The organism is Wolbachia endosymbiont of Onchocerca ochengi (assembly GCF_000306885.1).
Classification (GTDB): Bacteria; Pseudomonadota; Alphaproteobacteria; order Rickettsiales; family Anaplasmataceae; genus Wolbachia.
The window spans coordinates 57672-115342 of sequence record NC_018267.1 but is presented as its reverse complement, the minus strand read 5'-3'; the positions used below and the strand labels follow the sequence as shown (position 1 = coordinate 115342).

38 protein-coding genes, 1 tRNA gene, 2 rRNA genes and 1 pseudogene (1 of these 42 only partly in view) are annotated in these 57671 nt (G+C 32.9%); 25 read left to right on the top strand and 17 right to left on the bottom strand.

Going from position 1 to position 57671, the window contains the following annotated elements; genetic code table 11:
• The 3 genes in view from WOO_RS00455 to WOO_RS00445 are tightly spaced (at most 9 nt apart) and all read right to left on the bottom strand, a layout consistent with a single transcriptional unit that may run on beyond the window.
• On the bottom strand, window positions 1-1814 hold the 5' portion of the coding sequence (locus WOO_RS00455) for a TrbL/VirB6 family protein (RefSeq protein WP_014868752.1). Its footprint begins 736 nt before the window's first position; the window shows 1814 of its 2550 coding nt (coding positions 1-1814); its start codon is at window positions 1812-1814; the stop codon falls past the left edge of the window.
• Window positions 1807-4212: a VirB4 family type IV secretion/conjugal transfer ATPase gene (locus tag WOO_RS00450; protein WP_014868751.1), complete on the bottom strand. Its 2406-nt coding sequence runs from the start codon at window positions 4210-4212 to the stop codon at window positions 1807-1809. The genes WOO_RS00455 and WOO_RS00450 overlap by 8 nt, the downstream gene beginning before the upstream one ends.
• 9 nt (window positions 4213-4221) lie before the next feature.
• Window positions 4222-4515, bottom strand: a complete 294-nt coding sequence (locus WOO_RS00445; protein WP_014868750.1) for a VirB3 family type IV secretion system protein — start codon at window positions 4513-4515, stop codon at window positions 4222-4224.
• A gap of 64 nt (window positions 4516-4579) precedes the next feature.
• Between WOO_RS00445 and WOO_RS00440 the strand changes: the two genes are divergently transcribed.
• The 3 genes from WOO_RS00440 (at window position 4580) to purH (ending at window position 11194) form a co-directional block, all read left to right on the top strand.
• A complete protein-coding gene (locus WOO_RS00440; protein ID WP_014868749.1) occupies window positions 4580-6157 on the top strand; it encodes a lysine--tRNA ligase in 1578 nt (525 codons plus the stop codon).
• A gap of 716 nt (window positions 6158-6873) precedes the next feature.
• Window positions 6874-8265, top strand: coding sequence for a class II fumarate hydratase (gene fumC / locus WOO_RS00435; RefSeq protein WP_014868748.1), 1392 nt, complete (start codon window positions 6874-6876; stop codon window positions 8263-8265).
• 1381 nt (window positions 8266-9646) lie between these two features.
• Window positions 9647-11194 (top strand): bifunctional phosphoribosylaminoimidazolecarboxamide formyltransferase/IMP cyclohydrolase, encoded by a 1548-nt coding sequence (gene purH, locus WOO_RS00430; RefSeq protein ID WP_014868747.1) that lies wholly within the window; start codon window positions 9647-9649, stop codon window positions 11192-11194.
• Between the two features lie 388 nt (window positions 11195-11582).
• Here the strand turns inward: purH and WOO_RS04085 are convergent, their stop codons facing one another.
• Window positions 11583-11771 (bottom strand): hypothetical protein, encoded by a 189-nt coding sequence (locus WOO_RS04085; protein ID WP_044135377.1) that lies wholly within the window; start codon window positions 11769-11771, stop codon window positions 11583-11585.
• A 2549-nt stretch (window positions 11772-14320) separates the two neighbouring features.
• The gene (gene miaA, locus WOO_RS00415; protein WP_014868746.1) at window positions 14321-15307 is read right to left on the bottom strand and encodes a tRNA (adenosine(37)-N6)-dimethylallyltransferase MiaA; all 987 of its coding nucleotides are present in this window, start codon (window positions 15305-15307) and stop codon (window positions 14321-14323) included.
• Window positions 15308-15382: 75 nt separating this feature from the next.
• On the opposite strand from miaA, the gene WOO_RS00410 reads away from it, so the two are divergent.
• Window positions 15383-15853: a hypothetical protein gene (locus WOO_RS00410; protein ID WP_014868745.1), complete on the top strand. Its 471-nt coding sequence runs from the start codon at window positions 15383-15385 to the stop codon at window positions 15851-15853.
• 552 nt (window positions 15854-16405) lie between these two features.
• On the opposite strand, the gene recJ is transcribed toward WOO_RS00410, so the two are convergent.
• Window positions 16406-18145, bottom strand: a complete 1740-nt coding sequence (recJ, locus tag WOO_RS00405) for a single-stranded-DNA-specific exonuclease RecJ (protein WP_014868744.1) — start codon at window positions 18143-18145, stop codon at window positions 16406-16408.
• Window positions 18146-18288: 143 nt separating this feature from the next.
• Between recJ and WOO_RS00400 the strand changes: the two genes are divergently transcribed.
• The 13 genes and pseudogenes from WOO_RS00400 to uvrC all read left to right on the top strand — a co-directional run bounded on the left by WOO_RS00400 (window position 18289) and on the right by uvrC (window position 35593).
• Window positions 18289-18816: a c-type cytochrome gene (locus WOO_RS00400; RefSeq protein ID WP_014868743.1), complete on the top strand. Its 528-nt coding sequence runs from the start codon at window positions 18289-18291 to the stop codon at window positions 18814-18816.
• 1 nt (window position 18817) lies between these two features.
• Window positions 18818-19564 carry an alpha/beta hydrolase gene (locus WOO_RS00395; RefSeq protein WP_014868742.1) on the top strand — a complete coding sequence of 249 codons (747 nt, stop codon included), beginning with the start codon at window positions 18818-18820 and terminating at the stop codon, window positions 19562-19564.
• Between the two features lie 1876 nt (window positions 19565-21440).
• Window positions 21441-23813, top strand: coding sequence for a DNA topoisomerase (ATP-hydrolyzing) subunit B (gene gyrB, locus WOO_RS00390; protein ID WP_014868741.1), 2373 nt, complete (start codon window positions 21441-21443; stop codon window positions 23811-23813).
• A 707-nt stretch (window positions 23814-24520) separates the two neighbouring features.
• On the top strand, window positions 24521-24622 hold the full coding sequence (locus WOO_RS04305; protein WP_410543191.1) for a phage BR0599 family protein: 102 nt from the start codon (window positions 24521-24523) through the stop codon (window positions 24620-24622).
• A 40-nt stretch (window positions 24623-24662) separates the two neighbouring features.
• Window positions 24663-24750, top strand: a tRNA-Ser gene (locus WOO_RS00385).
• Window positions 24751-24780: 30 nt separating this feature from the next.
• Complete coding sequence (locus WOO_RS00380) at window positions 24781-25410, top strand: ferredoxin reductase domain-containing protein (protein ID WP_014868740.1); 630 nt, start codon at window positions 24781-24783, stop codon at window positions 25408-25410.
• On the top strand, window positions 25394-26089 hold the full coding sequence (locus tag WOO_RS00375) for a 5-formyltetrahydrofolate cyclo-ligase (RefSeq protein ID WP_014868739.1): 696 nt from the start codon (window positions 25394-25396) through the stop codon (window positions 26087-26089). Before WOO_RS00380 ends, WOO_RS00375 begins: the two co-directional genes overlap by 17 nt.
• Before the next feature lie 1249 nt (window positions 26090-27338).
• Window positions 27339-29852, top strand: coding sequence for a DNA mismatch repair protein MutS (gene mutS / locus WOO_RS00370; protein WP_014868738.1), 2514 nt, complete (start codon window positions 27339-27341; stop codon window positions 29850-29852).
• Between the two features lie 147 nt (window positions 29853-29999).
• A complete protein-coding gene (locus tag WOO_RS00365; protein ID WP_014868737.1) occupies window positions 30000-30746 on the top strand; it encodes a hypothetical protein in 747 nt (248 codons plus the stop codon).
• Window positions 30747-30803: 57 nt separating this feature from the next.
• Window positions 30804-31643, top strand: a complete 840-nt coding sequence (locus WOO_RS00360; RefSeq protein WP_014868736.1) for a glycine--tRNA ligase subunit alpha — start codon at window positions 30804-30806, stop codon at window positions 31641-31643.
• A 3-nt stretch (window positions 31644-31646) separates the two neighbouring features.
• Window positions 31647-33446: a glycine--tRNA ligase subunit beta gene (glyS, locus tag WOO_RS00355; RefSeq protein WP_014868735.1), complete on the top strand. Its 1800-nt coding sequence runs from the start codon at window positions 31647-31649 to the stop codon at window positions 33444-33446.
• Window positions 33447-33464: 18 nt separating this feature from the next.
• A complete protein-coding gene (locus WOO_RS04080; protein WP_304412309.1) occupies window positions 33465-33752 on the top strand; it encodes a DALR anticodon-binding domain-containing protein in 288 nt (95 codons plus the stop codon).
• Window positions 33749-35593 (top strand): annotated as a pseudogene (gene uvrC / locus WOO_RS00350) (excinuclease ABC subunit UvrC). The gene WOO_RS04080 and the pseudogene uvrC overlap by 4 nt, the downstream one beginning before the upstream one ends.
• A gap of 125 nt (window positions 35594-35718) precedes the next feature.
• Here uvrC and ruvX read toward each other — a convergent pair.
• Genes ruvX through WOO_RS00335 form a run of 3 tightly spaced genes read right to left on the bottom strand, consistent with a single transcriptional unit; the run spans window position 35719 to window position 39099 of the window.
• Complete coding sequence (ruvX, locus tag WOO_RS00345) at window positions 35719-36186, bottom strand: Holliday junction resolvase RuvX (protein ID WP_014868732.1); 468 nt, start codon at window positions 36184-36186, stop codon at window positions 35719-35721.
• The gene (locus WOO_RS00340; protein ID WP_014868731.1) at window positions 36187-37998 is read right to left on the bottom strand and encodes a ribonucleoside-diphosphate reductase subunit alpha; all 1812 of its coding nucleotides are present in this window, start codon (window positions 37996-37998) and stop codon (window positions 36187-36189) included.
• A gap of 27 nt (window positions 37999-38025) precedes the next feature.
• The gene (locus WOO_RS00335; RefSeq protein ID WP_014868730.1) at window positions 38026-39099 is read right to left on the bottom strand and encodes a methyltransferase; all 1074 of its coding nucleotides are present in this window, start codon (window positions 39097-39099) and stop codon (window positions 38026-38028) included.
• 342 nt (window positions 39100-39441) lie between these two features.
• Here WOO_RS00335 and WOO_RS00330 point away from each other — a divergent pair.
• A 23S ribosomal RNA gene (locus tag WOO_RS00330) occupies window positions 39442-42223 on the top strand.
• 57 nt (window positions 42224-42280) lie between these two features.
• A 5S ribosomal RNA gene (gene rrf, locus WOO_RS00325) occupies window positions 42281-42387 on the top strand.
• A gap of 44 nt (window positions 42388-42431) precedes the next feature.
• On the opposite strand, the gene WOO_RS00320 is transcribed toward rrf, so the two are convergent.
• From WOO_RS00320 to rpmH, 3 genes are all read right to left on the bottom strand, one after another.
• Window positions 42432-42695, bottom strand: a complete 264-nt coding sequence (locus tag WOO_RS00320; RefSeq protein WP_014868729.1) for a hypothetical protein — start codon at window positions 42693-42695, stop codon at window positions 42432-42434.
• An 83-nt stretch (window positions 42696-42778) separates the two neighbouring features.
• Window positions 42779-43138 (bottom strand): ribonuclease P protein component, encoded by a 360-nt coding sequence (gene rnpA / locus WOO_RS00315; RefSeq protein WP_044135374.1) that lies wholly within the window; start codon window positions 43136-43138, stop codon window positions 42779-42781.
• Window positions 43131-43265 (bottom strand): 50S ribosomal protein L34, encoded by a 135-nt coding sequence (rpmH, locus tag WOO_RS03720; protein ID WP_081730860.1) that lies wholly within the window; start codon window positions 43263-43265, stop codon window positions 43131-43133. Before rpmH ends, rnpA begins: the two co-directional genes overlap by 8 nt.
• Before the next feature lie 126 nt (window positions 43266-43391).
• Between rpmH and pstC the strand changes: the two genes are divergently transcribed.
• The 6 genes from pstC (at window position 43392) to WOO_RS00285 (ending at window position 50993) form a co-directional block, all read left to right on the top strand.
• The gene (gene pstC, locus WOO_RS00310) at window positions 43392-44483 is read left to right on the top strand and encodes a phosphate ABC transporter permease subunit PstC (protein ID WP_014868727.1); all 1092 of its coding nucleotides are present in this window, start codon (window positions 43392-43394) and stop codon (window positions 44481-44483) included.
• Between the two features lie 104 nt (window positions 44484-44587).
• Entirely contained in the window at window positions 44588-46006 is a 1419-nt protein-coding gene (atpD, locus tag WOO_RS00305) for a F0F1 ATP synthase subunit beta (protein WP_029784320.1), read from the top strand.
• Between the two features lie 29 nt (window positions 46007-46035).
• Window positions 46036-46368, top strand: a complete 333-nt coding sequence (locus tag WOO_RS00300) for a hypothetical protein (RefSeq protein WP_014868725.1) — start codon at window positions 46036-46038, stop codon at window positions 46366-46368.
• Window positions 46369-46392: 24 nt separating this feature from the next.
• Window positions 46393-47037 (top strand): transaldolase family protein, encoded by a 645-nt coding sequence (locus tag WOO_RS00295; RefSeq protein ID WP_014868724.1) that lies wholly within the window; start codon window positions 46393-46395, stop codon window positions 47035-47037.
• A gap of 1700 nt (window positions 47038-48737) precedes the next feature.
• Entirely contained in the window at window positions 48738-49757 is a 1020-nt protein-coding gene (locus WOO_RS00290; RefSeq protein WP_014868722.1) for an NAD(P)/FAD-dependent oxidoreductase, read from the top strand.
• A 39-nt stretch (window positions 49758-49796) separates the two neighbouring features.
• Window positions 49797-50993, top strand: coding sequence for a phosphoglycerate kinase (locus WOO_RS00285; RefSeq protein WP_014868721.1), 1197 nt, complete (start codon window positions 49797-49799; stop codon window positions 50991-50993).
• 2338 nt (window positions 50994-53331) lie between these two features.
• On the opposite strand, the gene WOO_RS00280 is transcribed toward WOO_RS00285, so the two are convergent.
• The 5 genes from WOO_RS00280 to WOO_RS00260 form a co-directional block, all read right to left on the bottom strand.
• On the bottom strand, window positions 53332-53748 hold the full coding sequence (locus WOO_RS00280; protein ID WP_014868720.1) for a YqaA family protein: 417 nt from the start codon (window positions 53746-53748) through the stop codon (window positions 53332-53334).
• Between the two features lie 6 nt (window positions 53749-53754).
• Entirely contained in the window at window positions 53755-55128 is a 1374-nt protein-coding gene (gene cysS / locus WOO_RS00275) for a cysteine--tRNA ligase (RefSeq protein WP_014868719.1), read from the bottom strand.
• Window positions 55121-55777 carry an exopolysaccharide biosynthesis protein gene (locus WOO_RS00270; RefSeq protein ID WP_044135372.1) on the bottom strand — a complete coding sequence of 219 codons (657 nt, stop codon included), beginning with the start codon at window positions 55775-55777 and terminating at the stop codon, window positions 55121-55123. Before WOO_RS00270 ends, cysS begins: the two co-directional genes overlap by 8 nt.
• A 764-nt stretch (window positions 55778-56541) precedes the next feature.
• Entirely contained in the window at window positions 56542-56709 is a 168-nt protein-coding gene (gene tatA / locus WOO_RS00265) for a twin-arginine translocase TatA (RefSeq protein WP_014868718.1), read from the bottom strand.
• Window positions 56710-56838: 129 nt separating this feature from the next.
• Complete coding sequence (locus WOO_RS00260; protein ID WP_014868717.1) at window positions 56839-57564, bottom strand: ABC transporter ATP-binding protein; 726 nt, start codon at window positions 57562-57564, stop codon at window positions 56839-56841.
• Window positions 57565-57671 lie beyond the last annotated feature (107 nt).

Genomic DNA, 57671 nt, shown 5'->3' with positions numbered 1-57671 from the left:
ATTACACTTAAGGCAATAAGGGATAAAATAAATATATAGCACATCCATAAAATAACCATCATCATCATAACGGCCATAAATATACAGATAAGAGCTGTTAAAATCTGTCCGCCAGCAAAAATGATGCCGATTATTGAGCCTGCTACTAATAAAACAGGAGCAGAACCAAGTAAAATAGCCAATATTCCTGCACCACTAGTACCAATTTTCCCAGCAATTCCATCTAAAGGTGCTCCTAAGTAAAATAAAATTCTACAATCAAGTCTATCCCAGGACGCAAGATAGATGTCTTCTCCATACTTTTCTGCTTTATAATTACATATATTTTTACTTTCAGATGATGCCTTTAAGACTATCTCAGACAAACCATCTGAAAGCCTTGTTAACTCCTTATAATAATGAGACATAGTGCTACCTGTTGTAAAGTAGATCACTAAAGCAAATTTAATAATCAACATGTATATTTCTTGTGAACTGCGTACTCCACCGGATATGGCTTTTATAGAGAACAGCATTAAAGCTAAAACTAAAACAGCAGTTACAGTATTTTTTAGCCTTTTTTGTGCCAAAGATATAAAGTTCTCACCATTTGGCATACCTTTACCTGTAACTAAGTTATCTAACGATTCCTTAATACATTGTACTACCATGGAAGTTATAGGAATAGGAGCTAATGATTTACTTCCCGTCTGATTGTAACAAGCTTGTGAAACGTAGTCTTGAAAACAACCTTTGTTATCGTAACCTATAAAGATTTTTCCCTCTTTTTCGTTGTTCCTTATAATAGTTTTATAATCTTCATCGGAACCAATAGGGATTGGATTGCCAATACTAAATTTTATCTTGGACTTCTCACACATAGGAGCAATTAGGTCAGGTGGTAATTCCGTGCACCCTATATCAACTCCTTGCGGCCAGGGGATTATTCTAATACCAAGTGTGTTAACCTCAGCTAACTCTACACATAGCCTACCTGTTTTTCTTACTGCTTTGAACGTTGATCCATATATGGTTTTGCTCTGTCCAGCTTTGAGAACTTTACATTTTAGTCCTCCATCAACTTTTGGTGACCACGACCCATTTACGTATCCAGTGTCTTTTTCCCTAACATCAAAATCTATGTATCCGGCCTTCTCTCTGAAATCAAAGTCATTCTTCTTAAAAAGATTACCGAATGTTAAAGGATTGCGATAACATACTTCTATATATTCACTATACTGCACACCATTTTTTGGCCAGTAATAATGTTCTCTATCAATATTAACAATATCCCAGTTAGCAAAGTCTAAAATTTCTTTTTCTATCTGTTTTGCATTTTTTCCAGATTCTCCTTTTAATGCAGAAAGATATTCATCTTCTGTTTGAAAATTTTTATTTATGAATGTGCTATAACTTGTGTCTCTTAATGTAAAATCCTTATACTTTCCATCATGATCACGTGCAACTGGGTGTCTAACAAAACTATGCTCACAGACAACGAGTCCTCCTATTGCTTTCCAAACTCCAACGATTGCAGCTATCATTCCAACAATAACAAGACTAGTAGATAATCCAGCAGAAGAGACAGTCAAGACAACGCCAGTAAATATCGCACCAACAGCGATTGCTATCCCAGCAAGTGCTGGGGCTGTTTTAAACGCTCCACAATCAGGGTTAGAGGCACGACTGAAACTGCCAGTAGAATTAAATCTGCTAACAAATTCTGTTCTATCAATGCCACTTGCTATATCTCCAAAAGCTGGATATGAGAGTAAAAAATCTACATTCAGTAAAAATATCAAGATCAGTAGCAGTGACAGCTTGGTCTTAAACATTTTTTACTCTCTGGTAGAATATGGGTAACCATCTTTTCGGGTCGTTCCCGACTTCTTTTAATATATCATGTAACAATAGAATACTTTCTGCACGTCCGGATAACACATTGACTATATCATCTAAGTCTTTTAAGTCTATTCTAGCTACAACAGCATTAGCTCCTTGTTTCACCAAAAAGAATCTAGTACTTGGATCTGTATGCTTGATTAGTATATATTCACGTTCAGTTAGCATAAAGACATCTCGATAGACACTAGTGGCTTTTAAGTTTGGTAAAAAAATTTGTGTTGCTGTTTGTTGTACAAGTGTATCACTAATGGTACTTTTGCTTGCATCTTCAACACTTTGAGTGGCAAAAATCACAAAAGCATTTGATTTCCTTAGCACTTTTAACCAGTCTTTTATCTTAGGTGCAAAGACTGGATTATCTATTAATGCCCACGCTTCATCAAGAACAATAATAGATGGAGTGCCATCAAGAGATATACTAATCCTATGAAACAAATAAATCAAAACCGGTCCAAGAGCAACAGAATCTTTGAGTAAGCTAGTCATTTCGAAGCCAAATACCCTTGCTTTTGAAAAATCTAGTAAATCTTCTTTATTATCAAATATTGCAGCGTGAGAACCATTACCGTGCCACATAGATATTGCCCCAGCTAAGGTACCAGGGCCTGCAAGGCCTAAAAATGGTACGAGATTTCTCAAGAATCTGTCTTCTTTCCTCAACTTAAAATTTCCTTCAATTGCATCATTAATTCGAGTAATATCTTCTGAAGTAAATTTATCATTGTATACTGAAATTAAAGATTTTATCCACTCCATTAAAAATGTTCTATTGTCAGTAGTATCATCAAGTTGTAGAGGATTAAAATTTGTCTTAGTTCTTGGTTCTATTAGTGTATAGACACCGCCAAGCGCTCTTAAGAAGATCTCTGCGCCACGATCTTTATCGAAGAAGAATATTCTTGGAGAAAATTTCATTGCTTGAGCACATAAGAAATTCATTAAAACAGTTTTACCAGAGCCAGTTGGACCAATTATCATAGTATGCCCAACATCTCTTATATGAAAATTAAAGAAAAATGGTGTACCGGATGTTGTGTCAAAAACTGTAACAGCATCTCCCCAGTGATTATTGAATTTATTACCAGTAGGATAATTATGTTGAGATACAAAGCCAGCTAAGTTAAGACTGCTTATTGTACCTTTTCTAACTATATAATTGAAATTACCAGGAATTTGTGCCCAAAATGCTGGTTCAAGGTTAACTCTTTCACGGATAGGATAAACACCACAGTTAGAAAGCTCTGATTCTACCAGCGACAAAGCATTGTCTAATGATTTAGGGTTTTTTTCTATACATAAGATAGTTAAGTGATGTTCGCCAAACGCAATCTTACCACTCATTGCATCATCAAGTGCATGAGAGATTTCTGCTATTTGAGAAATAGCTTTATCTTCGGATTGTATCATCCGATTTTGTTGTATCTGCATTTTTGCAATTGCTATTTGTCTGTTTGTGAATTGGAAAGACTGTGTGATAATAAACTCGTAGGGAAGTTGTAAAAAGTGATCAAGCATTCCTGCAGAGGTATTATTACCATATTCTTTGATACTCACTATTCCAGCATATTTGCTCTCGTTGTGAGTTATAACTTGTATGGTCTTATGGCCAAAAAACAATCTATGTACTGGTAAGTATTTCGATATTTCGGTTTTTAAAGGGAAAAGCGTATTTGTAATGAAGCCACAATTTACAATTCTAGATAGAAATTCCATTATTTCACAAAATAAACCGTTTGGGGTTTCTTTTACTCCAAGAACCTTAGGCGAGTAATTTCTAAGGCTTGTTACTACACGATTTGTTGTTTCTTCTAAGTCTTCATAAATAGCACGCATGTCGCTTTTCCAGGCATATTTTGAGGTTACATGTCCGAATTTTTTCAGTAAGTGTGATAAAAATTCTACTCCTTTTGTATCCGTTCTACGAATAACTGTAATATATAGATCGTTAATAAATGATTGCCTTGTTGAGTGTTTTTCTCTCCATTTTAGATTTACGTAATTAGCAAAAAAATTTGGCAATTTTTGATTTACAGATTCATCAGAGAAGATATTTTTCTTACGTCTGATAGTATGAAAATATAGACCGAATGCTGGAGACGAAATGCTTCTCAGCATTTGATTCCTAATATTGTTCTGTATTACCAGATCTTCATCATCGGCTGTTTCAAACGCAAAGCCATTTAGTTTTATAAACTTAACTAACCAATTCTGTTTTGTTACTAAGGTTGTACTATTCCAATAGTAAGAGTAAGGTATAAATTCAGCAGTATGAACTTCTCTGTTTAGAATAGATTTATTCTTTGATTGAATAGCTCTAAACCTCAGCATTGTATAACATTAAGTAATATCGTAAGAATTAGCTCCATGATAAAGACGGTTTAAACATCTTGAGCACTTTCCTAATTTTACCATAAATAATTCAATAAACAGCGGTTCTTTTGCGGAAGCTATATAACCAAGTCCGTGTATTCCGAATAACATCAAGAAAGTTCTAAGATCATTTATATTAATAAAAATTAACATGCAAATTAGAACATTTAATATTGCAAACATATAACTCACACCGAAAAGCATCGCAGGTCTTGTAAGACCTTTAAACAATTGATTTGTTTGTATGCTACCTGTAGACATTTTTTGACCCTCTGACTAATAGCTTCAACACTAATACTATATTATTAATTAAAAATCTATTGAAATGAGTACCTCTTTAGGTAAGATAAGTAATTTGAATTCAATGATGATAAGCTGGCCATTTCAGGAAGCAGAAAAAATATTACAAAGATTTCCTAATAAAAAGGGGATAATATTTGAAACTGGCTATGGACCTTCAGGTTTGCCACATATTGGTACTTTTGGGGAGGTTTTTCGTACTACAGTTGTTGCGAATGCACTAAAGAAAATAGCTCCTGATATAAAGACTAAGATTATTGTAGTTTCTGATGATATGGATGGTTTGCGAAAAATACCAGATAATGTGCCGAATCAAGGGATGCTAAAAGAGCATTTAAATAAGCCATTAACGATGATACCTGACCCATTTGGCACCCACGAAAGTTATGGCCACCATATGAATTCACTGTTATGTAAATTTCTTGATTTATTTAATTTTGAATACGAATTTAGAAGTGCTACAGAGTGCTATAAATCTGGCGTTTACGATGAAAAACTTTTACTTTTGCTGAAGAATTACGACAAAGTAATGGATGTAATGCTTCCATCATTTCGAGAAGAAAGGCAACAAACCTATAGTCCGTTTTTACCAATATGTCCAAAAGCTTCTCGAGTTTTACAAGTTCCAATAATTGAAAGGAATGCCAATAAAGGAACAATCACATATGAAGATACAGATGGAGAAAAAATAGAGGTTCCAGTGACAAAAGGCAGATGTAAATTGCAATGGAAACCAGATTGGGGAATGAGATGGGCTACATTTGGAGTCAATTATGAAGCTCATGGAAAAGATTTGGTTTCATCTGCTGTACTTTCAAGTCAAGTATGTGAAATTCTTCGAGAAAAGCCACCACTTCTGTTTTCCTACGAGTTTTTTCTTGATAAAGAAGGAAAGAAAATATCAAAATCAAAAGGAAATGGTATTTCAATTGAAGAGTGGCTCACTTATGCCCCAACAGAGAGTTTAGCGTTGTATATCTTTCAGAGTCCAAAGAAGGCTAAACGTTTACATTTCGATGTTATACCAAGGTCAACTGATAAATATCTGGAGTTTGTTAAGTTATATAATGAGGATAAAGAAAAATATATGAATAGTCCTGTATGGCATATTCACCAAGGCAATGTTCCAAGCATAGGGATTTCAGGTATAAACTTCTCGTTACTTTTAAACCTGGCAGCAGCTTGTAATGCTGAAAATAAAGAGATTCTTTGGGGTTTTATATCTGCTTATGTATCGAATATTACACCAGAAAGTGATAAAATGCTCGACAGGCTTTCAGACTTTGCGGTTAAGTATTATCACGACTTTATCAAGCCAGCAAAAGCATATAAAGTTCCAAATGAAAAAGAGAAAGAAGCTTTACTAGATTTAAAGAATGCCCTATATTCTCTACCTATTATAACTACTGCTGAAGAAATTCAATCTCATGTCTTTTCAATTGGAAAAAAGCATAATTATAGTAATTTACGCGATTGGTTTCAGTTGCTATATAGAACGTTACTTGGCCAAAAAACCGGTCCAAGAATGGGATCTTTCATAAAGCTTTATGGGATAGGTAATACAATTTCTCTTATAGATACTGCTATTAAACGTACACTTTAAAGTTTGACCTCTTTGCATTTCGAGCTCTTTTTAGTTTAAAATTAAATGCAGAAATTATTCAACAACCTTGATCAATTTCCTTATCATGATACTGAAGATGTTTTATTCACTTTTGTAATCTCTGTATTAGGTTAATGGTAAAACTCAATGTATTTGGCATCTCATGTTAGTTTTTCGTACTATGTGTGTTGTTATCTTGATAAAGTTTCTATAGTTTTTTGCCTATACAAGTGCTGAAGCGCACTTATAAAATGTTTAAGACAGCAAAGAGGATATCAAAAATTGGTAAGCAATATTTGAGTACTAGTTATCCTAGGTTTTTTGCTTTTTTTACTTGATAAATTTCTTAAATATTAAAGCAATTCATAAATAAACATTTATTTTTATAATAAGTAATGTTATTTCAGGGTGTAACATCGGAATCTGTATTTTTTGATCTTGGTGTTGGCTACTTGAATAGCACTCTTAATAATCTTTGTTCTTTTTTCTATTTAGTAAATTTATTAATAGCTAAGATAATTTAAGAGTTCAAAGAGATATTATGCTAGTTCTTGATACTTTCTTATAAAGGGAGTTACTTTCGAGCTATTATAATACCAGTGTACTTGACACTAGTGGATTAGTAATGGTTTAATGATGAAGATGTAGAAATATTCACATGAGAGAAATATGTAGTGAAGTCGTATTCGAGTTTGTATGATATGAAAGGGGGGAATATGGGTAAAAAAAGTAGGCTAGAATCAGATAGCTTAGGTGAGATAAAAGTACCAAATGAACATTACTGGGGAGCACAAACACAACGTTCCTTGGACAATTTCAAAATCGGCATAGAAAAAATACCAGAACCTCTAATTGAAGCGTTAGCGGTGGTAAAACTTGCAGCAGCACGTGTGAACATGAAGTATGGTACTATAGACGAAAAAGTGGGTAATACAATCTGCACAGCTGCACAAGAGATAATAGATGGTAAATTCAACGACGAATTTCCTCTTGTTATATGGCAAACTGGTTCTGGGACTCAGACCAACATGAATATGAATGAAGTAATCAGTAACCGTGCAATAGAGATTTTAGGTGGTAATTTAGGTAGTAAATTTCCTGTACACCCAAATGATCATGTGAATCGTTGTCAGTCATCAAATGACACCTTTCCAACAGCAATGCATATAGCAGTGGCAAAGCAAATAAATCATTTTCTCATTCCAAATCTTGAATGGCTTTATAAAGCGTTAGATAATAAGGTTCAGGAATTTAAAAATATAATAAAAATAGGCCGTACTCATTTGCAAGATGCAACGCCTCTGACACTGGGACAAGAGTTTTCTGGCTATATGACTCAAATTGAAAAGGGAATAGAGAGGATAAAATTAACTTTGAGCAATGTATATGAGCTTGCACAAGGTGGTACTGCAGTTGGTACAGGATTGAATGTTAATCAAGGCTTTGCCGAGAGTTTTGCCAAAGAAATAGCAAAAATCACCGGTCTTCCGTTTACTTCAGCAAAAAACAAATTTGAAGCATTGGCAGCAAATGATGCTTTAGTTGAGTTAAGTGGAACACTCAACACGATAGCAGTTAGTTTAATGAAAATTGCAAATGATATAAGGCTACTTAGTTCTGGTCCAAGATGTGGGATTGGAGAAATAACATTACCAGAAAATGAGCCTGGTTCTTCAATTATGCCAGGTAAAGTAAATCCAACTCAATGTGAAGCAATAACTATGGTATGTGCTCAAGTTATGGGGAACCATGTTGCTGTAACTATTAGTGGTTCAAATGGTCATTTTGAATTGAACGTGTTTAAGCCAGTAATAATTTACAATGTTTTACAGTCTATAAGACTTTTAGCTGACGCAAGTTTAAATTTTGCACAAAAATGTGTGCTTGGTATCAAAGCAAATGAAAAAAGAATAAAAGATTTGGTGAATCAATCACTAATGCTAGTAACTATATTAAATACCTACATAGGGTATGACAATGCAGCAAAAATAGTGAAACTTGCCTATAAAGAAAATATCACTCTAAAAGAAGCGACAATGAAGCTAGGCCTGCTTACTGAGAAAGAATTTGAAAAAATAGTGAAACCGGAAGAAATGGTGAACCTATAAGCGACTAGTTTTAGTATCAACGCTTAAAGTGATTTCCTTTATCCCTTTCTTTCTCTTACCTGCTAACATTTTTAGTTTCTTACTGTATATGTAATTGCTTTATAGTATGCAGTTTATTTGAGGAGTTGTGATCTAATTTAAGAGTAATTTCCATAATTTGCAGTTTTTTTTCTACACCCACAATGCTCATAGGAAGTGTTAAAATGGGATAGAATCAAACAATAAAGTTAGCAGGATCCTTGTATATTTATTGTTTAAGTGAAAGTAATCTGGGTTTTCTTGCAAAACTATTGTTTATATGAAAAATGATGGTCTACTTTTTAGTGTCACTCTAGTGAGTGATGCTGAGATCTAAAAAAGGAAAGAAAACAGATTCCAGTGTCAGCTATTTAGATGGCAACAAAGGAGGAATTTTGTAAGAAGCTTTTTCATGCTGAATATTTAAGCTTAATTGTGGTATAAGTCTGTAATAGCGAGAGGAGAAAAAACGGTTAAATTTTCTATTTTACTTGCTAGTTTATTAGATTAATTAATGCCAGTTTGTAATAGGGATGATATTTTCTAGATGTTAATATGATGCAAATTCGAGAGTATGATAAACTTTGCTCTATTCAATTTAAGAAAGAAATAGAATATTATCTAAAGTTAAAAATTGGATAATTGATCTTGAGCATGTTGATGATATATTAATAGTAAAATATCTTGAAAAGCCAGTTATAAATACGTGTATAACCGTTAAATCATTGAAATTGGTGGACGATCATATCACAAAGCTATGGGGAAATTACAATATGAGTATCTACGGAACAGAGAAATGATATTTAGTAGGTGATATGTATAGTTACTAAGTTCACATAGCAAAATTTATTCTATGCTTGTGTTTTATTCAGGATAGTAGAAAGCATAAAAGCTATTATTTGCTTTGCGTAACTGCTTGAAAGGAGATCACAAAAGAGCGAGAAAATATTCTAAATTATAGAGATAAACTAAGTGAGATTTTCTTTTAAGATAGAGAAATGTATATAGAAAATAAAACAGATTTTATAAGAGGTTTGCTTGTTTAAGCAGAAAATATGAGCAATGAAAAGGATAATTGTACGTAAAGCTTTAATATAATATATGATGATATAGGTAATATGTATCAATTTATGGTGAAATATAGAAAAATATTTAAATGGTTGATGCTTATATTGGATTAATACCAAAATAGTGTGTCTTTAAGGAAGTTAATCAGCATAGTAGAATATTAAAATGGGATTATTAGAGTGTAGAACTAGCTGTATTTCGTGAAGCTGCGCGAACAATACTGAACTGATATAATTAGTAAGAAGAAATTCTACTGAGAAGCTTGGGTTAGAGCTATAGACAACTCTTTTTTTTTGTGTATAATCTTAAGAAATTTTCTATATTTGAAGTGAAAAGAGCTTTAATATCGGTTTATGATAAGTCAAATATAATTGACCTTGCATCATTTTTAATACAGCAACAAATGGAAGTTCTTTCAACAGGGAATACTTGTAAAGTGCTATCTGATGCTGGAATAAAAACGCGAGAAGTCTCAGATTATACACACTTTCCAGAAGTATTAGGTGGTAGAGTGAAAACTTTGCATCCTAAAATTCATGGAGGGATACTCTGTGATCGGGAAAAGCATAAAGAGGAGATGCAAGGTTTGGGAATTGAGCCTATAGATCTTCTTATAATTAATCTATATCCATTCTGGGAGACAGTGAATAGCGGGTCAGATGAGGAGCAAATTGTAGAGCAAATTGATATTGGTGGAGTAGCTTTAATTAGAGCTGCAGCAAAAAATTTTTATTTTACTTCAGTTATTTCTAGCATTCAGGACTATGAAACACTAAAAATTCAAATGATTGAAAACAACAATAAAACAACATTGGAATATAGAAAATATCTAGCAACTAAAGCGTTTGCTCTCACTGCATACTATGATTCTAATATTTATAGTTGGTTTTTATCACAGAGTAAGAATAGTGAATTACCAGAGTTTTTTGCTCTATACGGATATAAAACACAAGAACTAAGATATGGAGAGAATCCTCATCAAAAAGCTGCATTTTATAGCAATCAGTTTACAAAATGTCCGCTAGAAAAAATACATGGTAAAGAGTTGAGTTATAATAATATACTAGATGTAGAGTCTGCGCTTAACATAGTTTCTGAATTTAAAGAACCTACAGCAGTGATAATCAAGCATAATAACCCATGTGGTGCTGCTGTTGGTAATAACGCTTTGGAAGCATATGAAAAGGCTTTATTGTGTGATGAAATAAGCAGTTTCGGTGGTGTAGTAGCCTTAAATCGTGAGCTAGATTTAAAGCTAGCAGAGAAATTAAGTGAGATATTTTTAGAAGTAGTGATAATACCATCAGTAAACAGTGAAGCGTTAGAAGTTTTACAAAGAAAGAAGAATTTAAGAGTGATTATTTATAAACCCTTTCAGAAAAGTACAAAATATCAGATCAAAAATGTTGTTAGTGGTTTTTTAATACAAGAAAATAATAACTACTTGATAGAGGCAGGAAGAATTAGCCAAGTGACGAAGCATTCTGTAACAAAGAAAGAAAAGGAAGATTTGATTTTCGCTTGGAAAATATGTAAGCATGTGAAATCCAATGCGATAGTTATAGCAAAAAGTGGATGTACTATTGGCATCGGTGCAGGGCAAACAAGTAGAATAGGCAGTGTGGACATTGCAATAAAAAGAGCAGGTGAAAGATGTAAAGGTGCTGTGCTTGCTTCAGATGCATTTTTCCCATTTCCAGATAGTATAATAGAAAGTGCAAAACATGGAATTACAGCGATAATCCAGCCTGGTGGTTCGCTAAAAGATCAAGATGTGATAGCAGCTGCAAATGAGAGTAAAATCGCTATGTTTTTTACTGGTATTCGTAGCTTCTTTCATTAAGTTTTATATCTTATAGCTAGGAATTTTCTTTTCACATCATCACAACTTTGGTGAATGTGTACGGTTTTTCACGTTACCAATAACACACAGAGCTATGCAATAAATCTACTGAAACTTTGAGAAATGAAGCCTACTTCTGTATTCAAATATATCAAGCAGTAATTTAAAAGATTTATTCTTGACTATTGTGCTTTTTGTGTTGTTGTATGTGAGATTAAGTAACTTTCTGTTCTTGTATAAATTAGCAAAATTTAAACTTCACGTATCCTGATTATTTTATATCTAAAATATCTCTTCTGTCTCTTAATATCATGTTCTTTCCAGAATGTAAAATTCATCTTGCGACTTACGCATTATCTTTAACTTTGAGGGTGAGCTTTGACTTAAGTTATTGTATTAATAATATGGTTTGTTTCCTCGTTCTACGCTGCCTCTTAGCTGGTGTAATTGCGATAATCCAAGTTGCTCTGTATTTTCTATAATTAGAATTGGTTGTTGCATCTAGTATGTCTACGCCAACTTTTATTACAGTGGTTGTAACAAGCAGAGAAAATTTATCTTTTTTGAGAGAAAACATAACTTGATTTTTCTGTTCCTTGGTTAATTTCCTGTATATTATCTCGACTTTATTAAAAAGTGTTTTTTATGCTTCCTGGAAGCGCATCTCTGCTGCAGTGATATTGAGCTCCCCCGTTTCCTACTATGTATGAATAAATTCAATATGCTTTTTTGCTCATATATATAGTATTCTTGAACCTTTTAGTAAAATTTAGTACTTTCTTGATATTTATAGTGACAGTTTTTATTGATAATCTGGATTCTGATTTCTTTTTCCTTAAAACTAAGTATTCAATACTATTATACATGGCTTGCTGTAAAGTTCTTGGAGTTGCGGTAACAAAAAGTATATCGGCATTTTCTCCTTTTTTTGCTAAGCAGATTTTTCTGCATCACTACAAATCATTATTGTTCACCTATAATTGCAAGCCCAAAAATTTTAAATGTGATGTTAGCTTGAGATAGTGCGTGAGTGCTAAACACTATGTTTAAAATACCGCTTATAAGTTCATTCATGATAATTTTTCTTGCGTGTAGTCTCGCCAGAGAGTAGAGTAATTTTATATTATCAGTACAGAATAAAGCCTTTTTGATTTAATAATGGTATTGTGCTTCTGCAGATAATAGTAGTTGGTGCTTAGAGCTGATTGCATATTGTTTTCTACTAGATTAAGCATTGCAAAAAGTGCAATCACGGTCTTTCCACTACCAATATCACTTTGAAGTAAACTTACTTATCATATGGTGCTTAAGATTTTTATCTTCTGAAATTTCACCTATTATACTAACTTGATTATTTTTTAATTTAAAACGATAGTTATTCAAGACTTGTTTTTTATATATTTATTGGATATTGTAAATTCTCTGTTCATTTTTTTTTTACATAGTTTTCTCTTGAAGTTTTAGTGTTAGTCGATATGTAAAAATTACTATAAGTAAGCCTTTTCCTTGAAAATTCCGCTTCAGTTAATGAGCTTGGCTTGTGCAACTTCATAATATTTTCTCTTCAACTTAGCAGTTTTTTAATTAACATGGCGTTTATCCATTCTGGCAAATTGGGCAGTTTTTTTTTAACTAGAGCTTATCATATTTCCGATACTTCTATCGGTGATGTTGCGATACAATTAGTAAACCGATTCTATGCTAGCTATTTTTTAAAATAGGCTAATGTTAAGCAATACATAATCTGGATGAGCGATTTGCCAATGTTTGGGAAATTTTTCGAGTTTTCACTAATAATTATATTGGCTCCGTTTGGAAATAATTTATATCAATAATTAATTGAATAATTAAAAAAGATTATAAGTATGTATTGACTTTTACTTTCAATGACTATTTTATATGGGATTCTCTTTAAGAGTGAGGCGGGTAATGCTCACAAACTTTTGCCATGAAAGTTGAAATTTTTCAATTTGAGCATCAAGTAATGACTTTTTTCTATCTATATGACTGGACGGCCTATAAAACAGCAGGTTCATTACTTTATTTCCACCACAGAGTTTAGGCAGTATTGTGAAATGAAATTTAGATATGTTCTCTAAATTGCTATTTTAGAGAAATCAGTACTTTTGGTTGTTTGCTGGGATTTATGTATGTGTAAAACCTTTTTATCCTTAATAAGAGGTCTTCTAAAGGTTCTATAGTTTGGTGATGAAGCTGTTACTATTTGTCGTTGTAGAGCTTGTATCAGTGTTAAGTATTTTTGTTGGCTTATTAAATATTTCATGTATTGTACTACTGCATTCTATATTAAGATGTTGATAATAAATGATTTTATATAGGAGAAAAAAGAAAGTTCAGTAATTCGCTGAGAACTCGAACAAAAAAGTTTAATTTTAGCATGTTAAGAGCCGATAAGGATAATAGATCAGTAAGCTCTGATGAACAAGTTTGTAAAAATTTTCAAAGGATAGATTTTGTTATTGACAACAAAAATATAAGTAGAAATTTGATCGAAAAATTATATACAGAGTATAATAGTTTACTCTCAAAGAGAGTAAGATGAAGACTACCGTTTTTTTTTGTAAAAGAAGTTTTTAAGAGAATGTTTAAATATGTTGAAACTCAAGTTCCAAGAGGGATTATCCCTTGGAGGGAAGGTTACTGATTGTAACCAAATAAGGTATGTAAGTGCCTTGTATGTTAAAGGAACATATCTTCTTTATTTACCTATGGGATACAAGTTATTGTTCAGGTTTAATCATTAACAATGCATATTGGTTACAGTGATTCAGGCTATGCACAGTTACAGTTGAAGAGCTAGTTTCTACTAACGCTTTTACAAAGCTAAAATGAAAAATTATATAAGTAGTTGCGTAGCTTACTGAAGTTCACTTAAATCTTAGGATGGGAAAGATGCGTAATATATAAAAGATAGTAAGTTATCTCTTACTATTTTTGAAGGGGTAGGGTATTAGCCAGTTGTCGATGGAATGCAACAAAAAGTAAAAGTTTGTTTTGATGTCATTTAAAGAGTTTTTAGAATTGATTAAGAGCATTTTTGGCTATATTATATAAAAGAATAATAAAGGAGAAAGATGTGTAGTTACAATGAAACAGGTAGCTTTGCTAGATTATTGAAAGTAAAAAGTACTTAAAACAAGTTAAACTACCAATCAATACATCGAGACTGTTATACAGAATAAGTAGTAAAAAAGGCTGTATTAGATTAAAGGAAGAGTGAAAATCTTCTATGCAGTTGATTACTTCAGAGTTTGGGAGTTGATTTTTAAACCAAGTATACTGGCGCTTTGCGTAATGTCTTGTATTTGTTTGAGCAATTTGTATTGCTTCGTTTAGGGTAATCTTACCTTTTAAGTATTTTATAATTTCTGGAACTCCATGTGCTTTCATGGCTGGCAAATATAAGGCTAAGTTCATACCAAGTAGATTTTTTACTTCATCAATTGCTCCATTTTTAATCATTGTAATAAAGCGGGAATTTATTTTTCGATATACGTCCTCGCGTTTAGGTAAAATTGTATATATCTTAAAATTATTGATTAAAGGAGGCTGTCTATTTTCTTGCCATATAAAAATTGACTTGCCAGTTTCAGTAATAACTTCAAGTGCTCTTGAAAGGCGATGTGAGTCATTCATGAATATTTTACCTTGAATTTTTGGGTCTTTGTTTAACACTAATTTATAGAACTCCTCTTTGCTTAAATTTTTTCTGAACTCACTTACATTTTTTTTTACTTCCTGACTTATTTGTGGAATTGATGACAAGCCTTTGATCAAACTGCTGATATAAAACCCACTTCCTCCAGTAATGATTGGTACTTGTGAGTTTTCTAATACATTATTGATTTCCTTCTTCAAATCTTCTAGCCATAGACCCACGGAGTAGTTTTCTCTTGCCGAAACATATCCATACAATTTATAAGGTTTTTCTTGCTTCAATGGCTGAGCAGTAATTATGGGAATTTCCTTGTATATCTTTTTTGAGTCACAGTTTATTATGCTAATATTCAAATATTTTTTCATTAGATTATTGCATAATTCTGATTTACCTGAAGCTGTAATTCCTGTAATGATTATTATACTATTTTTCATTTATATTAATTTGATTAACATATAATAGAGTGTAGCAAAAATTTGGATTCTACAATCTAAAGTTCGGAGACTTTTATGACAGAAGATAACGATAATAATTCATTTACTAAGCGTTTTTCAAGCAGGATTTATGGTTATACAGGGGGAAGTTTTTCTAACAAGTATTCATCTCAGAATACAAAGGAACGTGCGTTAGGAGAAAGAGGGAGAATCTCTGAATTAGCAAGCAAAAAAACTGAGCCTAAGGAAGCTTTTTCCAAAAGTGGCAGCATAAAAAGCAGAAGCAGAATTCTCAATGAGAGATCCTTTGTTGATGCGGCAAGAAGAAGTAGATCAGATCTTATATATCTAGTTCGTGGTAAAGATCGTGGAAGGTCAGCGTGGCACTATGTATTAGTTAGTAAAGATAAGAGAGAGATGTTTCTTGCAAAAAGCAGAACTGGTTCTATGGATGTTGCAGATTATGGAGAGATTTTGTATTCAGGATGGGGAGAAGATCCACCACAAGAAATAGTTGATAAAATTAATGAAGAGTTTGGACTATAATAAGTCTGTGATAGGCTTAATATAGCGTCTTGTGTAATTTAACCTATAGACTAAGCAGAGAAAAAGTGATGGCATTTTTTTTGTACATTACGTGCATTTAAATTGCTTTAGCATAAATATTAAGAAGATTTACTAAATAGAGAAAAAAGGCAAAAAAAACTATAGTAAATAGTTTTGTTTTATTCTTTAATTCTTTAAATTAAAGTTATGTGTTACCTTAAACACTTTGTAAGTGTGTTTTTCACATTATATAATAATATAGATAAAAGGGGGGCTGCCTTGTAAAAATATTGTAAAGGTATAGAGTGCAACATAACGCAAAAATTAAATATTGTAATACTCTTGTCGTTTAATTTGCACAGATTGATCTGTTTTAGGGGAAGGGGTTGACAAAATTTACTAAGTAGTTTCTTAGTTTATAACATGTACGATGTGCTGTTGAGCATTGTAGGAATTCTATTTACAAAAGCTAGCTAGTTACTAAAAATTGATTATAAGTAGCTACTTAATTACTTAAAGCCAGAAGACTTGGATTTAGTTTTATGGGATTACTTAGTTACTGGTTAATGCATCTTCTATTAAAAACTGTACAAATTCGTTACCATTCCAGTAATTTACGGAGATTTTACCTAAAATAGCTTCAATATTGCCCTGTGTGATGGCAGAACCAAGATGAGTATTTACAGAACGAAACGCGATAGCTCTGACTATAGCATCATTATCAGCAATGAAACATTTTATATGGTCAACTCCTACAACTTTAGGTTTTCTGATCTTTGCTCCTTGAATAATGAATCTTGGTTCAGGATTACCAATACCAAATGGTTCTAAACGCTGTAATTGATTCCACAGAGATAAGTTTATTGCTTTAACAGTCACTATACCATCGGCTTTTAAAGCTCTATTATTTGTGGAGTTTGTAAACTTCTTAGTAAAAAAGTGATGTAAGTCATTTATTTTATCTTCTTTAATTAAAAATCCTGCTGCCATACTGTGACCACCGCCTTCAATAATTAAATTCATATACTTTGCGGAAAGGATTGCAGCACCGATATTGACTTCAGGAATTGACCTGCAGCTTGCTTTCCCTATTCCATTGTTTAAAGATATCACTATTGCCGGCAAGTGAAACTGCTCTTTTAGCTTCGATGCAATTATACCAATTATTCCTTGATGCCAATTACCACTTGCTATTATAAAGTTTTCACCTAAATGGATAGATTTTTCCACTTGTGTTATAGCTTCCGCAAAAGCCTTATTTTCCATTATCTTTCTCGCGTTATTTAAATTTATCAGTTTTGATGCAATGGAATGTGCTTCTTCTTCATTGTCTGTAGAGAGCAACCTTGTACCGAGAGATGCTTCTCCAATTCTTCCTCCAGCATTTATGCATGGCCCAATGTTAAAACTAAGCCGAGAAACACTTGGCTTTTCAAGAATTCCTAGTGCATCAGACAAAACGCGTAAGCCAACGTTTTTTCTTGTCGACATAATTTTTAATCCTTGCGAGACGAATGCTCTATTAAGGCCAGTAATTTGCATAGCGTCGCAAACAGTACCAAGGGCAACCAGATCTAGCAGATCAAATAAATTTGGTTCTTTTCTGTTAGTAAAAAACCCCTGTTCACGTAAGCTCTTGTTAAGAGCAACAATCAGAAGAAATGATACTCCCACTGCTGCGAGGTTACTATAAGGAGATCTCTCATCAAGACGGTTTGGATTAACAACTGCCACAGCGCTTGGTAATTTTTCTGTACTAAGGTGATGGTCAACAACTATAATATCAAGGCCAAAGTTTCTTGCATCTTTTATTGGTTGATATCCAAGCGTGCCACAATCAACGGAAATGCATAAGTTAATACCTTTCTTTTTAAATTGTAATAAAGCATCTGAGTTTAATCCGTAGCCCTCATTAATACGATCTGGAATGTAAGTTATAGAGTGCATACCAATCATCCTTAGATACCTGTTAATCAATGCTGATGATGTTGCGCCATCGACATCGTAGTCACCGAATATTGCCACGCTTTCATTATCATTTATTGCCTGTATTATACGGTAAACAGCCTTGTCCATATCAAGAAGGTGAAATGGATCTGGTAGTAGCAATCTGATTAGTGGGTATAAGAAGTTGACTGCGTTTTCTACATTGACACCGCGAGTAACAAGTGTTCTCGCTAATATTTCTGGTAATTCAAACTTCTGAATTAGGGTTAAGACTTCCCTTTGATCTGCTTTTTGCAACTTCCATAGTGTGTTTGTTATGCTGCGCTTTTCGATATCAAATAGCATATTTTTGCAAATAAAACTACTTTACCAGAATTTTTGATTTGGCTCTACTATGAAGATGAATTAATTTATTTTAAAATTAATTGCTTGCTGTTTTGTAAAAAAATTTGTATTACTTGAGTAATACCAGTTGATGAAAATTAACTATGGAGCTTAATAAAGTTGCAGCATCGATTCTTTTTTCTGGGCTAATGATTATGATAGTCAGTAATATAGTTGATATGCTTTACAGTCCAGAAGAATATAAAATTGAACACCAAACAATAGTAGCTGCTGGTGACAGTGAATCTCAGCAAAAGATTGAACAAGTAGCGCTTGATATTCAAGCGCTCATGCAGAATGCTAGCTTCGAGAAGGGTAAGTTAGCTGCAAAGAAGTGTGTAGCTTGTCATAGTTTTGAAAAAGGTGGACTTAATAAGGTAGGGCCAAACTTGTGGAATGTAGTTGGAAATAAAAAAGCACACCTTGGTGATTCATTTAATTACTCAAAAGCAATGTTCGAAAAGGGTGGAAGGTGGGGGTATGAGGAGCTGTTTGTTTTTTTAAAGAATCCGAAAGCCTATATAAAAGGTACGCGCATGGCATTTGCAGGTATTTCTAACCCACAAGAAATAGCTGACTTGGTCAGCTATTTACGGGGATTAAGTGATAACCCGATTGATTTACCAAAATAATATGGGTTACTGTAAATTATTTGATGAAGATGGTAAGTATATAGCATATCGAAAGTTGAAAGGGAGAAAAGCTTCTATAGCCTTTTTTAGTGGTTTTGCATCCAGTATGAATGGAACTAAAGCAACTGCTATTTATAAATTTTGTCAAGAAAACAATGTAGAGCTTGTACTGTTTGATTATTTTGGTCATGGTTCTTCAAGTGGAAATTTTATTGATTATACAATAAGCGATTGGCAAAAAAATTGTGCTAGAGTTATTAATGAATTAACCAGTGGAAAACAGATAATTATAGGCTCAAGTATGGGAGGGTGGATGATGTTGCTCACTGTTCTTCAATTTCCAGAAAGGATTGCAGCGTTAATTGGTATATCATCTGCCCCTGATTTTACTGAAGATTTAATATTCAAGCAGTTATCAGACAAGCAAAAAGAAGAATTAGATTCTAAAAATGTAGTAGATTTTACTTCTGGGAGTTGTACATATAAAATAACTAAGAATTTAATAGAAGATGGTAGGAAGAACCTTCTTTTAAATAAAGAAAGAATAGACATAAATTCTCCTGTGCGTTTGTTGCATAGTATTAATGATAAAGATGTTCCTTATCAGACTTCATTAAATTTAGCTAAAAAAATCAAATCACTTGATGTTGAAGTGCATTTGACGAAATCAGCAAAACATGATATGTCTGACGATCATTCATTAGAAATTTTATTTCAGACCATTAAAGAATTTTTGCCTACTGTGTAGCTGATTAAGGTAGTCCATATTTGCCGGGTTTATTTAATTAGAGCTTTAATTTTATTAGTATAGTATTAATGAAAACTTAATAATAAGTTTTGGTAATATATGGGATTAATATGTTTGCAATCTCGTATAGTAAAGAAAATGGAAAGAAGGGTATTGCTCGTAAAGTAGAGGGCACAAGAGATAAAGCCAAGTTCAGAGGAACTTGAGAGTCCTTATGATAGTTGAATTTGCTTTTTGATATCGTAGAAGGAAAAATGAGCAAAGTTAGTTAAAGATAATAATTGAGGAGTTAGTCAAAAGAATTTATCTGCTTTAAAAATAAACCTTAATGTACATAGTAAAGGTTGATATGTTCTTCTTATGGATAATTTAGAAGAATAATGTTGAAGTTATAAAACTTTAACAAAGTATGATATGAATGTTAATGATGATTACAAACATAATTCGTACACTGCTATGCATTACTGTCGAATGTAGACTATTAGGAATAGTGGAGTTGTTGATAAAAAGCAGAGCAAGTATTGATACAAAAATTTAAAAAAAGTGTTAAAAATTATTTAACACCAGTGCACCTTATAATTTTTAAAATATGCCAGAATTTATAGAATTGCTAGCTAAATGTGATGCAACAAAATTAATGTAAAGAGAAAAAAGCATTGAGTAATATACTTCTTTTCTTTTTGCTGTTTTGTACAGAAATAAAAGTGTAATACGGACTTTGATTAATAATAGAGAGAATACTGGAAGGTATAGATAATGTTGGATAAATTCTATTTTTTGTCTGTTAGATAGTATGCTCAGGTAGAAAATGATAGTAAAATAGGGAGAGGGTTATCAAATATTTAATATACGAACTCAAAACGGGTGTAACAAAAAGAAATAGTAATAGTACAGTACTTTTTCCTTCTGTTGATGATTGTCCTAGAAAAGTTTAGTAGCTTTTTTTAAAAGCCAAGAGAAAAATGAAATAAAATTATTAGCCTCTAGCCTGAAATATCATTAAGGTAATATTAAAGGCTATTTTAACCTTATTTATCATTATTTCTTATATATTTTTTAGCGCTGTCTATATTCTTTTTACAACTTGCTAAGGTTGGATGCTCATTGAAAAAATACACTTTCTGTTCAAGATTTTAATAGATGTTCTTTCTTTTATTGTACAAACCATTCACGATCTAAATATAGTTTTAGTATAAATTAAAGTATTGATAAACCCATAGATAATATAAAGGGCATCTAAGTTAAGAGGTATTTTATGCGCAGTAAGGTGAATTGGAAGAAATATGACTGACACTTGATGAATTTAAAAAGGATTAAAAATCTCAAGCACATAAGTGTTTGAGGGTTTATCAATAGGATAGGGGGAGTAATTTTGAAGAACGCTAAAGCATTCATTTTATGTTGGAAACCTTGCAATAATGAAAGCACAGGGATGGAAGACTAAACAGTTCCTTTAAGGAATGGGAAATATAAAAAATGAAGAGGATATGCTTGTCAAAGTTCTTATATAATAGGTATATCCACAACTTATGGTAACTAAAGTCGATGTCATACAGGTAGAGCATCAGATAAACTGTTTTAATCTTTGTTTGGCTTATGTTCATCAGTAATTATTAAGTTAGATCAACGGAAGACCAGTAGAATTGTAAAGAAGTGGTGTGCGAGATTTTTTTTAATGGCTAAGAAAAACCTCGGTAACTTTTTAAAAGAAGATTAAGAAAAGATTTGTAAGATGGTATGTAAATCTCTTTGTACAGGTAATTTAGTATGCTTTATTTATGTATTACGGCTGAAAGTTTTTCTTCCAGTTTAAAAATGTTGCTAATTAGTACGTGCAAATATAATATTAGTTAATATTTATAAATAAAGCAATTCCATGGAAAATAACTACAACGCTGATGCAATAAAAGTCTTAAGAGGTCTTGATGCTGTAAGAAAGCGTCCAGGTATGTACATTGGTGACACTGATGATGGATCTGGTCTGCATCATATGGTGTATGAAGTTGTCGACAATGCGATAGACGAGTCTTTAGCTGGGTATTGTAATGAAATTGAAATTAGCATAAATGAGGATGGTTCAGTATCTGTGATTGACAATGGTCGTGGCATTCCAACTGGTATTCATGAGGAAGAAGGAATGTCAGCAGCGGAGGTAATAATGACCCAGTTGCATGCAGGTGGTAAGTTTGATAACAATAGTTATAAAGTTTCCGGCGGATTACATGGTGTTGGGATTTCGGTTGTAAATGCATTATCAAGCTGGCTAGAATTAACCATTTGGCGCAACAAGAAAGAGTATTTTATACGTTTTGAAAATGGTAAGTCCATTGAACCCTTAAAGGTGATGAATGAAAACATAAACAAAAGAGGAACAAAAGTAACATTTATGCCATCAATAGAAATTTTTAGTAACATTAATTTTAGCTACTTCACTCTTGAAGGTCGTATCAGAGAACTAGCGTTTTTAAATTCGAATATCAACATCACTTTGCGTGACCTACGCAGCAGACCATGTATGGAATCTTACTTTAATGGTAGTAGGCAATCTGAAGGTAATTTTGGCACAGCAAATTTTATACGATATTTAGATAAAAATAAGATACATGTTACTAAGATTGTTAGTATAAGAGGTGATGCAAAAGATCTTGGTATCAGTATAGAAGTTTCGATGGAGTGGAATGACTCCTACTACGAGAATATGCTGTGCTTTACAAACAATATAAAACAACGGGGTGGTGGTACACATTTGGCAGGGTTTAGGTCTGCATTAACTAGGTGTATTAATAATTATGCAATTAATGAGGGTTTTTTAAAAAAAGCGAAAGTAAATTTGACTGGGGAAGATATTAGAGAGGGATTAACTTGTGTTTTATCTCTCAAAATGCCTGAACCTAAATTTTCTTCACAAACAAAAGACAAATTGGTTAGTTCTGAAGCGCGTACAGTTGTAGAAAACATAGTTTTTGATAAATTAAGTTCAATGCTTGAAACTGATCCAAAATTAGCAACAAGTATAGTAGAAAGAGTTATCAGATCGGCCAAAGGAAGAGAAGCTGCAAGAAAAGCACGAGAGTTAGTTAAAAATAAAAGCAATATTGATATTGTAACTCTGCCTGGAAAGCTTGCTGATTGTCAGGAAAAAGTTCCTGAATTATCAGAGTTATTTATAGTAGAAGGTAATTCTGCAGGTGGCTCTGCAAAGCAGGGTCGTAACCGAAAAACACAAGCAGTACTTGCCTTAAAAGGAAAGATTTTAAATGTAGAACGTGTGGGACTTGGTCGTGTTTTTTCATCTGCAGAAATTGGTTCTTTAGTTACGGCAATTGGTGCAGGAATAGGAAATGAGCATTTTGATATTAAGAAGATTAGGTACCATAAAATTATCATTATGACAGATGCGGATGTTGATGGTTCACATATTAGAACTCTGCTCTTGACATTTTTCTTTCGATATATGCGTGAAATAATTGAAAGAGGATATTTATATATAGCACAGCCTCCTCTTTATAAAGTTACAAAAAATGCTAAAGATACTTATATCAAAGATGATAAAACCTTTGAAGAGTATATAGTAAACTCAGCAGTTAAAAAATTAACATTAAATGGTATAAACAGGGATTTACGCTTTGTTTTGAATAAATGCCTTAGTATTTCAAATATTAGTAAAAATTATGACAGAGAAATACCACAAAATCTGTTAGAGTCGCTACTAATTTTAAGTAAGAAAAATGCTTTATTATCTACTAATGAGATTTTAAAATACTTAAAGTTGATCTATAGTAAATATACTTGGGAAGTAGAAGTAAAAGGTGAAGAAGTTTATGTCTCTAAATTATTTCAAGGATTAGCAGATAAGTATGTATTTCCACTTAGCATACTTGAAAGTAAAGAAATACTTAGTATACTCAGTTATCTTGATGATATAATTGACTTATTTAATGGTGATTCATTTTTAAAATCACAAGAAACTGAAATAAAGGTTAAATCTCCGAGTGCACTTGCAAAAACGATGATGGACTACGGCAAAAAAGGTTTAACTCTGCAGAGATTTAAAGGTCTTGGCGAGATGAATGCTGATCAGCTTTGGGAAACTACGCTCAATCCGGAAACTAGGACTTTACTAAAAGTTGAAATAAAAAATTGTGAAGAGGCAGATAACATATTCTCAGTGCTAATGGGTGACATGGTTGAACCACGCCGTGATTTTATCAATAATAATGCACTTAATGTGCATGATATTGATATTTAACTTTCTTTTACTTTTATTGTTATTCAGTGTTATACTGTATATTTTCACGTGGATCTTGTCCTTATTGAACTATGTAATATTTGATATACTATTTTTGCAAGTAGTGTTCTATAATTTTTTGTTACTATGGCAATATCTTATTTGCCGTCCGTTTTTCAAGTTTAATCGATTAGATGATTAGATAGAAGGAACCTATGCAAATTACATTGAAAACCCATTTAGCTAGGGAATTGTTTACTATTGCTATTACTGAAAGATCAATGCTTATAATAGAAAAATAATAAGATTCATTGATTATGATGAGAATTTGAGCATTAATAGTATGTTTTATAAATCTTTAAGTTGATTTATAACTAGTAGCATAATACTGAATGTAGATTTAAAGGCTGATAGCCTAGAAACTAAGGGAATATTAAATAGTGGTAATATGAAAGAAGAAGATATTTTATCAGAGAAGTGCAACTTTTTGTAAGTTTGAGGTGTTTCTTGTAAGTTATAAATAGGGATTTTGGCCAGAAAAAGATGAATTTGTATTTGGAACTGGCAAAGTAGTATTAAACAGAGGGACTTATTGTTGAAGTTGGTTAAATTCTTTAATTCAGTGCTACACACAGAATTTGAAGTTGTATGGAAAGGTATAAGGATAAAGTAATTGCATTATTCACCGTACATCCATAGCAGATTTTGCCAGAGATGAATAATATTTAATACTCGTAAATTGCGATAAAATGTTTTCAATACGTGAAAGTAAGTTTAACAATATTGTAAATTTTTGTTGTGAACCTTATATACCTAGTTTTTATAACTGAACTTGCTTAATGGTACTACTTTTAATATTATATAGTATGTGGAAAGGTGGCTGAGTGGTTTAAAGCACACGCTTGGAAAGCGTGCACATATAAAGATATGTCCGGGGGTTCGAATCCCCCCTTTTCCGTATCACATGTAGGAAAATAGAAGGAAAAACATGAAAAACATAATGCTAATCGGTGGTGGGGTCGGAAATGCAGTGTTATTCCCAATAGGAAAGGCATACCTTAAAAATAATAATAAGGTTCTGTACTTTGCTGGCTATAAAAAATTAAATGATCTATTTAAACAAGCACTGATAGAATATGCGTCGAATACGGTGGTTTGGGCATGTGAAGAGGGGTGGATAGAAACAAGCAGAAGTCAAGACAAATCTTTTCATGGTAATATAGTTAATGCGATAATCTCTTATCAACAGGGAATATTAGGTGATACTACGATTGATTTAGGTGCTATAGATAAAATTATTACTATCGGCTCTGATAAAATGATGAAAGCTGTAAATGAAGCTAGGAAAACAGTTTTAAAGCCATATCTGAAATCTGACCACGTGGCAGTATCGTCAATTAATTCTCCTATGCAGTGTATGATGAAAGGAATTTGCGCTCAATGTGTGCAACGGCATATAAACCTGGAAACAGGAGAAGAGAGTTTTGTTTATAGTTGCATTAATCAAGACCAGAATATGGATTTTGTTGACTTTGATTTTTTAAGTGAGCGTTTGAAGCAAAACAGTTTGCAAGAAAAGCTCACTGTAAAGTGGATAGATTATGCTCAAAGATATTAAACAGCGGAAAAAGGAGGTAAGGAAGCAATATAGGGCTATAAGAAAAAACACTGATAAGAGTTATTCTAATTATGTAGCAAATTTTCTTATTAATCTATTTGATCAAAACTTAAGTTACGTTAAAGGCAGAACAATTGCGGCTTATATTCCAATTGATCAAGAAATAAATGTTGTGCCCTTGATGCATAGTTTGCTTAATTTAGGTTATAAAGTAGCAATTCCTGATGGAAATAAGCCACCAAGATTTAAGGAGTGGAATAAAATAGACAGAAGCAACATAGTTCCTGACATAATAATTACTCCTGTTATTGCTTTTGATGAGTATCTTAATAGGCTGGGTTTTGGTGGTGGTTGGTATGATGCTGTGATAAAAGAATTGCGACCATTTGGAAAAATATTTATAGGTGTAGCTTATGAAAAACAATATTATAAAAGTTTGCCAGTAGAAAAACACGATCAAAAACTGGATATTATGATCACTGAAGCACGTATCAGGTATAGGTATCAAAATACTTGTAATTCTCTAGTTAACTTTCCTGCAATTTTAAAATGTCGGTTGCATAATGAACTTGATTTCTCTTTCTCTAGTAAGTTTGGGAGGCAATATCTAAATCTTCAAGTTTGTGATTGCTCTTTGGGCTGGTGTAAATATCTAAGTTTTCAACTATTTTCTTTATAGTAATAGTATAAAGTAAGGATTTACAGATAGATATCCTGTTGTGATGTTTATAACTTCTTTAATTTTAGAGCTTTGTCAATCTATAATTAAGTTATTAATTTATCATACTTTTGATGATGCATTGGATGATTGTGGTTTTATATTATTAAGGAATAAGGGAATTAATCATGACGTATACTTCTGATGCTTATAGTATTTGCTTTTTGTGATATCAGAAGAATGCGCTTAGGTATAATAATGGCGTTAATAATAACTTTCTTTATAATAAGGAGTAATATTATAAGTAGACGTTGTACGTCGTTGCCATTCGAGAGGATGTAAATTATCTCAAATCAATAATAGCATAAGGCTGTGTGCATAAGTGTGGTAATATTCTTTTATGTAAAAACTTTTTAAGGGAGTTTTGGAACTCATCAGTTTGTTTAGTGTTGGTAGCATATACTGTGCTGTGATTATGTACAACCTTAGGTTCCTAATCTAACTTTGTACTCAGCAAAATTTTTCTGGAGTTATTTTAAGAGTCTCTTACACTGCATAAGTTTTTCTCGTGGATTTTTTTTAATTAACTAAAACAATAGTGAGAGAGATTATAAATATTTTAGCCGTAATTAAATGCTGACACATATAATTATATGTTAAGCATTCCTCCTTGGGCCAAAATTTTACTAAGAGAGAGAACTTTAAGTTTTTCGATGTTTTGCTTTAAAAAGCTCTTCACGTGCTATAAAAGGCCGCATCAGAGGATGAGGATTAAAACAATTTACTTCTTTTTTAGAGAAGAACATACCAAAAATGTGATCTGTTTTGGAAGGACTATTAATTAAATTGTTGCCCCATTTTAATTTTGGTAACAAGGAATTGTGTATGAATATTTGATGATCATCGAATGCTCTAACAACTATTCCTGGAAGTGATCCTTTAATATCAACTTATTCAACTTAGCGTATTACTTTCATAGCGTACATTATTTTTCAAAAAAGTTAAAAATAATAATAAGAGAGGCCTTTCTATTTTTTCCTAGTTGTTAACATAACCTAATGTAGTAATAAATGGCAATTTAGGCTTTTCAAAGAGTTTAAATTTCATATAATTTTAGTGTAGTTTGTAAAAAAGGAGGGTACAAGAAATCCGTTATATATTTCTAAAAAGCTTATTTTTGTATGTGTAAAGGTTTCTATCTAAGTTCTATGTTATTTATATATAACGATAAATCTGAAGTTATTGCTAATATAGCGTATTAAAAAATACTATGAGTTTCATAAAAGAAAAAAACACTCCTGTGATGGAACAATATTTGAACTTGAAGGCTCGATATAGAGATCATTTGTTGTTTTATAGGCTAGGAGATTTTTATGAATTGTTTTTTGATGATGCTATCAAAGCTGCAAAGCTACTAAATATAGTACTTACTAAAAGAGGTAATTTGTGTGGACAGAATATACCAATGTGTGGAGTCCCGGCACATAATAGTGAATCTTACCTGCATAAACTAATAGATTTAGGGTTTAAAGTAGCAATCTGTGATCAGTTAGAGACTGCTAATGAAGCAAAAAGAAGGGGCCATAAATCTATAGTAAAACGTGACGTAGTCAGAATTGTCACTCCAGGTACAATTATCGAAGATTCATTATTGGAAGATAAAAGCAATAGTTACCTTGCGTCTATAGTTGAAGAAAATGAAGAGTATGCTATTGGTTGGCTTGAATTATCAACAGGAAAGTTTTTTTACACTATAACGAATTTGAAAGCTTTAGATAATGACTTGCTACGTGTATCACCAAAGGAATTATTAATTTCTGAAAAGCTCATTGAAGATAAGAAAATCAGGTCAATTTTAAAAAGCTATAAAATATCAATTACACAACATGCTCAGAGTTTTTTTGAGTATAACAAATCCTATAGAACGTTGTGCGAATTTTATAAGATTAGAGAACTTGGGGTCATAGGAAATTTTAGCAAAGTGGAGGTTATAGCCTGCGGTGTGCTGCTTGAATATGTGAGAGTAACTCAAAAAGGTTGTATTCCAAGGCTTGAACTGCCAAAACCATACAAGCAACAAAGTTTTATGCTCATCGATGCTTCAGCAAGGAGAAATCTTGAATTATTTTCAACTCAGTTTGGTGAAAGAAAAGGTTCACTAATTTCAGTTATTGATCACACAGTTACAGCTTCTGGTGGACGTTTGCTTAAACAAATGCTCGCATCACCACTTGCTTGCTCTAAAGCGGTTAATTTAAGGCTTAGCACTGTTGAGTTTTTTGTAAATCACCACGAGTTGCGTAAAAAGGTGCGAGAAATACTTTCTAGTATTCCAGATATTGAGAGGTCGTTGTCGCGTTTGGTGATAGGGCGTGGTTCACCAAAAGATATTAATTTATTGAAAGTGGGTCTTGGAAAAACGTTAGAGTTGTCTGAGTTCTTATGTAAAATTGAATCCGGCAAGAATGAATTTCTCTTGCGACGATATATTATCCCAGTGTCAAACGCTGAGATTAAGACACAGATTTCAGCATCAAACTCTAGAATGACAGTAAAACCAGGTGAAGATGAACTGAGTGCAATACATAAAAGCCTTGGCAATCATAAAGAATTATTTGAGCTTCTAAACGATGCTGTGCTTGATAATGACTTAAATTCGATAAAAGAAGGTGGGTTTATTAATCCACAGTATAATCGAGAATTATCAGAGTTATCCTATGTGCTCAATAATGTTAATAAACTGATAACTAAGCTTCGTAAATCTTATTGCGATCTGACTGGTATTGCCTCACTAAAAATAGTGCACAATAATATACTTGGTTATTATGTCGAAGTGTCAACGAGTCATAAGTTAACTTCGAATATATTTATTCATAGGCAGAGTTTAGCGAATAGCATACGCTATACTACTAGTGAATTGAAGGAATTGGAAAATAAAATTTTTGCAGCGCGTGACGCTATAATTAACTTGGAAATAAAAATTTTTGGTGAACTATGCAGTAAAATCGCTAAAGAATCTGAGAAGATTGCTCTTGCCGCAAATGCTTTAGCTAAACTGGATGTTAGGACTTCATTTGCAGAGATCGCAGTACAAAATAATTACGTAAAACCCATTATTGACGATAGTAAAGAATTCAACATCTATAATGGAAGACATCCAGTAGTTGAAATTGATGGTAAATTTATTGCAAATAGTATTAATTTAGTTGGTATGCATCTAATCACTGGTCCCAATATGGCTGGGAAAAGTACTTTCTTGAGGCAAAATGCTCTCATTGCAATTCTAGCTCATATGGGTTCATTTGTACCAGCAGATAGTGCGCACATTGGAGTAGTTGACAAGATATTCAGCAGAGTTGGTGCGACAGATAATGTAACGGCTGGCTATTCCACCTTTATGGTAGAGATGCTTGAAACAGCAACTATAGTCAATCAGGCAACAGAACGTTCCTTAGTGATACTTGATGAAATTGGCAGAGGTACAGGAGTATATGATGGATTATCTATCGCTCAGGCGGTGATTGAACATATTCATGATGTAAATAAGTGCCGCGCTATTTTTGCAACTCATTATCATGAACTAACTAAAGTAGGTAAATATTTAAAAAATATAAAATGTTTCTGTGTAAAAGTAAAAGAATGGAACGGAAAAGTCGTCTTTTTACATGAAGTAGTTGAGGGTATTGCAGATGAGTCATATGGAATATATGTAGCAAGACTTGCTGGTTTTCCTGATTCTGTGCTGGACAGAGCAAGTGCAGTATTTAAGGAGCTAAAGGCCTGAGAAGTTTATTGATTATGCTATTGTTAAGTTTCTAATGTAAGTTTTTCTATCATAGTATACCTATTTAAGTTCTTCTAATATGGTTTTGATCTATTGATAAGTATGTTGCAATAAAGTATAACCCATTAGCTAAGTATCATTTAAGATATGGAAGTTTTTTGGGCAGTCTTAAAAAAGGTATTGGGTATAGTTTTTCCTGCTAAAGTAATAAGCTCTTTTTTAGGGGTAGGGTATTTACCGAATTGGCAGAACTATTGGTCTTCTTTTTTAATATTACTTATTACCGATATTATATTAGTTCTCGTATACGGAATCAATTTCATACTATATAAGATGCCATATTCAGGTATAATTATAGCTGCTATTTTTGCGAAGTTAGCGATATGCATATCGGTACTACAATTAGTTGGGATATCTATTTTCCATATTCAAAACCCTTCGGCAAATAGTAGCGAGAATATAGTGATACAAATAGCGTCAGGGCAGGTACTGACTATTGCGTTTTCGATGCCAGCAATAATGTCAATTTATTATGCTGTAAGTAGATTGTATGGAAGTATATGTAAAGAAATATTTCAATGTTCGTCTTGGTTTAATAATTTTGTGCACTTGTTCTTTTTCTTTATGATACCTTATGCATTTTTTAATGTTGTGGAAGTGATAAAACCTTGGCCAATAAGTTCGATACAACTTAATTATAACAATGCAATATCAATCACGTTTGAGGGGATTTTTCATACGTTTTATGCAGTAATTTTGCTGTATTTGACTGCATTTATATTCTGTGATTTAACTATGCATGATGCAATTGTTCTAAATAAAAGCATAATTCAGTATGCGAAAGAAAGCTCAGCAGTTTTAGGTTACTATTTGTGTGACACTACAGAAAAATAAATATTGTATAGTATACATATTTGCTTATATATTTAGTGTAAAAAGTGTGCAGTTTATGTGGATCTACAAAGTATAATAAAAGAATTGCAAGATTTTTGGGCTAGTGAAGGATGTACTATACTTTATCCATATACGTCTGAAATTGGAGCTGGAACATTGCATCCTGCAACAGCTATGGCAGCGGTTGATGCAAAACCAATGAAGGTTGCATATTTACAACCAGTGGTTAGACCGGCAGATGGGCGCTATGGTGACAACCCTAATCGCCTATATCAACATCATCAGTACCAGGTAGTGATAAAGCCTTCTGGAAATAACTTGCAGGATATCTACTTGAGTAGCCTAAAGGCTCTTAGTATATCTACAAGGAAATATGATATTCAATTTGTTGAAGATGATTGGGAAAATCCAAGTGTTGGTGCATCAGGACTTGGGTGGGAAGTTATATGCAATGGAATGGAGGTGACACAACTTACTTATATACAGCAAGTAGGAGGCATTGATTGTAAAATAATTCCTGGTGAAGTAGCGTATGGGCTGGAACGTTTAGCAATGTGTATACAAGGTATAGATAATGTTTTTGATATAACTTGGAACGACAATGGTGTAACTTATGGAGATATTTTTAAGCAAAGAGAGTATGAATTTTCTTGCCTGTCATTAAACTATTATACTACTGAAGTAGCACAGCAGCAATTTGAAGATGCGGAAAAGTTGTGTCAATTCCTTATTGAAAAAAAATTGCCGGTAGCAGCTTATGACCAATGTGTTAAAACTAGTCATTTACTTAATCTGCTTGATGCAAGAGGTGTGCTTGATGTGAATGAGCGTACAGTATATATTAGCAGAGTAAGGGAGCTAACAAAAAAATGTTGTGAGTTATACATAAGTAAATAGCATATGTTATCGCAACTATTATTTGAATGCCTTTCAGAAGAGATACCATCAAGAATGCAAAGTTTAGCTGTAGCTCAAGTTAAGAGTTATATTACTAATGCTTTCAATAAAAATAATGTGAAATTTGCCTCTATAGAGGTTTTTGTGACAGCACGTCGCATTGCTCTTTTTGTTAGTGATATAAATATTTCAGAGCTGAAAGGTTCTAATAACAAAATTAGTGGACCAAATGTCAGTGCACCGGAAAGTGCCATCGAAGGTTTTTTAAAAAAATATCAAAAAGATAGAAAAGATTTACTTATTCGAAAAGTAAATGATGGAGAGTTTTACTTCATTAAGAGAGAAAGCAGCTCATTTAACATCAAAGAATTTCTTAAAAATCAACTGGAAAAAATGCTAAAAGACTTTTCTTGGCCGAAAAGCATGAGGTGGAGCAAAGGAAAAGAAAGATGGGTTAGACCAATTAAAAACATTTTATGCATTTTAAATGACGAGATAATCCCTGTATTTTTTGCAGGGATTACGGCATGTAACACAACTTATGGTCATAGATTTCTCTCAGGTGGCGCGATGCTTACTGTTAAAGTACCTAAAGACTACTTTGGGTTACTAAAAAAAAATAATGTCATTCTCCAGCAAGATAAAAGAAAGCAATTCATACTGGATCAGATTAATAAATTCATAAAAGAGCAGAATTTACAACTTGAAGAAAATAATTATTTATTGGATGAATTAACGGGGCTTATAGAGTGGCCAGTTGTACTGTTTGGTAAAGTAAATCATGAAAAGTCATTTGGATTGCCAAAAGAGGCAATTCTTAGTATAATTAATACACAACAAAAATGTCTTGCTTTGAGTAATGGAAAGAGAATTTCGCACTTTGCTACTGTTGTCAATGTCAGCAGTGATGAAGTTATCAAAGGGCATGAAAGGATATTAGAAGCACGTCTTGCTGATGCGCAATTTTTGATGTCTCAAGATAGAAAGGAAAATCTTGATTATTATGTAAGAAAGTTAGACTCGATATTATCTCATGCTTATCTAGGTAATGTTGGAGAAAAAGTAAGGCGTATTATGGTTTTATCAAAGTATATAGCCATGTATGTTCCGCATGCTTCGTTAACTAAGGTTGAGCATGCTGCATATTTGGCAAAGGCAGATCTCGCAACATCAATGGTAAGAGAATTTCCAGAATTACAAGGAATAATGGGTGGATATTATGCCTCTTATTTTCAAGAAGATAAAGAAATAGTGGAAGCTATAACTGAACATTATAAACCAGTTAGACCAGAGCAAGAATGTCCTAGATCCCCTACTGCGATTGTTGTGGCTATTGCTGATAAAGTAGATAGTTTAGTTGGTTTGATTGCAGCAGGTGAAAAGATCTCAGGTTCATATGATCAATTTGGTTTACGAAGAATGGCAATTGGCATAATTAGAACGATACTTGAGAATAATTTGCATATTCCAATCAGACTATTGATAGATAAGTCGGTATCTTTATATTTAGAATTTGTATTTGCTGGGGATGCAGCATCAGTTGGTCAACCTAATAAGCTAAATAGGGAGCAGATTCTAGAACTTGTGCTTAAATTTTGTTTAAAGAGATTTAGGGTTATTTTAAAAAATAAAGGTGTAAGGCAAGATGTTATAGATTCAATATTATATAAAACTGATATTGATGATCTACTGACAGCAGAAAAGCAAACTATTATATTAGATTGTTATCTCAGTACTCCTAAAGGTGAGCAGATTCTGAATACTTATAGAAGGGTGAGTAATATAGTTAGCAAAGCAAAATAAAATGACAATACTACTTATATCGCGTCTTATAATCAAGAGTTTTTGATTGACAATAAGGAGATAGCACTATCAAATTGTGCTGTAGCTGTTTATGAAAGAATTAAACAAGCAATAAAAAATGATCACTTCAGTGCAGCACTTGATGAGCTTAATCGATTTCTTCCACTTATCAATCAGTTTATGGACAATGTAAAGATTAACTGTGCTTATGATAAGCTAAGAGAAAATAGATTCTCTTTGCTTGCGAGTGTTATTTCCATTTTTCATTCAGTGGCATGTTTTAAACTTATACAAGTTAAGCAATGAATTATATCGTAAATGTTCAGGTAATAAAAAAGCAAATTGATTTATCTGCGCAGTCTTGCGGTGTATATAAAATGACTGGAGAGAAGGGTAAGGTTTTATATGTTGGAAAAGCAAAAAACTTAAAATTAAGATTATCTAACTACCTTCGATTTGGAAACCTTTCTGAACGAGTTAAGGTTATGCTTTCACAGATTGTTAAGATTGAGACTTTTCTAACTAAGAATGAAATCGAGGCATTGCTTCTTGAGTCGCGGTTAATAAAGTCACTAAAACCTACTTATAATATTAAGCTTAAAGATGGAAAATCTTACCCTTATATAACAATTTCCAAACATGATTATCCTAGTATAGCACAACATAGAGGCAAACTTAAAAAGGGTGAATTTCATTATTATGGTCCCTTTACATCTGCTACTGCTGTTAAGCAAACTATATTGTCATTGCAAAAAGCTTTTCTCTTGAGAGGATGTTCAGATAAAAAGTTCTCCTCAACAAAAAGGCCATGTTTTGAGTATCATATTAGGCGCTGCTCAGCACCATGTGTGGGTAAAATTGCAAAAGATGATTACTGCCAATCAGCAAAACAAGCACGGGATACATTACTTGGGAGAAACAATAAAGTGGAAGAGCAGTTACTTTCTATAATGAAAAAGTATAGCAATGAGCAGAACTACGAGCTTGCTGCTGTATATAGAGATCGGATAAAGCTGCTTAAGCAAGTTCAAATGCAGCCAATGGATTTTTCTTTTGAAAAAGATGCAGACTTTTTCAGCATTGCACGTAAAGAAGATTCAGCGTGTATTAATTTGTTATCGTTCAGAAATAAAGAAAACTACGGAAGTACTTCTTACTTTGCTGAAAATTGTAATGATCATCCAGATGATGAAATTTTGTCTACTTTTTTGATCAATTTCTATAACTCAGTTAATGTGCCTCCGGTACAAATTTATATTCCAGATTTTATTACAAATAGGAAAATTATAGAGCAAGCACTATGTAAAATTACTCACAAATCAATAAAGGTTTTGTACACAAAGAGTAATAAAGAACGTGATTTATTAGAGTTTGTTTTTAATAATTCTCAATATAGCTTAGAGCGAGAGCTTACTGATTGTAGAGATAGTCTAGAGAAACTCGAAAAGCTGAGTAAAGTTTTTTCGTTACCAAATGTTCCAAAACGTATAGAGGTTTATGATAATAGCCATATATCTGGAAGTCACCAAATTGGTGTAATGGTTGTTGCAGGACAGGAAGGTTTTTTAAAAAGTGAATACAGAAAATTTACTATAAAAGGGGAAATTTCAGGTGATGACTATAAAATGATGAGGGAAGTGTTAACCAAGCGTTTTTCCGGTAAGATAAAGGACATAATCCCTGATTTTCTCTTAATTGATGGCGGGCCTGGGCATGTTTCCACAGTGCAGAATGTGTTGCAAATATTGAAAATAGATGTTCCTTTTGTTTGTATGGCAAAGGGTACTTATCGCAATGCGGGAAACGAGAGATTTTATATGTTAGGTAAGGAAGAGTTTACTCTGGAGAATGATAGCAAGGTCATGCTTTACTTACAATTGCTTCGTAATGAAGCTCATCGTTTTGCAATAGCTTCACATAGAAAAAAACGCGATAAACAGTTTATAAGTTCATAATTAAGAGAAAGTATTTAGCGTTGGTAACGAAAAAAGAAAAAGCATTATGTTCTTATTTTGTTTTTTTAGAAAATATAAGCAAAGCTTCTCTAGCTGAAATTTAAGATGTAGCTAGAATTAGCAAGGTGTTAACGGAAGTTAACTTTGAACACTATGAATGCTAGTAAAGGTGATGAGCGCTTGTGTATATAAAACTAACTGATGCTGCTTGAGTGATAACCTAAGGAATGGTTTGAAGTGATGAGTTCCATTACTACGTGTTACAGTTAAGATACTATTACAGTATAACATATAGGAATTTTTTAGCTATAGAAAAACTATTTAATTGCATTTATCTTATCTAGCGTTCGTTGTAAAATAATACATGCGGAGATTTTATCGTCTATTTTTTTTGATTTTGTGATTGATACTCCGGCAGTCTTTAGTGTATGAATTGCAATAAATGTTGATAAGCTTTCATCTTGCAAATATATATTTACTTTATATTTTTTTATCATTTTGGTTGCAAACTGGATGATGGTTTCATACCATTCACTTCTTTTTCTATTTGTTTCTAGTGGTAGCCCTATTACTACTGAACCAGCTTCATTTTCTTTGAATACTCTATTTAGGTAGCCTAAATCTTTGCTTATATTTTTTCTATTATATATGCTATGAGCAGTAGCTATGAGTTGCGTTTTGTCACTAAATGCTATTCCTATTTGTTTTTTCCCCATATCGAGGCACATTACGCGCTTGTCTTTTGGAATGGATTTTAAAAATTCAGCGGGATTTTTATGCAGCATTTATTGACATGATAAGCACTCATCATAATCAATATCTGTTTTTTGGTGTAATATTTCGTTTTTTTCGGATATATCATGTGAAACCTTGTCGGCTCTTTGTATTGACAGTGATCTACAGTAATATAAACTTTTTAGATTTTTTTTCCAAGCAAGCATGTGTATTTTGTGTAAATAGCGTTTATGTATATTAGGAGGTAGAAACAAATTTACTGATTGAGACTGACAAATATATGGAGTTCTATCGCTTGCATGTTCTATAATCCATCTTTGATCAAGTTCGTATGCTGTTTTAAATGTTAATTTTTCGTGCTCGTTGAGAAAGTCTAGATGCTGTACGGAACCTTCGTTTGTTGAAATTGAGGACCATACTTTGTCATTATCTTGATTTTTTTTTGCTAATAATTTTTGTAAGAATTTGTTTCGCACTACAAATGAACCTGTGAGTGTTTTTTGTGTGAATACATTTGCTGCATATGGCTCTATCCCAGGGGAGGTGTTACCTGCGATAATGGAAATCGAAGCAGTTGGAGCGATAGCGAGCTTGTGTGTAAACCTTTCCATTAGATTGATTTCTTTAGCATCAAGGCATGCTCCCTTTTCTTCTGCTAATTTTTTAGAAACTATGTCTGCTTGCTCACGCAAGTGCTTAAATATCCTTTTGTTCCACTGTTGTGCTGTTACTGACTCAAAAGGAACCATTTTGCTCTGTAAAAATGAATGAAAGCCCATCACACCAAGACCAATACTACGCTCTCTCATTGCGGAATATTTTGCTCGCTGTATTTCGTTTGGTGCCTTATTTATGAAATCCTCAAATACATTATCAAGGAAGCGCATTATGTCCTCTATGAAGAATTCACTGTCTTTCCATTCTTCATAGTATTCAAGATTTACTGATGATAGGCAGCATACAGCAGTGCGTGGTTTGTTTAGATGGTCATAACCTGTGGTTAAAGTAATTTCACTGCATAGATTTGACATCTTAATGTCTAAATTGAGTTTTTTGTAAGATTCTGGCTTATTGTTATTTATTGCGTCGAGAAAAATAATATAAGGTTCTCCAGTTTCGACTCTTGCTATTAATATTTTAACCCATATATCACGTGCTTTAACAGTTGAAATGACTTTGTTACTGTGAGGGCTAATTAAATCCCATTCTAAATCTCTTTCAACAGCTTGCATGAATTCGTCGTTTACTATTACAGCGTGATGTATATTTAATGCTTTGCGATTTGGATCACCTCCTGTTGGCTTGCGTATATCAAGAAACTCTTCTATTTCTGGATGGGATACAGGAAGGTAAACTGCTGAGCTTCCTCTTCTTAATGATCCTTGACTGATTGCAAGTGTTAGAGCGTTCTGTACTACAATAAATGGTACAATCCCAGATGTTTTACCACTGCCCTTTACACTTTCGCCAATTGAACGTAGATTTCCCCAATAACTACCTATCCCTCCTCCACGTGCAGCTAGCCAAACATTTTCATTCCATAAATCAACTATTCCCTGTAGGCTGTCTTCGGTTTCATTAAGAAAACAAGAGATAGGTAATCCTCTGTTAGTGCCGCCATTACTAAGTATTGGTGTTGAAGGCATAAACCACAAATTGCTTATGTAATCATAAAGACGTTGCGCATGCTCCTTATTATCTGAGTAGTAGCTAGCAATACGTATAAAGAGATCTTGGTAACTTTCATTTTCTATTAGATACCTATCCAATAGAACTGCTTTTCCAAAGCTGGTCAGTTTAACATTTTTTTCGTGATTAATAGTAATATTACTCATGGATTCCTCTTTTGTTTTATTGTACATAGAAACTGCTTTGAGCAATAGTAATTTTTAAGTTATGGTTTCCGGTTTTTTTTGTAGATGCTGTAGCGCAAATAAGATACCATCAACCTGACTTCCATATATTTTACAGTAACTCATATAGCTTATTTGCATATTTATTTCTTTTGCAACACTTTGTATATAACTTTCTGAGTGGCGAAAGTAATCTCCTTTATTTACAAAGTCAATACCTTCACCTTCCTTTCTTCTTACTAAGCATATAATCACTCCTTTTTTACTCGTAGATTTCTTTGCTAGTTCCAGCTCTACTTGAAAGTCGTGTAGATAGTGTAATACTTCGGCAAAGATGATGATATCATACAAGCAATTCCTTTCTTGTTTAAGGAAATCTGTCATTTCCATGTGTATTAACTCATTATAAACAGGTTTACCCTTTATAAAGCACCCTCTAGCAATATTTAGCATTCTGTTTGAAATGTCAACTCCTATTATGTAATTTCCAATATTGTGTATTTTAAAGAAATGACCACATATTCCAGTTCCACAACCAAGATCAAGTATGGTAAGTGTGGAAGTTAAATCGTTAAAGGTTTTTACAATTACCATGTGTATAAGCTCATGGCCTCTGTATTGTTTAGCAATCAACCAATGTTCAACAAAGTACTTACCAGTGTAATCAAAATATTGTTTTATGAGCCTTTTAGGCAGTTTTGTAATAGGTGCTAAATTTGTCATTTTTTTTATGTAGTAGGACGCTTCTTCGTAGTTATTATCTAGTTTTAATGTCTTTGTTAAATAAGTGTAAGCCTTGTTGGTGTTTCCCATTGCAAAATGACATCTTCCAATGTTATACCAAACTACAGGTAAATTAGAACAAAATACGCTGATTAGCCAAAACCTCAGCTTTGCATCTGATATGTTACCATTATAGAAGTGATGTAAACCAATTTCAATGTTAGTGTTTAATAGATTTTTTGATTTTTTAAGGAGTGCAGCTGTTTCTTTATGAAAAGTATTATACTTATTTATAGCTAATTGTTTAGCTTTCTTAATATTAAGCATACTGATTAACTTGCATATAAAACTTGAAATAACATTTATAAAGGATAGGTTACCTTTCATGCTTTAAACACCTTGTATGTTTACTATCGCTTTTAAACAACCTTGATTTTTAAAGTATTTTATACTGCAAAATATTTTTTTCATTGACTTTTATTATAATAACCCTACTTAAACGCTTATTTAGATAATAAATTTTGCTTACTTAGAATTACAAGTATATATTGTTGCCAATATAAGTAAATATTTTGTGTAAAAAAACGTTGACATATTATTTGTTAGTTTCTAGTATATAGAAAGTTAATTTAGCTTTTAGATGTTTGACAAGTTTTATGGTAGGGATTAATTTAATCTCAGTTTAATTTCAATAATATTTAACTCTGCATATTCTGCATGTAGTCGAGTAAGTAAGTTATTAAGAGCACTTGATGGATGCCTTGGCGTCAAGAGGCGATGAAGGACGTGGTAGGCTGCGATAAGCTGTGGGGAATTGTCAGCAAGTTTTGATCCGCAGATTTCCGAATGGGAAAACCCAACTAGCTAAGCTAGTTATTACATAATATGTAAAGCGAACTTGGTGAACTGAAATATCTAAGTAACCAAAGGAAAAGAAATCAACAGAGATTCTGTTAGTAGTGACGAGCGAAAGCAGAAGAGGCTAGAGATTTAAGAATAAGAATTAGAATACTCTGGAAGTAGTAACCATAGAAGGTGATAGTCCTGTATAAGTAGAAAGTTTTTAAATCCTTGAGTAGAACGGGACACGTGGAATCCTGTTTGAACGTGGGGGGACCATCCTCCAAGCCTAAATACTCCTTGACGACCGATAGTGGACAAGTACCGTGAGGGAAAGGTGAAAAGAACCCCGGGAGGGGAGTGAAATAGAACCTGAAATCAGGTGCTTACAAACAGTTGGAGCTCTATGTTTTTCCTATGAGAGTGATCTTATAGTGATTTGCATTAGGGTGACAGCGTACCTTTTGCATAATGGGTCAGCGAGTTAATCTATGAAGCAAGCTTAAGCCGTTAGGTGTAGGCGTAGCGAAAGCGAGTCTAAATAGGGCGTTTTAGTTTTATGGATTAGACCCGAAACCAGGTGATCTAGTCATGACCAGATTGAAGGTGTAGTAAAACACACTGGAGGATCGAACTAGTTAATGTTGCAACATTATTGGATGAGTTGTGATTAGGGGTGAAAGGCCAATCAAACTTGGAAATAGCTGGTTCTCTGCGAAATCTATTTAGGTAGAGCGTTGTATGTATGTTATTGGGGGTAGAGCACTGGATAGACTAGGGGGGTTCACTGTCTTACCAAATCTAACTAAACTCCGAATACCAATAATTAATTGTATAGCAGACACACTGTGGGTGCTAAATCCATAGTGAAAAGGGAAACAACCCAGATCACCATCTAAGGTCCCAAAATTACAGCTAAGTGGGGAAGGAAGTAGAAAAACCATTACAGCTAGGAGGTTGGCTTGGAAGCAGCCATCCTTTAAAGAAAGCGTAACAGCTCACTTGTCTAAATAAGTTTTTCTGCGCTGAAAATGTACCGGGGCTAAAGCTGTATACCGAAGATGTGAGTACTTATTGATTTTAGTTAATAGGTGCGGTAGCGGAGCGTTCTGTAAGTCTGTGAAGGTGGTTTGTAAGAACTGCTGGAGATATCAGAAGTGAGAATGCTGACATAAGTAGCGTAAAAGAGTGTGAAAAACACTCTCACCAAAAACCTAAGGGTTCCTACGTTAAGTTAATCTGCGTAGGGTTAGTCGGTTCCTAAGGCAAGTCCGTATAGGAGTAGTCGATGGCAATCAGGTTAATATTCCTGAACCTCTTAAGTGTGACGAGTTTTGTATTTGTATAGGGCTTATTGGATTGTCTTATGCTTAAAAGGAGCTCCAGGAAATAACGCTTATATTCATGAGGCCGTACCGTAAACCGACACTGGTAGGTGAGTAGAGTATACTAAGGTGTTGAAAGAATGATGTTGAAGGAACTCGGCAAATTATACCTGTAACTTCGGAAGAAGGGTAACCTGCTTTTAGGTAACTATTAGTAGGTGGCACAAAATAGGGAGTAGCGACTGTTTATTAAAAACACAGGACTCTGCAAACACGTAAGTGGAAGTATAGGGTCTGACGCCTGCCCGGTGCTGGAAGGTTAATAAGAGGGGTGCAAGCTCTGAATTGAAGCCCCAGTAAACGGCGGCCGTAACACTGACGGTCCTAAGGTAGCGAAATTCCTTGTCGGGTAAGTTCCGACCCGCACGAATGGCGTAACGATTTCTCCACTGTCTCCAACATCAATTCAGCGAAATTGAATTCCCCGTGCAGATGCGGGGTACCCGCGGTTAGACGAAGAGACCCCGTGCACCTTTACTATAGCTTTATATTGCTATTAAAAATGTAATGTGCAGGATAGGTGGGAGGCTTTGAAGTTATGGCGCTAGCTGTAATGGAGTCGACCTTGAGATACCACCCTTTACACTTTTGATATCTAACTATGTTTCATTATCTGGAACTAGGACATTGTATGGTGGGTAGTTTGACTGGGGCGGTCGCCTCCTAAAAGGTAACGGAGGCGTGCGAAGGTAAGCTAGAGCTGGTCGGAAATCAGCTTAATAGTATAATGGCACAAGCTTGCCTGACTGCGAGGCTGACAAGCCAAGCAGAGACGAAAGTCGGTCATAGTGATCCGGTGATTCTGTATGGAAGGGTCATCGCTCAACGGATAAAAGGTACGCCGGGGATAACAGGCTGATGGTGTTCAAGAGTTCATATCGACGACACCGTTTGGCACCTCGATGTCGACTCATCACATCCTGGGGCTGAAGAAGGTCCCAAGGGTTCGGCTGTTCGCCGATTAAAGTGATACGTGAGTTGGGTTTAGAACGTCGTGAGACAGTTCGGTTTCTATCTGCCGTGGGTGAAGGAAATTTGAGAAGATCTAACTCTAGTACGAGAGGACCGAGATGGATATACCTCTGGTGTACCAGCTGTTATGCCAATAGCATCGCTGGGTAGCTATGTATAGTTGGGATAATTGCTGAAAGCATATAAGCAAGAAACCCTCTTCAAAAAGATTTCCCAATTAAGGCCGTGGAAGACTACCACGTTGATAGGCTAGGTGTGGAAGTATGGTAACATGCGAAGCTAACTAGTACTAATAGCCTGATTGGTTTATTTGCTTTTTATATGCGTGTATGCAGTGTTAAATATTAAATTGAGTTAGAAATTTTTATTAACTTGGTGGCTATAGCAAAAATGAAACACCCGATCTCATTTCGAACTCGGAAGTGAAACTTTTTAGCGCTGATGGTACTTGAAAAGGGAGAGTAAGTCGCTGCCAAGTTTATGAAAATTTCTTCATTAATTGTGAGTTGCATAGATGTATTTTTATCTTAACTTTCTTGTTTTTATGTATCCTTGATCTTTTTTTATATCATTTAGTGTTGTTCCTACTTCTTCTAATTTACCTTCTTTTAAAGGAGAATTGCTGATTTCTGGTGATGTTATATTATCTGCTACCTTCTTTTTTAATAATTCTTCTTGCTGACGGAATGCTGACCTCCAGTCTGTTCCTGTTCCTTTAGGGAGAAATAAAGATTGGTACATCTTACCAAAGCCTATATTACTTACCTCTTTTGTGTACTCCACCATTTATTGCACCTATTAATTATCTTTAAAAACTTTACTCATGTTATCGTAAATAATATAGTTGTAAATACCTCAATTGAGGTTTTTTATTTTATTTTTTTTAAGCAAACAGTTAGATCTTTTTGTAAGTTTTTATAGCTTGCTTGTATAATATTTCTGTGAGTTACTATTATATAGTAATACCCAGTATTACTTGCATTTAAAATGTTAATTTTAGCAAGCATTCGTAATCGCCTTTTGATTTTGTTTCTTTTTGTTGCTTTCCCAACTTTTTTGCTGATAACTAAACCTGTTCTAATAGTATCAATATACCTTTCTGGTTCTCTTTCTTTTACCGCATATAGTGACATGTAGAGTCCATGGTAAAAAAAACTATTAGGTACTAGCTTATTTTTAAAAGCAAATGAGAAGTCTTTTTTTTTATACTTGATAACTTGACTATGCACATAGTTTTTTGCATCCTAATGAGCGACGTCTGTTGAGTATTTTTCTTCCAGCTTTTGTTGTTATACGTGAGCGGAAACCATGTCTGCGTTTTCTTATCAGATTTTTCGGTTGAAAAGTTCTTTTCATTGTTTTTACAAAAGTATTTAATTATTTTAATTTTGTTTTACTTTATTGTCAAATGGTATTTGCATTGTATATACTAAATACTCTTAAAAATTGTATTTTCGTAAAATAAGGTTCGAATATGAGTAGATGAATTCGGTGACAACAATCCTTTTCATACCTACACTACTAGTTCTTTTGTTTTATTTTAGCAAATTTCAACAAATAAATAAAGTCAAAGTTTATTTATATCTTAGTTGTATATGGTTGTTAACCTGGTCATTAATATTCTGTAGTAATTGTCTTATAACTTCTATCGCTATAGCGTCACTTTTTTTTATGTTTGCTTTTGTCTTTAAATGCAATAAGATAATCAAGCTTTTATTATCCATAGCTCTTGCTATATCGTTTTTTATCACTTTATTTATAATGTTATCTATTCTTACCCAATCTGTTAATTTTTTTAGAGAAGTAGCTATTTCAGAATTTTTATTTTGCTTAAAGTGGAGTCATAGTGCAGTGACTATTAATGGAGAAAAAATAGGATGCTTCGGTATAGCTACACTTTTGGTTGGCACATTAGTTGTAACTATTGTAGCAATGGTAGTTGCTGTTCCTCTTGGTTTATTTTCTGCAATATATATTAGTGAGTATGCGAGTGGAAAAGTGCGTTATATTGTTAATACAACTCTGCAAGTTTTATCTGCTATTCCTACAGTTGTATATGGATATTTCTCGGTTGTATTTTTATCTTCTTCTGCAAAACAGATAGCAAGTTTTTTTGGTCTAAGTATACACTCGGAGAGTGCATTGGTTGCTGGTTTATCAATAGGGATAATGGTCCTTCCTTTTATTATTTCTTTGTTAGAAGACGCAATTAGGTCTGTTCCAAAGAGTTTACGCTATGGCTTTATGGCGTTAGGGGCTACTCCAGCAGAAACTGTATGGCACATAATAATACCCTATGCAATGCCTACGATTTTGAGTGCAATTCTGTTGTCAATTTCGAGAGTGATAGGTGAAACAATGATAGTGCTAATGGCTGTTGGAATCAACTCAAACTTAACTTTCAATCCTCTTAATTCAGTTACTACTATTACTGTGCAAGTAGCTACGCTACTTACTGGAGATCAGGATTTCAGTAGTGTGCAAACACTTGCTGCTTATGCGCTTAGTTTAGTACTATTTATTATTACTTGGCTATTAAATGCATTTGCATTGTTTATAATAAAACGCGATTAACGAACACTTTAATGTTGCAAAATTTCTATTAATAGCATAAGATTTATTTTCTTGATTTGGGGGAGTGTTATAAAATAATAGTGTTGGGTGGTAAAAATAAAAAGGTGAATATAGGTAGAACGGTTAAGGTAACTCAAGCAGTTGTTGATTTAAAATTTGAAGGCGAGTTACCTAAAATATTTAATGCTTTAAAAAGTAAACTAAAGTATAAGGGCAAGGAGTTAGTTTTGGAAGTTTCACAACATATAGGTGATAATATAGTCCGTTGTATTGCTATGGATAGTACAGATGGTGTATCAAGGAATGATGAGTTTGTTGATACAGGTGCACCAATATCAGTTCCAGTTGGGCGCTCAACTTTAGGGAGGGTTTTTAATGTTGTTGGAGAGCTTATAGATGAATATGGTCTCCTGAAAGGGAAGTATGATCTAGAGCCTATACACAGGGAGCCTCCAAATTTTACAGAACAGAAGATACAGGAAGAGGTTTTAGTTACAGGGATAAAAGTTGTAGACCTTCTTGCACCTTATTTAAAAGGAGGAAAAATTGGTTTATTTGGTGGAGCCGGTGTTGGTAAAACAGTTCTCATAATGGAATTGATTAATAATATAGCAAAAGCTTACAAAGGATTTTCTGTATTTGCTGGAGTTGGGGAAAGAGTACGTGAAGGTAATGACCTTTATCACGAGATGATCAATTCAAATGTGATAGATGTGAATGAGCATGAAAAGTCTCAAGCTGTTTTAGTTTATGGTCAGATGAATGAACCTCCTGGGGCAAGGGCTAGAGTTGCTTTAACAGCATTAACTATGGCAGAATACTTTCGTGATCATGAGAATCAGGATGTTCTGTTTTTTGTTGATAATATCTTCCGTTTTACGCAAGCTGGTTCTGAAATTTCTGCTTTACTTGGGAGAATACCTTCAGCTGTTGGGTATCAGCCGACACTTGCAACTGATATGGGAGCGATGCAGGAGAGGATAACCTCAACTACTTCCGGTTCTATTACTTCTGTGCAGGCGATATATGTTCCTGCGGATGATTTAACCGATCCAGCTCCAGCAACTACATTTTCTCATCTTGACGCAACTACAGTACTATCGAGGCAAATAGCTGAAATGGGAATATATCCTGCTGTTGATCCACTTGATTCAACTTCTCAGTCTTTATCTAGTGAAATCATTGGTGAAGAACATTATAGAGTAGCTTCTGAGATAAAACGCATACTGCAAACTTATAAATCACTGAGAGATATTATTTCAATACTTGGTATAGATGAGCTGTCTGATGAGGATAAAATTACTGTTGATAGGGCTCGTAAAATTCAGAAGTTTCTCTCTCAACCTTTTCACGTTGCAGAAATATTTACTGGTATGCCTGGTAAATTTGTTTCACTTTCTGACACTGTTTCCAGTTTTAAAGGGATTATTGAGGGTAAATATGATCACTTACCAGAGGCTGCTTTTTATATGGTGGGAAATATAGATGAAGCAATAGAGAAGGCTGAATTAATAAAGACTTAAGTTAACGTTGGAGCTAGAGATTAGAGATCATGAACACCTTTAAAGTGCAATTTTTTTCTCCTGATAATCAAATCTCATTCAATAAAGTAGTTTCTCTTTCAATGAATGGGCTTGAGGGTAAACTTATGATTTTAGCTCACCACTCTCCTTATTTAATTTATTTATTACCAGGTATAATCACTGTTAAAATAAGTAAACAGAAGGAAGAAAAGGTTGTGGTTGATAATGGTGTATTGGAGATTATAAATAATAATTGTAGCGTTATGACGAATCAAATTCAAGTTTTCGATTGTATAATTCATAATGAGGAATTGTTTAAAAGTAAAAGAATGAACATGCAATTAAATTATTTTAGTCAGTGAGTTTTTATTGTATATTGGAATATTATGGAAATTTTTCTTGATAGTGTTGATTTAAGTGAAATTGAAGAGCTAAAAGAGGTCATTGATGGTATAACAACTAATCCTTCTTTGATAGCAAAGTCTGGGCGTAAAGATGAATATGAAGGTTTAATAAGTGAAATATGCTCTGTTATAAAAGGGCCTGTTAGTGTTGAAGTTGTTGCAGATAATCATGAAGAAATGATTAAAGAAGGACTTAAATTAGCGAAAATTGCTAGTAATATCGTAGTAAAGTTGCCTCTTACATATGAAGGATTAATTTCTTGTAAAAAGTTGTGGACAGAGTATAAAATACCTGTTAACATTACATTATGTTTTTCTCCTGGACAAGCACTGTTTGCCGCTAAGGCCAGTGCTTGTTTTGTTTCTCCTTTTGTTGGTCGTCTTGATGATATAAACTATGGTGGTTTATTTTTAATAAAGGATATATGTACTATATATTCTAATTACGGTTTTGATACTAAAGTTCTTGTTGCATCAGTAAGAAGCTCAGCGCACGTGGTAGAAGCTGCAAAACTTGGTGCTCATTCAATTACTATGCCAGCAAAAGTGCTTAGGCAGTTACTTAGCCATCCACTTACTGATTATGGGCTTGCAATATTTGAAAAAGACTGGAGTGCAAAAAAATAAGTAATCGTAAAAATTTGTTAGAAAGGACGAAAAACTTATATTAGCCTTAGCTATTTTATGGTCTGATGTTAAAAAACTTAGTGCTGTCTGATTTTCGTGCTAAGTTAACGATATATGTAATTCAAGGTTGTATAAACATGATGAACTTCTTATATAGGAGAGTTAGCAAAAGTGTAGCACACATACAACAGAAATATATATATACCCTGCATATCTTGAAGAAGATACACTATACTTTTTTACTGAATTTTGTTGTTTAGTGGAAAAACTTGCAAACAAAAGTAGATTTTTTGATCTTAGAGTGCTATTCTGCTAACAGAATGGAGCTGCAAAAATGTGCTAAGCAATTTTTATTGATTTATTGAGCTCCTTTTCTATGCCTTTTAAAAAGGCTAGATTCTAATTATTATGAGCTGTTTTATAAAATTTAAAAACACTTAAGAACTTAAACTATCTGACTTTGAGGTTGGAATCATATCTTAAAGTTAGAAAATGTTTTGTTCTTAAATGTCTCTTCTTTTCCTTTATACTATTTACTGATTCTTAATTAGAGAAAAATTAGAACCATATGCTTTATTAAAGCTAAGATTAACCATTTTATCTTCACGCATCGTTTTTGCAAGAGGAGCTTGAGTTTTTATTTGCTGGTTGGAAATTTGAAGGTGTTAAGTGTTATTTTCTTTATTACCACGATTGGAAGTTTCAACGGTAAGTTTCGTTACTGTAAATAATCAATACACCATTACTATGATTTATATAATGTTACATTTTATTCTTCTTTATTATTATATAATGTCTGCTTCTTGTAAATATGCTTTGAAGTGCAGCAATTACTGATATTATATCCTAAGATATCATATTGGCTACTGTTATTGTGTTTCGAGATATTGTGAGTATTTTCTGAATTGTTAATTATGATCATGGTTTTTGTACTTTACATATTTTTCTCCTCGCTTCGCATTTTCATCAATTTTTTTTTAAAATACTTTTAAATGTTAAATTAAACTTAAAGTCTCTTCTCTGTCTTTTCATTAAAGTTGCATATTCATTCTTATTTTTCTGATTTTCTATACTACTTAGTAGATAAGCGCACTCTGCCTTATTGAATTTTACTTTCGATTTTGACAAGAGATTAATAATCATTAAGTCATTTTCACAAGAAACTTTTCTATTAAAATATTTAGTTATAGGTAGATTTCTCTAATTGCAACCTCTGAAAAAAATTTCGATTGTAAATTCTAATAGAATTCACCTAGTTGCTTTTTTTTAAACTCATATTGATTCTATATTTATTAATGAGTAATTTTGCCAGCTCATGATTGAAATTTTTTGCAGCATGATTTAATGAAGTACTGACTTTTTGTACATATTTGTTCTATATCGAATGGATTAGATAGTTTTTAAGCAAAGTAAGCAATTGTTTTATAACTTCTTTTTGTCTTGTTATTTACTACAGCTTTAACTATTAGGTTATTCTTGATATTCATGGTGCTTTTTTTACTATTTAAGTAAATATATTACTGTAATTACATAGAAATTTATTTTTTAATTTGTCTTTTTTAGTGTGAGAAAGGAAGATTTGCTAAGGTTATAAAGAGTTGATTTATGCATTTTTCAAATTGCATCTCCTACATTACATAAATTGACTTTATTAACAAAGCTAACTAATATCTAAATGAGTTATTGCTTAAATAGGAATCATGGAAACTGACATAGTAGTAATAGGTGCAGGACCTGTTGGAATATTTACTGCTTTTCAAGCGGGAATGCTCGATATGAGATGTCATATAATGGATATTTTAAATCAAGCAGGAGGACAGTGTGCCGCTCTTTATCCAGAAAAATCAATATATGATATACCTGGCTATCCTGTTATTACTGCGCAAAGATTGATTGAACAATTAATGGAACAAGCTTTGCCATTTGGCCCTGTTTACCATTTAAGTCAAATGGTGGAGAAAATCTCAAGTAATGAGAATCAAAGTTTTACTGTAGTAACAAGTATAGGTACAGAAGTGAAGTGTAAAGCTGTTATCATTGCTGCAGGTAATGGAATATTTGAACCTAACCGCCCACCTCTTAGTGGTATATTAGAGTACGAGAATAAGTCCGTATTTTATAGCGTAAATAAAATTTCTGATTTTCAGGATAAAACTATAGTTATTGCGGGAGGAGGAGATTCCGCAGCTGATTGGACTATAGAACTCTCTAGAGTTGCAAAGAGAATCTATGTGATACATCGAAGAAAAGAATTTCGTTGCACTCCTGAAACTAAAAATAAATTAGAATTACTTAAAAGTGATGGAAAAATAAAACTCATAACGCCATATCAATTACACGAATTAGTTGGAAATAATGGGCAATTGAATGCAGTGATAATAAAGAATATTGTTTCTAATGAAAAAAAAGGAATATACGCTGATTTCTTACTGCCATTTTTTGGCCTGTCGATGAATTTAGGTCCAATAAACAATTGGGGTTTAAAGTTGCAACATAGTCGCATAGTTGTTGACCAGACTACACTTAGAACTAATAGAGATAGGATATATGCAGTCGGAGATATAGCTACTTATTTGGGTAAACTAAAGTTGATATTAAATGGTTTTGCTGAGAGTGCTATGGCTTGTTATGACATATACAAAGTGATTCACAATTCTCCAGTTAATTTTCAATATTCAACTTCAAAGAGGATTCAAGAAAGAGCAAGTAATTTACTTTAAGTAAAACTGCTATATAGTATTTTGTAGCTTGAATTTTGTATGAACATACCTAGCATAGAAAATTGTGATTTTCAGGGTAAGACTGTTTTGCTCAGGGTTGATTTTAATGTTCCTATAAAAAACGGAAAAGTTCATGATGCCACTCGTATTTTGAGAACGCTGCCGACTATTCAACACTTAATAAATGCAAGTGCAAAAGTTATTATTATATCACATCTTGGACATCCAAAAACTAAAGATAGTAGTCTATCGCTAAGAAACATAGTTGAAACCTTATCACAGTTGTTGAAAAAAGAGGTAAAATTTGTTGATGCTTGTATTGGCCAGAGAGTACAAAGAGCAATAAATGCAATGAGTAGAGGAGATATAATGTTACTAGAAAATCTAAGATTTTATAAAGGGGAGGAGCAGAATGACTTGAATTTTTCTAAACAGTTAGCATCTCTAGCGGATATATATGTAAATGATGCATTTTCTTGTTCTCATAGAGCTCATGCCTCTATTTCATGTATTACAAAGTTTTTACCTTCCTACGCAGGATTTTGCTTGCAAAATGAGCTAAAGCATCTTGAAAAAGTCATATTGTTTGATGCTAAACCCATTACTGCGATAATTGGAGGAGCTAAAATATCAACCAAAATAAAAATGCTTATAAAATTAGCAGAAAAGGTTAATTATCTAATTCTTGGTGGTGCAATTACTAATAATTTTTTATTATTTAATGGAATGAGTATTGGCAAATCTTTTTTTCAAAATAACGTTAATGATCTTCTGCGTGATGCTGTTGAGACGGCAAATAAAAACAATTGCAAAATAATTATGCCTAAAGATGTCTTAGTTGCAATAAACTCTGATTATAGCACTGGCATTTTAAGAAAAACTGAATCTATTTTAGATAATGATGTAATTTTAGATATCGGACCTCAAACTTTAAGCATAATAAGCAGTGTAATAGCAAGCAGTAAAACTTTGCTGTGGAATGGACCTATCGGTGTTTTTGAGTATTCGGCTTTTGCAAATGGTACAATGGGGGTGATGAAGGTGGTAAGTAGTTTGACCCGTAAAGGGAAATTAATCAGTGTGGTAGGGGGAGGGGATAGCATATCCGCAATAAATGCTGCAGGTCTTACCGATAAAGATTTTACATATGTTTCGACCGGCGGAGGGGCATTTTTAAACTGGCTAAGTGATGATGAAATGCCAGGAGTTGCTGCACTACGATTAGCGTCAGATTAAAGTTTTTTAATTAATGGTACCGGTATAGTATAGGATTTGTTTTTTATATTAAAAATCATTATTTCAGTGACATGAATTGATAAGTTGGCTTTGAGGCATTCTTCAAAGTAAATTCTTCAAGCTAAGCTACATTTTCTCCCTTCTAGGTCTAGCTGCTTTTGATAAAGGCGTGTTAAGAGTTTGTGGAGATTGAATAGCACACCATAATTAAGAAATTTTAGTATTTTGCTTGATGTCTGCAGAGCATCGGGAAGTAGTGGAAAAGATATACAATATAATAGGCTCAATAATCAAGTGATTATACTACTGAATGCAGATCTAGAGTTATTCAAGGGTAAGTCAAACTAAGATTTGTTTTGCCAATAGCAGAATTGAAAAAGAGACTATATAGATATAAGGTTTGTCATATTTTTTATGGCGAGCTAAACAATGAATTAGGTATATGTGTTTTGTAGATAGGTATGTTGAAGCTCAGAAGATAATGGACGGTGTGATTTGAAATAATAAGTCTCTATGCAATAAGATAGAGTTGGTCAACCAGTTTATTCATTTGGAATAAAATATTTATGTGATGATGAGGAAATACTTTAATGCTGATGTGATATTTTAGTTTCTGCAACTAGAGAGTATTAAAGAAACTGGAAAAAGATTGAATGTACCTATATGAAATAGAGGATGACGATTATCAATCGGTGTTTGTGAAAAAAAAGTGGCGTTATACTTGCATTCTACTTTAGTTTTATACCATCATGTGATGATTATAACTGTAGTAAATCTTGATAAGCATATTGGTTTTTGAGAAGATTAAAATAAACATTATTTTATATATATTAATTTATTTATATTACATAAATAGTTTTCGCAACTTGTTGAATGTTAGAACTACTTTAAACTTATAGTATAGTGAGCAATATTTATTAGTTTTATTTGTTTCTATAAAAATGACTTTAAGGATTTAAAATAAGAATCTGCTTTCTTTAAGGAATTTATTATTTTAGGTTCTGCACCGAATTCAAATTATGATAATAGAGATGGCAAAAAAGTGTTGATGGGGATGTACCATGCTGAAATTTCAACATTGAAAAGTACAAGGTTATGTTAATACTATAAGGGTATTAGTACAAGTTATTGTTAATAAAGATGGTATCATTGTTCTGATGAGTACATTAGAAAAATGATTATGGCATGTTGATATAAATTATGTGGAAATTCAATAAATATATGGTTGAAGAGCTACAGAAACTGAATGATTATTCTATCGGCATGTAAATTGTAAACACAAGGATTAAACCTTTTCAAAAGAGCAGATGTGGAAATCTTTTTTGCTAAAGAACGATTTTATACTTTATAAAGGGCTTTAAAATTAGAAAAGATATATAGTATTTTGTCGTGCTGAGAGTAGGAAAAATAGTGTGATAACCGGTCATTGAAGGCTATGGGCAATACATGAACCTGCTAATGGTTCCGTAGGCTGTATGTAGAAGATAGGGATAAATTTTTAAGACGCAGAACAAAAAAATAATGGTATTTTATATGAGATAGATGATAAAAACAAAAGTATTTTAAAGTTTTTAAAAAAAAGATCAAACAACTTATTTCATAAAATATCATCTTAGAATGATAAAGGAAGTAATATAACCTATTCCTAATAGTGATATTGATTACTTTCAGGTGAATTTGATGAAAATTTTATGTAGGTTCGTCAATCAGTTTTTAATGTGTCATTTACTAGAGAAACTAAGGGAGAATGACTTCTTAAAGTTAGAGTGGGGGAGATATGTTTTACCTGAACTTTTAAGCGAGTATGATAATTATATTTTGGTAGATTCACATCTTTGAATGATAAGATTAAAAAATTAAGTTTGCAACCACCATTTTTGGATGGAGTAGATTACAAGTACTTATTGTTTTTTTTTTGCAAAATAAGAAAGTAGCATTTTCCCTGATAGTTGTTTGTGCTATATTGATATATAAGACTAAACTATATTAAGGTTTTTATCTCAATGGAATATACGATTTTTGTTTTATATGCTATTTCAGCTTAATACATTTGCAAAGTTAGACGTCTTAGAATGAAATATCATCTTTAAGTTTATAAGCCCTGAAAAGACTATGGAAATTTTGGATCTGATTGATGAGTTTAGGTCAGAAGTTTTACTTAATGCCTAAAATTTTGAGAAATGATGGCTTCAAAAATTTCAGGATACTTGAAGATAAGAAAGAATCTATATCTAATTATAAAAAAGTAGATATCTTGTAATGCTCTGTATGAAGCTATATTGTGAAGTATTTTGAAAGATAAAAGAAAAGGTTATGAGAAGATAGTAATTAACTCAGCTTATTGAACGGTGGTAGTGAGGTATAATAAATAAAGGAAATTGGATACGATAGTTAGTAAAGTAAAGGCACTGAAGTTTAGTTTAAAATAACCTGATAAAACTTGAATTGCACTTCCAAGTGCTGACATCCATGAAAGCAATGTAACTGCACAAATTAGCAAATTTCTTATTATTTTTGGGGTTGTGTACTCATTTTCTAATTTGTGATATGCTTTTCTAGCGAAAATTGTTATTTTACCCAAATGCCAATTGACTATTCCACCAATACTTGAGCCCAATACTCCAAAAAGTAACATAAGTAGTGGGTTGTAATATGACCTAAAATACAACATAGTATAAAATACAAAACCTTCGTATATGGGCAAGATTAATGAAGATAATAGATTATCTATGAATAGTAGTAGATAGTTTTCCATATGAACTTACCAGGTTGTTGTACCATCTTCGTTATCAAAAATTGTAACCTTCATCCTTTTTAACTGATCTCTTATTTTGTCGGCAGCATCATAATCTTTATTTTTTTTTGCTGCCTTTCTTAAATTTACTAATCTTTCTATTTCTCGGTGGTCTACGCCTACGGTAAACCACTCTTGATAACTTGATTTAAGAAGACCAATAAATCGTGCACTCTTAACAAAACTTTCAGTTAATTTGAGTTTTTTATGTTCATTGTTTGTTTTATTGATTTTTGTGGCCATTTCATGCAATATAACTAAAGCTTCAGGGATATTTAGGTCATTTTTCAAAGCCTCTATAAAATCTTTATATACTTCTGTATTGCTTTCATCAATGCTTGCTATATCCACACTACGTAATAACCGATAGAACTTGTTTAAAGTTTCTTGCGACTCCCAAATAATATCTCTTGTCCAATCGAGTGGTTTTCTATAATGAGTTTTGAACAATGCATGACGTATTACTTCTCCCTTTATTCCACTATCGAGCAAATCTCTTACTTTAACTATGTTAAATAAGGACTTGCTCATTTTTTCTTCGTTTACCGTCAGGAAACCATTATGTACCCAATATTTTGCGAACATTGACCCACTAAATGCAGATTTGCTTTGCGCAATTTCGTTCTCATGATGAGGAAATTGTAAATCTATACCCCCACCATGGATGTCAAAATCTTTACCAAGATATGCATATGCCATTGCCGAACATTCGATATGCCATCCAGGTCTTCCTTTTCCCCATGGACTATTCCAGTGACTTGAAAGCTTGTAGTCAATGTCGTTTGCTGGTTTCCATAGTACAAAATCTCCTGGATGCTTTTTGTTTTTACCAACTTTAACTCTGCTGCCATGATCTAATTCATTAATTTTTTTCCCTGATAAAGCACCATACTCAGGGTAAGATTCAATACTAAAATATACATGTTTATCGGATTCATAGGCATGATTAGATATTAGCAAATGTTCAATTAATTTGATAATGCAATCTATATTTTCTGTTGCTTTCGGCTCATGTGTTGGTTCTACACAGTTTAGACTTTTCATGTCTTCACGAAAAGCCTTAGTGTAATGTGTAGTTATACTTTCTATACTGCTATTTTTTTCACTTGCTGCATTGATTATCTTATCATCAATATCAGTTATGTTGCGTACATAGGTAACTTTGCCATAATGAGATTTAAGCAACTGAAATAATACGTCATAGACAATAGCAGCACGTGCATTACCTATATGTGCTGTATCATATACGGTTGGTCCGCAAACGTACATTTTTATATGACCTTTGTCGATCGGTGTAAAGAGCTCTTTTTTTTTTGTTAAAGTATTGTAAAGCTTAACCATATACAAAGCTTTTCAGAAAAGAAAACGCTCCAATTATGAGCTGTGGTCCTTCAACTATTACAACAAGGGTAAGTAATAAACCGCACAAAGATACTAGAACTCCCAATATGGAGAGAAGTCCATCTTTGCTCATAATGCCAAGTGAAATGAAAGTTGTACCGATTGCAGGAATAAAATTAGTTAAGGGCAGTGGAATGGCTATCGATAATGCACAAATCAACATTATAAAAGCTAGAATTTTCTCACCAGGTCCATAGAAAATGAAAGGTATTCTTGGTTTCATGAACTTTTCTATTTTTTTTAATGCAGGTGAAGTCCTCTCTACTACAAAAGCTAGTGTTGAAGATTGAAAGGATTTTCTTTCTAACCAATGCGGCATCCAGGGAGAGTGAAACCCGAACAAAAGCTGTAGTGAGAACAAGATTAAAGGTATAGAAAGTATAGTTGTATAACCAGGTGGAACAGGTATAGGTATCGATAGTGGTAAAGAGAAAATAATTATTAAAATACCAAAACCGCGTTCTTGTAGAGCTATTTTAATATCAAACAATGTCACTTTATTACTGTTATTAGTGTTGATATCTGCAACCTCTTTTAAAATATCGGAAACCAATTTTTTATTTTTAATTAGTCTCTCATTTTTTTGCACATTTATCCTTGGACAAAATTATCCCTTTTAGTTAGCATAATTATTGCTATATTTCAACATTCATTCTTCATTTATATCAGGGGATTCATCTTGTGCTAAGGTGTGTTATAAAGCTTAACCACGTACAAAGCTTTTTATGAGAAAGTATTCCTATTATAAGCTGTAATCCCTCTGGTTATCATAGTAGGGATAAGTATAACAGTGTGCACAATGATATTAAAAAAACTCCTAGTATAAAGAAAAGACTATCTTTACCTATAATACCAGGCTAAATAAAAGTTGTGCCGATGCAGGAAGAAAGTGAGTGAAAGACAGTGGAAGAGCTATTATTACTGCATATCCAGCTAACAAAAGCTTCCAAGAAGAGTCAAGCCAAATAAAAACTGCAGTGAAAATAATATTAGAGGTATAGAAAAAATAGTTGTATAACTAGGTAAGATAGAACAGGTATAGGTAGGTAGTGATGGTGGTAAGGAGAGATGACCAATTAAGCCACATTTATGCAAAGCTGCTTTATAATGTTAAACTGAACAACATTATTTCATTGCTGTTGGTATTATCAGTACCATAATTTCTCTTAGAACATCAGAAGCTAATTTTTTATTTTCAGTTAGCTTCTCAGCTCTTTGTATAGTTAACTTTGATTAAAACTACTAATCTTAAACTAATGTAACTATCTTGTATTTCAATCTATATTTTTTAACTTAGCTGGGTTTTTGAACGAATGACACGCACTTTAGTGCGTGTCATGAAATGTAAGGACGCTAATGATCTGGTTCGTTAGATGACAGTTTCTCTGACTCCTTAAGTCCTTGTTTAAGGTTTTTAATGCCTTTTCCTAAGTCACCCATAACTTGTGGTAACCTACCTGCACCAAACAGAACTAAGATTATTATTAAAACTAAAAACAATTGCCATGGTCCTAAACTCATTTGCACCTCCATTTAAAATATTAAATATTAAGTATAAAAACTTGACTAAAGTCAAGTGACATATGGATTATACCACCTTTATTTAACTATAGATCAAAATTTTTCGATCTATTTTATAATAATTTTAGATTAGGTTTTTTCTAAGTAGTAACAAATATGTTGCAATGTGCTATCCTCAAGTCCTTGATATATATCGCTGGAAACTCCTGATTGAATAATTTTGCCGTTTTTCATTACATAGATAGAATCTGCAACTTTTAATGCTTCTTGTAAGTCATGAGTTACCATTAGCACAGGAATATTTTTACTTCTAAAAAGAGATAATACATGGTGTCTTGTTTGGCACTTAAGCAGTATATCTAAATTAGAAAACGGTTCATCAAGCAATACAACATCAGGATTTTGTGCCATTACTCTTGCTATCGCAACTAATTGTTGCTGTCCTCCTGATAGAGCATTAGAGTACATGTTTTCATATTTTGCTATGTCTAATAGCTTCAAAATTTCCAATGCAGTAAGATACTTTTCCTTTTTAGAAGCACTACGAATAGCAAAAGTTATATTCTCTATCACTGTTTTGTGAGGAAATAATGCGGAATGTTGGAAAATCAATCCTACATTCCTATGTTCTATTGCAATTGATGTATTATTACTTGCTACTAATCTGTTATTTATAAAAATGGTACCAGATTTTGGATTTTCTATCCCTGCGATTAATTTTAAAATCGTTGACTTACCACAGCCTGAATGTCCCAATAAACATGCAACATTTCCTCGTTTTACTTCAATATTTATATTGCTTAAAGCAAAATCACCCTGATTACCATAAGAGTAACTAATGTTATTAATTAGCATCAACTGAAACTATATTATTAAATATGATAACATTATACTCAAGAAATGTATAGGAGCGTTTTTATTGTTGTAAATTAGTTATGTAAGAAGGATTTAGAAAATAAGGA

Bases quoted from the DNA above. Each gene is read 5' to 3' on its own strand.
- WOO_RS00450 (WP_014868751.1), bottom strand. From the start codon at position 4,212: ATGCTGAGGTTTAGAGCTATTCAATCAAAGAATAAATCTATTCTAAAC.
- WOO_RS00445 (WP_014868750.1), bottom strand. From the start codon at position 4,515: ATGTCTACAGGTAGCATACAAACAAATCAATTGTTTAAAGGTCTTACA.
- WOO_RS00440 (WP_014868749.1), top strand. From the start codon at position 4,580: ATGAGTACCTCTTTAGGTAAGATAAGTAATTTGAATTCAATGATGATA.
- fumC (WP_014868748.1), top strand. From the start codon at position 6,874: ATGGGTAAAAAAAGTAGGCTAGAATCAGATAGCTTAGGTGAGATAAAA.
- WOO_RS04085 (WP_044135377.1), bottom strand. From the start codon at position 11,771: ATGTTTTCTCTCAAAAAAGATAAATTTTCTCTGCTTGTTACAACCACT.
- miaA (WP_014868746.1), bottom strand. From the start codon at position 15,307: ATGAAAAATAGTATAATAATCATTACAGGAATTACAGCTTCAGGTAAA.
- WOO_RS00410 (WP_014868745.1), top strand. From the start codon at position 15,383: ATGACAGAAGATAACGATAATAATTCATTTACTAAGCGTTTTTCAAGC.
- recJ (WP_014868744.1), bottom strand. From the start codon at position 18,145: ATGCTATTTGATATCGAAAAGCGCAGCATAACAAACACACTATGGAAG.
- WOO_RS00400 (WP_014868743.1), top strand. From the start codon at position 18,289: ATGGAGCTTAATAAAGTTGCAGCATCGATTCTTTTTTCTGGGCTAATG.
- WOO_RS00395 (WP_014868742.1), top strand. From the start codon at position 18,818: ATGGGTTACTGTAAATTATTTGATGAAGATGGTAAGTATATAGCATAT.
- gyrB (WP_014868741.1), top strand. From the start codon at position 21,441: ATGGAAAATAACTACAACGCTGATGCAATAAAAGTCTTAAGAGGTCTT.
- WOO_RS00380 (WP_014868740.1), top strand. From the start codon at position 24,781: ATGAAAAACATAATGCTAATCGGTGGTGGGGTCGGAAATGCAGTGTTA.
- WOO_RS00375 (WP_014868739.1), top strand. From the start codon at position 25,394: ATGCTCAAAGATATTAAACAGCGGAAAAAGGAGGTAAGGAAGCAATAT.
- mutS (WP_014868738.1), top strand. From the start codon at position 27,339: ATGAGTTTCATAAAAGAAAAAAACACTCCTGTGATGGAACAATATTTG.
- WOO_RS00365 (WP_014868737.1), top strand. From the start codon at position 30,000: ATGGAAGTTTTTTGGGCAGTCTTAAAAAAGGTATTGGGTATAGTTTTT.
- glyS (WP_014868735.1), top strand. From the start codon at position 31,647: ATGTTATCGCAACTATTATTTGAATGCCTTTCAGAAGAGATACCATCA.
- ruvX (WP_014868732.1), bottom strand. From the start codon at position 36,186: ATGCTGCATAAAAATCCCGCTGAATTTTTAAAATCCATTCCAAAAGAC.
- WOO_RS00340 (WP_014868731.1), bottom strand. From the start codon at position 37,998: ATGTACAATAAAACAAAAGAGGAATCCATGAGTAATATTACTATTAAT.
- WOO_RS00335 (WP_014868730.1), bottom strand. From the start codon at position 39,099: ATGAAAGGTAACCTATCCTTTATAAATGTTATTTCAAGTTTTATATGC.
- WOO_RS00320 (WP_014868729.1), bottom strand. From the start codon at position 42,695: ATGGTGGAGTACACAAAAGAGGTAAGTAATATAGGCTTTGGTAAGATG.
- rpmH (WP_081730860.1), bottom strand. From the start codon at position 43,265: ATGAAAAGAACTTTTCAACCGAAAAATCTGATAAGAAAACGCAGACAT.
- pstC (WP_014868727.1), top strand. From the start codon at position 43,392: ATGAATTCGGTGACAACAATCCTTTTCATACCTACACTACTAGTTCTT.
- WOO_RS00300 (WP_014868725.1), top strand. From the start codon at position 46,036: ATGAACACCTTTAAAGTGCAATTTTTTTCTCCTGATAATCAAATCTCA.
- WOO_RS00295 (WP_014868724.1), top strand. From the start codon at position 46,393: ATGGAAATTTTTCTTGATAGTGTTGATTTAAGTGAAATTGAAGAGCTA.
- WOO_RS00290 (WP_014868722.1), top strand. From the start codon at position 48,738: ATGGAAACTGACATAGTAGTAATAGGTGCAGGACCTGTTGGAATATTT.
- WOO_RS00285 (WP_014868721.1), top strand. From the start codon at position 49,797: ATGAACATACCTAGCATAGAAAATTGTGATTTTCAGGGTAAGACTGTT.
- WOO_RS00280 (WP_014868720.1), bottom strand. From the start codon at position 53,748: ATGGAAAACTATCTACTACTATTCATAGATAATCTATTATCTTCATTA.
- cysS (WP_014868719.1), bottom strand. From the start codon at position 55,128: ATGGTTAAGCTTTACAATACTTTAACAAAAAAAAAAGAGCTCTTTACA.
- tatA (WP_014868718.1), bottom strand. From the start codon at position 56,709: ATGAGTTTAGGACCATGGCAATTGTTTTTAGTTTTAATAATAATCTTA.
- WOO_RS00260 (WP_014868717.1), bottom strand. From the start codon at position 57,564: ATGCTAATTAATAACATTAGTTACTCTTATGGTAATCAGGGTGATTTT.